51 protein-coding genes (1 of these 51 cut by a window edge) are annotated in these 56,915 nt (G+C 62.0%); 27 read left to right on the top strand and 24 right to left on the bottom strand.

Annotated elements, in window-relative coordinates:
• Positions 1-183: 183 nt before the first annotated feature.
• Both LUB09_RS07955 and LUB09_RS07950 read right to left on the bottom strand, forming a co-directional pair.
• Positions 184-1,170, bottom strand: coding sequence for a phosphate ABC transporter substrate-binding protein PstS (locus LUB09_RS07955; protein WP_015886581.1), 987 nt, complete (start codon positions 1,168-1,170; stop codon positions 184-186).
• A gap of 165 nt (positions 1,171-1,335) precedes the next feature.
• Positions 1,336-2,625, bottom strand: a complete 1,290-nt coding sequence (locus LUB09_RS07950; RefSeq protein WP_209986517.1) for an MFS transporter — start codon at positions 2,623-2,625, stop codon at positions 1,336-1,338.
• Between the two features lie 406 nt (positions 2,626-3,031).
• Here LUB09_RS07950 and LUB09_RS07945 point away from each other — a divergent pair, with 406 nt between their 5' ends.
• Positions 3,032-3,436, top strand: coding sequence for an acyl-CoA thioesterase (locus tag LUB09_RS07945; protein ID WP_003176975.1), 405 nt, complete (start codon positions 3,032-3,034; stop codon positions 3,434-3,436).
• 58 nt (positions 3,437-3,494) lie between these two features.
• Positions 3,495-4,394 (top strand): D-hexose-6-phosphate mutarotase, encoded by a 900-nt coding sequence (locus LUB09_RS07940; protein WP_231422278.1) that lies wholly within the window; start codon positions 3,495-3,497, stop codon positions 4,392-4,394.
• A 111-nt stretch (positions 4,395-4,505) separates the two neighbouring features.
• On the opposite strand, the gene LUB09_RS07935 is transcribed toward LUB09_RS07940, so the two are convergent.
• The 5 genes from LUB09_RS07935 to LUB09_RS07915 all read right to left on the bottom strand — a co-directional run bounded on the left by LUB09_RS07935 (position 4,506) and on the right by LUB09_RS07915 (position 8,253).
• Positions 4,506-5,042 carry a DUF3299 domain-containing protein gene (locus tag LUB09_RS07935; RefSeq protein WP_050784921.1) on the bottom strand — a complete coding sequence of 179 codons (537 nt, stop codon included), beginning with the start codon at positions 5,040-5,042 and terminating at the stop codon, positions 4,506-4,508.
• Between the two features lie 77 nt (positions 5,043-5,119).
• Positions 5,120-5,365, bottom strand: coding sequence for a GlsB/YeaQ/YmgE family stress response membrane protein (locus LUB09_RS07930; RefSeq protein ID WP_057006311.1), 246 nt, complete (start codon positions 5,363-5,365; stop codon positions 5,120-5,122).
• 105 nt (positions 5,366-5,470) lie between these two features.
• Entirely contained in the window at positions 5,471-6,556 is a 1,086-nt protein-coding gene (locus tag LUB09_RS07925; RefSeq protein ID WP_231422277.1) for a 5-(carboxyamino)imidazole ribonucleotide synthase, read from the bottom strand.
• 11 nt (positions 6,557-6,567) lie between these two features.
• Positions 6,568-7,059 (bottom strand): 5-(carboxyamino)imidazole ribonucleotide mutase, encoded by a 492-nt coding sequence (gene purE, locus LUB09_RS07920; RefSeq protein WP_003231730.1) that lies wholly within the window; start codon positions 7,057-7,059, stop codon positions 6,568-6,570.
• Positions 7,060-7,344: 285 nt separating this feature from the next.
• Complete coding sequence (locus LUB09_RS07915; RefSeq protein WP_010566930.1) at positions 7,345-8,253, bottom strand: LysR substrate-binding domain-containing protein; 909 nt, start codon at positions 8,251-8,253, stop codon at positions 7,345-7,347.
• A gap of 182 nt (positions 8,254-8,435) precedes the next feature.
• On the opposite strand from LUB09_RS07915, the gene aspA reads away from it, so the two are divergent.
• The 5 genes from aspA to LUB09_RS07890 all read left to right on the top strand — a co-directional run bounded on the left by aspA (position 8,436) and on the right by LUB09_RS07890 (position 18,413).
• Positions 8,436-9,860 carry an aspartate ammonia-lyase gene (gene aspA, locus LUB09_RS07910; RefSeq protein ID WP_209986528.1) on the top strand — a complete coding sequence of 475 codons (1,425 nt, stop codon included), beginning with the start codon at positions 8,436-8,438 and terminating at the stop codon, positions 9,858-9,860.
• A 390-nt stretch (positions 9,861-10,250) separates the two neighbouring features.
• Positions 10,251-11,696: an alanine/glycine:cation symporter family protein gene (locus tag LUB09_RS07905; RefSeq protein WP_231422276.1), complete on the top strand. Its 1,446-nt coding sequence runs from the start codon at positions 10,251-10,253 to the stop codon at positions 11,694-11,696.
• A 77-nt stretch (positions 11,697-11,773) separates the two neighbouring features.
• A complete protein-coding gene (locus LUB09_RS07900; RefSeq protein ID WP_209986536.1) occupies positions 11,774-12,751 on the top strand; it encodes an asparaginase in 978 nt (325 codons plus the stop codon).
• Between the two features lie 95 nt (positions 12,752-12,846).
• Positions 12,847-15,402 carry a dermonecrotic toxin domain-containing protein gene (locus LUB09_RS07895; protein ID WP_231422275.1) on the top strand — a complete coding sequence of 852 codons (2,556 nt, stop codon included), beginning with the start codon at positions 12,847-12,849 and terminating at the stop codon, positions 15,400-15,402.
• Positions 15,402-18,413 (top strand): dermonecrotic toxin domain-containing protein, encoded by a 3,012-nt coding sequence (locus LUB09_RS07890; protein WP_231422274.1) that lies wholly within the window; start codon positions 15,402-15,404, stop codon positions 18,411-18,413. The genes LUB09_RS07895 and LUB09_RS07890 overlap by 1 nt, the downstream gene beginning before the upstream one ends.
• A 59-nt stretch (positions 18,414-18,472) precedes the next feature.
• Here LUB09_RS07890 and pdxR read toward each other — a convergent pair whose 3' ends face one another.
• The gene (gene pdxR / locus LUB09_RS07885; protein WP_231422273.1) at positions 18,473-20,023 is read right to left on the bottom strand and encodes a MocR-like pyridoxine biosynthesis transcription factor PdxR; all 1,551 of its coding nucleotides are present in this window, start codon (positions 20,021-20,023) and stop codon (positions 18,473-18,475) included.
• Positions 20,024-20,113: 90 nt separating this feature from the next.
• On the opposite strand from pdxR, the gene LUB09_RS07880 reads away from it, so the two are divergent.
• Genes LUB09_RS07880 through LUB09_RS07870 form a run of 3 tightly spaced genes read left to right on the top strand, consistent with a single transcriptional unit; the run spans position 20,114 to position 21,877 of the window.
• Positions 20,114-20,752 carry an FMN-binding negative transcriptional regulator gene (locus LUB09_RS07880; RefSeq protein ID WP_231422272.1) on the top strand — a complete coding sequence of 213 codons (639 nt, stop codon included), beginning with the start codon at positions 20,114-20,116 and terminating at the stop codon, positions 20,750-20,752.
• Positions 20,749-21,195, top strand: a complete 447-nt coding sequence (locus LUB09_RS07875; protein WP_231422271.1) for a GNAT family N-acetyltransferase — start codon at positions 20,749-20,751, stop codon at positions 21,193-21,195. The genes LUB09_RS07880 and LUB09_RS07875 overlap by 4 nt, the downstream gene beginning before the upstream one ends.
• A 10-nt stretch (positions 21,196-21,205) precedes the next feature.
• Positions 21,206-21,877, top strand: a complete 672-nt coding sequence (locus LUB09_RS07870) for a GNAT family N-acetyltransferase (protein WP_209986549.1) — start codon at positions 21,206-21,208, stop codon at positions 21,875-21,877.
• Between the two features lie 322 nt (positions 21,878-22,199).
• Here LUB09_RS07870 and LUB09_RS07865 read toward each other — a convergent pair whose 3' ends face one another.
• Entirely contained in the window at positions 22,200-23,102 is a 903-nt protein-coding gene (locus LUB09_RS07865; RefSeq protein ID WP_231422270.1) for a homocysteine S-methyltransferase family protein, read from the bottom strand.
• A gap of 114 nt (positions 23,103-23,216) precedes the next feature.
• Here LUB09_RS07865 and LUB09_RS07860 point away from each other — a divergent pair, with 114 nt between their 5' ends.
• Together LUB09_RS07860 and LUB09_RS07855 are read left to right on the top strand one after the other, a co-directional pair.
• Positions 23,217-24,038, top strand: a complete 822-nt coding sequence (locus tag LUB09_RS07860) for an ABC transporter substrate-binding protein (RefSeq protein ID WP_231422269.1) — start codon at positions 23,217-23,219, stop codon at positions 24,036-24,038.
• A complete protein-coding gene (locus LUB09_RS07855; protein WP_209986554.1) occupies positions 24,035-24,805 on the top strand; it encodes an amino acid ABC transporter permease in 771 nt (256 codons plus the stop codon). Before LUB09_RS07860 ends, LUB09_RS07855 begins: the two co-directional genes overlap by 4 nt.
• Before the next feature lie 6 nt (positions 24,806-24,811).
• On the opposite strand, the gene LUB09_RS07850 is transcribed toward LUB09_RS07855, so the two are convergent.
• Both LUB09_RS07850 and LUB09_RS07845 read right to left on the bottom strand, forming a co-directional pair.
• The gene (locus LUB09_RS07850) at positions 24,812-25,087 is read right to left on the bottom strand and encodes a helix-turn-helix domain-containing protein (RefSeq protein WP_209986558.1); all 276 of its coding nucleotides are present in this window, start codon (positions 25,085-25,087) and stop codon (positions 24,812-24,814) included.
• Complete coding sequence (locus tag LUB09_RS07845; RefSeq protein ID WP_231422325.1) at positions 25,084-26,418, bottom strand: type II toxin-antitoxin system HipA family toxin; 1,335 nt, start codon at positions 26,416-26,418, stop codon at positions 25,084-25,086. The genes LUB09_RS07850 and LUB09_RS07845 overlap by 4 nt, the downstream gene beginning before the upstream one ends.
• Before the next feature lie 278 nt (positions 26,419-26,696).
• On the opposite strand from LUB09_RS07845, the gene LUB09_RS07840 reads away from it, so the two are divergent.
• A complete protein-coding gene (locus LUB09_RS07840; RefSeq protein ID WP_231422268.1) occupies positions 26,697-27,986 on the top strand; it encodes an autotransporter outer membrane beta-barrel domain-containing protein in 1,290 nt (429 codons plus the stop codon).
• Between the two features lie 85 nt (positions 27,987-28,071).
• On the opposite strand, the gene oadA is transcribed toward LUB09_RS07840, so the two are convergent.
• Both oadA and LUB09_RS07830 read right to left on the bottom strand, forming a co-directional pair.
• Positions 28,072-29,880, bottom strand: a complete 1,809-nt coding sequence (oadA, locus tag LUB09_RS07835; RefSeq protein ID WP_231422267.1) for a sodium-extruding oxaloacetate decarboxylase subunit alpha — start codon at positions 29,878-29,880, stop codon at positions 28,072-28,074.
• 11 nt (positions 29,881-29,891) lie between these two features.
• Positions 29,892-31,307 carry an acetyl-CoA carboxylase biotin carboxylase subunit gene (locus tag LUB09_RS07830; RefSeq protein WP_209986566.1) on the bottom strand — a complete coding sequence of 472 codons (1,416 nt, stop codon included), beginning with the start codon at positions 31,305-31,307 and terminating at the stop codon, positions 29,892-29,894.
• A 194-nt stretch (positions 31,308-31,501) separates the two neighbouring features.
• Between LUB09_RS07830 and LUB09_RS07825 the strand changes: the two genes are divergently transcribed.
• A complete protein-coding gene (locus LUB09_RS07825; protein ID WP_209986569.1) occupies positions 31,502-32,476 on the top strand; it encodes a LysR family transcriptional regulator in 975 nt (324 codons plus the stop codon).
• Here LUB09_RS07825 and LUB09_RS07820 read toward each other — a convergent pair.
• The 3 genes from LUB09_RS07820 to LUB09_RS07810 all read right to left on the bottom strand — a co-directional run bounded on the left by LUB09_RS07820 (position 32,406) and on the right by LUB09_RS07810 (position 36,657).
• Entirely contained in the window at positions 32,406-32,603 is a 198-nt protein-coding gene (locus LUB09_RS07820; protein ID WP_082638316.1) for a PA3496 family putative envelope integrity protein, read from the bottom strand. The two genes, LUB09_RS07825 and LUB09_RS07820, sit on opposite strands and share 71 nt — an antisense overlap.
• A gap of 151 nt (positions 32,604-32,754) precedes the next feature.
• On the bottom strand, positions 32,755-33,621 hold the full coding sequence (hexR, locus tag LUB09_RS07815; RefSeq protein ID WP_003177007.1) for a transcriptional regulator HexR: 867 nt from the start codon (positions 33,619-33,621) through the stop codon (positions 32,755-32,757).
• A 162-nt stretch (positions 33,622-33,783) separates the two neighbouring features.
• Positions 33,784-36,657, bottom strand: coding sequence for a GGDEF and EAL domain-containing protein (locus LUB09_RS07810; protein WP_231422266.1), 2,874 nt, complete (start codon positions 36,655-36,657; stop codon positions 33,784-33,786).
• Positions 36,658-36,932: 275 nt separating this feature from the next.
• Between LUB09_RS07810 and uvrD the strand changes: the two genes are divergently transcribed.
• From uvrD to LUB09_RS07795, 3 genes are all read left to right on the top strand, one after another.
• Positions 36,933-39,116, top strand: coding sequence for a DNA helicase II (gene uvrD / locus LUB09_RS07805; RefSeq protein WP_209986578.1), 2,184 nt, complete (start codon positions 36,933-36,935; stop codon positions 39,114-39,116).
• A gap of 189 nt (positions 39,117-39,305) precedes the next feature.
• Positions 39,306-40,178: a Tim44 domain-containing protein gene (locus LUB09_RS07800; protein WP_209986582.1), complete on the top strand. Its 873-nt coding sequence runs from the start codon at positions 39,306-39,308 to the stop codon at positions 40,176-40,178.
• 136 nt (positions 40,179-40,314) lie between these two features.
• Positions 40,315-40,722 (top strand): SMI1/KNR4 family protein, encoded by a 408-nt coding sequence (locus LUB09_RS07795; RefSeq protein ID WP_209986585.1) that lies wholly within the window; start codon positions 40,315-40,317, stop codon positions 40,720-40,722.
• Between the two features lie 144 nt (positions 40,723-40,866).
• Here LUB09_RS07795 and LUB09_RS07790 read toward each other — a convergent pair whose 3' ends face one another.
• A complete protein-coding gene (locus tag LUB09_RS07790; protein ID WP_231422265.1) occupies positions 40,867-42,630 on the bottom strand; it encodes a cation:proton antiporter in 1,764 nt (587 codons plus the stop codon).
• A gap of 292 nt (positions 42,631-42,922) precedes the next feature.
• Here LUB09_RS07790 and LUB09_RS07785 point away from each other — a divergent pair, with 292 nt between their 5' ends.
• Complete coding sequence (locus LUB09_RS07785) at positions 42,923-43,399, top strand: acyl-CoA thioesterase (protein ID WP_116627067.1); 477 nt, start codon at positions 42,923-42,925, stop codon at positions 43,397-43,399.
• Positions 43,400-43,459: 60 nt separating this feature from the next.
• Here LUB09_RS07785 and pdxY read toward each other — a convergent pair whose 3' ends face one another.
• Positions 43,460-44,332, bottom strand: coding sequence for a pyridoxal kinase PdxY (pdxY, locus tag LUB09_RS07780; protein WP_231422264.1), 873 nt, complete (start codon positions 44,330-44,332; stop codon positions 43,460-43,462).
• A gap of 117 nt (positions 44,333-44,449) precedes the next feature.
• On the opposite strand from pdxY, the gene LUB09_RS07775 reads away from it, so the two are divergent.
• Positions 44,450-44,845, top strand: a complete 396-nt coding sequence (locus LUB09_RS07775) for a DUF3301 domain-containing protein (protein ID WP_209986594.1) — start codon at positions 44,450-44,452, stop codon at positions 44,843-44,845.
• Here LUB09_RS07775 and LUB09_RS07770 read toward each other — a convergent pair.
• From LUB09_RS07770 to dksA, 4 genes are read right to left on the bottom strand one after another with little or no spacing between them, the layout of a single operon-like run.
• Positions 44,839-45,801 carry a CobW family GTP-binding protein gene (locus LUB09_RS07770; RefSeq protein WP_231422324.1) on the bottom strand — a complete coding sequence of 321 codons (963 nt, stop codon included), beginning with the start codon at positions 45,799-45,801 and terminating at the stop codon, positions 44,839-44,841. The genes LUB09_RS07775 and LUB09_RS07770 overlap by 7 nt on opposite strands.
• A 44-nt stretch (positions 45,802-45,845) precedes the next feature.
• Complete coding sequence (locus tag LUB09_RS07765; RefSeq protein WP_231422263.1) at positions 45,846-46,490, bottom strand: DUF1826 domain-containing protein; 645 nt, start codon at positions 46,488-46,490, stop codon at positions 45,846-45,848.
• Positions 46,490-47,695 (bottom strand): zinc metallochaperone GTPase ZigA, encoded by a 1,206-nt coding sequence (gene zigA, locus LUB09_RS07760; protein WP_231422262.1) that lies wholly within the window; start codon positions 47,693-47,695, stop codon positions 46,490-46,492. The genes LUB09_RS07765 and zigA overlap by 1 nt, the downstream gene beginning before the upstream one ends.
• Before the next feature lie 27 nt (positions 47,696-47,722).
• Positions 47,723-48,127, bottom strand: coding sequence for an RNA polymerase-binding protein DksA (dksA, locus tag LUB09_RS07755; RefSeq protein ID WP_057006282.1), 405 nt, complete (start codon positions 48,125-48,127; stop codon positions 47,723-47,725).
• A gap of 125 nt (positions 48,128-48,252) precedes the next feature.
• Between dksA and LUB09_RS07750 the strand changes: the two genes are divergently transcribed.
• Positions 48,253-48,621: a glutamine synthetase gene (locus LUB09_RS07750; protein ID WP_209986605.1), complete on the top strand. Its 369-nt coding sequence runs from the start codon at positions 48,253-48,255 to the stop codon at positions 48,619-48,621.
• On the opposite strand, the gene LUB09_RS07745 is transcribed toward LUB09_RS07750, so the two are convergent.
• Positions 48,618-49,829, bottom strand: a complete 1,212-nt coding sequence (locus tag LUB09_RS07745; RefSeq protein WP_231422261.1) for an N-acetylmuramoyl-L-alanine amidase — start codon at positions 49,827-49,829, stop codon at positions 48,618-48,620. The two genes, LUB09_RS07750 and LUB09_RS07745, sit on opposite strands and share 4 nt — an antisense overlap.
• Before the next feature lie 128 nt (positions 49,830-49,957).
• Between LUB09_RS07745 and folE2 the strand changes: the two genes are divergently transcribed.
• From folE2 to LUB09_RS07715, 6 genes are read left to right on the top strand one after another with little or no spacing between them, the layout of a single operon-like run.
• Positions 49,958-50,848 (top strand): GTP cyclohydrolase FolE2, encoded by an 891-nt coding sequence (gene folE2 / locus LUB09_RS07740; protein ID WP_231422260.1) that lies wholly within the window; start codon positions 49,958-49,960, stop codon positions 50,846-50,848.
• Positions 50,845-51,513 (top strand): metal ABC transporter ATP-binding protein, encoded by a 669-nt coding sequence (locus LUB09_RS07735; RefSeq protein ID WP_231422259.1) that lies wholly within the window; start codon positions 50,845-50,847, stop codon positions 51,511-51,513. Before folE2 ends, LUB09_RS07735 begins: the two co-directional genes overlap by 4 nt.
• On the top strand, positions 51,513-52,379 hold the full coding sequence (locus LUB09_RS07730) for a metal ABC transporter permease (protein WP_231422258.1): 867 nt from the start codon (positions 51,513-51,515) through the stop codon (positions 52,377-52,379). The genes LUB09_RS07735 and LUB09_RS07730 overlap by 1 nt, the downstream gene beginning before the upstream one ends.
• 11 nt (positions 52,380-52,390) lie before the next feature.
• Positions 52,391-53,269 (top strand): metal ABC transporter substrate-binding protein, encoded by an 879-nt coding sequence (locus LUB09_RS07725; RefSeq protein WP_231422257.1) that lies wholly within the window; start codon positions 52,391-52,393, stop codon positions 53,267-53,269.
• Complete coding sequence (locus tag LUB09_RS07720) at positions 53,266-53,826, top strand: gamma carbonic anhydrase family protein (RefSeq protein ID WP_003231797.1); 561 nt, start codon at positions 53,266-53,268, stop codon at positions 53,824-53,826. The genes LUB09_RS07725 and LUB09_RS07720 overlap by 4 nt, the downstream gene beginning before the upstream one ends.
• Before the next feature lie 3 nt (positions 53,827-53,829).
• Positions 53,830-55,167 (top strand): dihydroorotase, encoded by a 1,338-nt coding sequence (locus LUB09_RS07715; protein WP_231422256.1) that lies wholly within the window; start codon positions 53,830-53,832, stop codon positions 55,165-55,167.
• 20 nt (positions 55,168-55,187) lie between these two features.
• Here the strand turns inward: LUB09_RS07715 and LUB09_RS07710 are convergent, their stop codons facing one another.
• Positions 55,188-55,709, bottom strand: a complete 522-nt coding sequence (locus LUB09_RS07710) for a DUF3617 domain-containing protein (RefSeq protein WP_015373352.1) — start codon at positions 55,707-55,709, stop codon at positions 55,188-55,190.
• A gap of 135 nt (positions 55,710-55,844) precedes the next feature.
• On the opposite strand from LUB09_RS07710, the gene cls reads away from it, so the two are divergent.
• A protein-coding gene (cls, locus tag LUB09_RS07705; RefSeq protein WP_231422255.1) for a cardiolipin synthase crosses the window boundary here: on the top strand, positions 55,845-56,915 show its 5' portion. The gene runs 369 nt beyond the window's last position; only the first 1,071 of its 1,440 coding nucleotides appear in the window; the start codon lies at positions 55,845-55,847; the stop codon falls past the right edge of the window.

Below are 56,915 nucleotides of genomic sequence, written 5' to 3'. Positions count from 1 at the left end.
GCAGGAAATCCGCCGCGCAGCGAGGCTGGCAGCGGATAAAAGAATTTTTGGTGCAGGCCGCTTGTGTGGGAGCCGGGCTTGCCCGCGATGGCATCAACACGGTTCAACGTTAAACCGCGTCGCCAGCATCGCGGGCAGCCCGCTCCCACAGAGAAGCGTGCATCTACACCCGGTATTACGGGCTTAGTTGCCTTCTTTCAGACCCAGGTCAGCCAGTGCCTTGGCGGCAACCTTGGCTGGCAGTGGGATGTAGCCGTCTTTCACGACAACTTCCTGGCCCTGCTTCGACAGTACCAGCTTCACGAACTCGGCTTCCAGCGGTGCCAGCGGCTTGTTCGGGGCTTTGTTGACGTAAACGTAGAGGAAACGCGACAGCGGGTACTTGCCGTTCAGGGCGTTTTCTTCGGTGTCTTCGATGAAGTCCGTGCTGCCTTTCTTGGCCAGGGCCACGGTTTTCACGCTGGCAGTCTTGTAGCCGATGCCCGAGTAACCGATGCCGTTGAGCGAAGAACTGATCGACTGCACAACCGAAGCCGAGCCAGGCTGTTCGTTCACGTTAGGCTTGTAGTCGCCTTTGCACAGGGCTTCTTCCTTGAAGTAGCCGTAGGTGCCGGAGACCGAGTTACGACCGAACAGTTGCACCGGCTTGTTGGCCAGGTCGCCGGTCACACCCAGGTCGCCCCAGGTTTTCACGTCGGCTTTGGCACCGCACAGGCGAGTCGACGAGAAGATAGCGTCGACCTGTTCCATGGTCAGGTGCTGGATCGGGTTGTCCTTGTGCACGAACACAGCCAGGGCATCCACGGCCACCGGAATAGCGGTGGGCTTGTAGCCGTACTTCTGCTCGAAGGCAGCCAGCTCGGTGTCCTTCATCTTGCGGCTCATCGGGCCCAGGTTGGAGGTGCCTTCAGTCAGCGCAGGGGGTGCAGTGGCGGAGCCGGCAGCTTGAATCTGGATGTTGACGTTCGGGTATTCCTTCTTATAACCCTCGGCCCACAGGGTCATCAGGTTAGCCAGGGTATCGGAACCGACGCTGGACAGGTTGCCCGACACACCAGTGGTCTTAACATAAGCCGGGATTGCCGGGTCAACACCAGCGGCCACCGCGTTGGCGGTCGCAACGCCAGCAGCGACAAAAGTCATTGCCGCCATCAAACGCTTCAGTTTCATGCCTTGCTCCTAGCAGATAGGGATAGTTGGATCGGGGCCAAGTATCGAGAGGCCGTGTGAACACTCTATGTCGAGAATATGACAGTTAGATGAAAGGCCACTATCGCAAGCAAGGGGGACTTGAGCGTCCCAAGGGGATTCCCACGCAAGCGTGGGACCCATCAATCAGCGTCCACGCTTCCAGAGGTACCCGCCCACCAGCGCGCCCATCACACACAGCGCGGCAACATAGTAGGCAGGACCCATCGGGCTTTCCTTCATCAGCAACGACACCGCCAGCGGCGTCAGCCCGCCGAAGATGGCGTAGGCCACGTTGTAGGAAAACGACAACCCGCTGAAACGCACCACCGGCGGGAAGGCTTTGACCATGACGTAAGGCACCACACCGATCACGCCGACAAACAGGCCGGTCAGGGTGTACAGCGGGAAGAGCCAGTTCGGGTGCTCGATGAGGCTGTGGTACAGCGTCCACGACGTCGCCAGCAGCAGCAGACAACCGCTGACCAGCACGCGCCCGGCACCGAAGCGGTCGGCCAGTGCGCCGGAAGCGATGCAACCCAGGCTCAGGGTCACGATGGCCAGGCTGTTGGCCTGCAGCGCTACTGTCGGGCTGAAGTGGTAGACGGTTTGCAGCACGGTCGGGGTCATCAGGATAACCACCACGACGCCGGCCGACAGCAACCAGGTCAGCAGCATCGACAGCACGATGGCGCCACGGTGGTCGCGCAGTACCGCACGCAACGGCAGCTCGGCGGCCAGGGCCTTGCGTTGCTGCATCTCGGCGAAGATCGGCGTTTCATGCAGCCAGCGCCGCAGGTACACCGACAGCAGGCCGAACACCCCACCAAGCAGGAACGGGATACGCCAGGCGTAATCCGAGACCTGCTCGGGGCTATAAAGCGTGTTGATGGCGGTGGCCACCAGCGATCCCAACAGGATGCCGGCGGTGAGGCCGCTGGTCAGGGTGCCGCAGGCGTAGCCAATGTGGCGCGGCGGAACGTGTTCGGAGACGAACACCCAGGCGCCGGGCACTTCGCCGCCAATGGCCGCGCCCTGGATGACGCGCATCAACAGCAATAACAGCGGCGCCCACAGGCCGATCTGTGCGTAGGTTGGCAGCAGGCCCATGATCAGCGTCGGCACGGCCATCATGAAGATGCTCAGGGTAAACATCTTCTTGCGGCCCAGCAGGTCGCCGAAGTGCGCCATGATGATGCCGCCCAGCGGGCGCGCCAGGTAGCCGGCCGCAAAGATGCCGAAGGTCTGCATCATGCGCAGCCATTCGGGCATGTCGACGGGAAAGAACAGTTTTCCGACCACGGTGGCGAAAAACACGAAGATGATGAAGTCGTAGAATTCCAGCGCCCCGCCCAAGGCAGACAGCGACAGGGTTTTATAGTCGTTGCGGGTCAGCGGGCGCGAAGGTGGCGCACTGCTTGCGGGCACGGAGGACATGGCAAGGCTTCTCTTATAGTAATCAGCGTAATGAAGGACACACGCCGTGACGGGCGGCGGCTTGGCAAGATAGCAAATCGCTTGTAAAAGCACAGCGCCAGGAGAACAGTTGCGCGCAAAAGCCCCCGTACAGCGCTTGATTAATGACCAAATGAGTCCCCGGAGGTCGTAGTGACGCCAACCTGTGGATATACTCGGCCCTTGCAAGTGCAAGACCCGCAGTCTTGACGGGCTGCTGTGCCAAAACGCCGTTGGGTGCCATCCAGCCGATTTGGCAGAGTTTCCCTTCAGTACGCCTTACGAGAAACGCATCGAGCGGTGTATGTTGGTGCTGAAACGTTTTTTCGCAAGACGGCTATCCATTTGAAATACCCATGAAGCGTCACGGGTCAGAGGCACCCTCGGCATGATCGAACTCGAACAAGAAGATCCAATCCCGCAAGGCGATCTCGCCCTGCAAATCACCGCGCTCCCCCGTGAAACCAACGGTTTTGGCGATATCTTCGGCGGCTGGCTGGTTGCGCAGATGGACCTGGCTGGCACGGCAATGGCCAGCAAGGTCGCCGGTGGTCGCGTGGCCACCGTGGCGATTGATCGCATGGCCTTCCTGGTACCGGTGGCGGTGGGCGCGCAGTTGTCCTTCTATACCCAGGCCCTGGAAATCGGCCGCAGCTCGATCCAGATGATGGTCGAAGTGTGGAGCGACGACCCGCTGTCCAGTGAATGGCGCAAGGTGACCGAGGCGGTCTTCGTGTTCGTCGCCATCGATGGCAGTGGTCGCACCCGCTCGGTGCCGTCACGCGCGCGTTAAACCTCGCGCGGTTTTGACGGTCCATTGCCCCATTGCCTGCCATTGAGAGAGCTGTGACATGCCGACGCCCCACGTTGAAACCGTAAAGATCGACGAGCTGGACTGCTGGCGTATTCGCCACAACGGCGCCGAACTGATGGTGGCCCAACAGGGCGCGCATATCTTCAGCTATCAGCGTCAAGGCGAGCAGCCGCTGATATGGCCGAACCCCGACGCGGTGTTCAAGCAAGGCAAAGGCATTCGTACCGGTGTGCCGGTGTGCTGGCCATGGTTTGGCGTGTTCGACCGCAACCCGCAGAGCGTGAAGGCGATGCGCCAGAGCGAACAGCCGGCCGGTGCCCATGGCTTTGTGCGAACTGCGATCTGGGAATTGGCTGCGACCGAACTCGAAGGTGAAGCACTGCGTGTGGACCTGGTCCTGCCAGCGCCTGTCGGCGGTTTTCCTGGCTGGCCCCATCAGGTCGACCTGAAGCTGAGCCTGCTGCTGGACGACCCACTGCACATCCGCCTGACCAGCCACAACCGTGACGACCACACCGTGACACTCAGCCAGGCGCTGCACACCTATTTCGCGGTCAGCGATGTGCGCAACGTGCAGGTTGAGGGTCTGGATGGCCTGACGTATATCGATACCGCCGATGGCTGGACCGAGAAACAGCAGTCCGGCCTACTACCGTTCGCCGCCGAGACCGACCGTATCTATCTCGACACTCCGACGCAGCTCAACATCGTCGACAAAGACTGGCAGCGCCGCATCCAGCTCACCAGCCAGGGCTCCCACTCCACCGTCATCTGGAACCCCTGGACCGAACGCGCCAAAGCCTTCGACGACATGGCCAACGATGGCTGGACGGGCATGTTGTGCATCGAGACGGCGAATGTGCTGGATGATGTGGTGGCATTGGCCCCGGGCGAAAGCCACACCCTGGCCGTGAGCATCACAACCCTCCCCCTGTAAACCCGATTCAACTGGGGGAGCTGGCTTGCCTGCGATAGCATCACCTCGATATTACTGACACACCGAGGCGTCTGCATCGCAGGCAAGCCAGCTCCCGCACGGGCAGGTTTCTTACAGGTCGGATTCCTTCACTACGCGGACCTTGCCCGCGTCCAGCGCATACGCCGCATCCGCCAGATCGTTATTCACCTTCTCCACCTTCAACGTTCCCGTGACCCACAGCGGCGTGTAGATATCATCCAGCTTCAGCCCCTTGGGATAGCGCACCAGCACCAGCTGGTTGGGCGGCGGTGGCGGCACGTGGATACAGGCGCCCGGGTATGGCACCAGGAAGAACAGCGTGCTGCGACCCTTTGCATCGGTTTCCAGCGGCACCGGGTAGCCGCCGATGCGGATGTTCTTGCCGTTCATGGCGGCCACCGTCTTGGTGGAATACATCACCGCCGGCAACCCCTTGCTTTGCTTGAGGCCACCCTTGTCGGTGAACGTGCCTTGGGCTTCGGGGGAGTTATGGTCGATCTCGGGCATGGCTTCGAGGGCTTTCTGGTCCGACAGGGGCATCAGGTCGAGCCAGTCGGTTTCCGGCAGTTCACCGGCGTGCGCCAGGCCTGAGCCCAGCAAGAGGAGTGTCAACAGTAGACGGCGCATGGAGAAGCTCGGCAAATTCAAGTGCCGAGTATTCTAGCCCTCTGCGCCTGCGCAGCGCAGAGGACTTTGTCGGCTGATTACTTCCTTTTGATCAGGCCGTAGATCACCAGCAGTACGATGGCACCGACCAGTGCGCCGATGAAGCCTGCGCCTTGACCGGCCTGGTAGATACCCAGCGCCTGACCACCGTAGGTCGCGGCCAGGGAGCCGGCGATACCCAGCAGGATGGTCATGATCCAGCCCATGCTGTCGTCGCCGGGCTTGAGGAAGCGCGCCAGCAGGCCGACGATCAAGCCGATAAAGATGGTTCCGATGATACCCATGGCATTTCCCTCTGATTGGTGTGAGTCATGCCAAAGCCTGGTCAGGCTTTGCCATCCTGCAATCAGAGGGACGGCGGCAACCAATGGTTCCCGTCATCGCCAGGCTTATTGTTCGGCGATCAGCGCTTCGACCTTGAGGATCTGCGCCTGCAGCGTCGCACGGTCCTTGCAACGCAGGTTGGCGTGGCCGACCTTGCGCCCGGCCTTGAAGGCCTTGCCGTAGTGATGCAGGTGGCAATCATCGATGGCGATCACACGCTCCACGGGCGGCACCGAACCGATGAAATTGAGCATGGCGCTCTCGCCGACTTTGGCCGTGGAGCCCAGCGGCAAGCCCGCCACCGCCCGCAGGTGGTTTTCGAACTGGCTGCACTCGGCGCCTTCGGTGGTCCAGTGCCCGGAGTTGTGCACCCGTGGCGCGATTTCGTTGGCCTTGAGGCCACCGTCCACTTCAAAGAACTCGAAGGCCATCACCCCGACGTAGTCCAGCTGCTTGAGCACGCGGCTGGAATAGTCTTCGGCCAGGGCCTGCAACGGGTGATCGGTACTGGCCACGGACAGCTTGAGGATGCCGCTGTCGTGGGTGTTGTGCACCAGCGGGTAGAAAAGGGTTTCGCCATCGCGGGCACGCACGGCGATCAGCGACACTTCGCCGGTGAACGGCACGAAGCCTTCCAGCAGGCAGGCGACGCTGCCCAGCTCGGCGAAGGTGCCCACCACGTCGGCCTCGGTGCGCAGCACTTTCTGGCCCTTGCCGTCGTAACCCAGGGTGCGGGTCTTGAGCACCGCCGGCAGGCCGATGCGGGCGACGGCGGCGTCCAGGTCCGCCTGGGACTGAATGTCGGCGAAGTCCGGGGTCGGAATACCCAGGTCCTTGAACATGCTCTTTTCGAACCAGCGGTCGCGCGCAATACGCAGTGCTTCGGCGCTCGGGTACACCGGCACGAATTGCGACAGGAACGCCACCGTTTCAGCCGGGACACTTTCGAACTCGAAGGTCACCAGATCGACTTCCTCGGCCAGTTGGCGCAGGTGATCCGGGTCACTGTAGTCAGCGCGCAGGTGTTCACCCAGGGCCGCCGCGCAGGCATCCGGCGCAGGGTCCAGGAAAGCGAAGTTCATCCCCAGCGGGGTGCCCGCCAGAGCCAGCATACGACCCAGTTGGCCGCCACCGATTACACCGATTTTCATCAATAACAACCTCAGGCGATGCGTGGGTCTGGATTGTCCAGCACGCTGTCTGTCTGCTCGGCACGGAATTTTTTCAGCACCGCGTGGAACTGCGGGTGCTTGGCGCCGAGGATGCTGGCCGCCAGCAAGGCGGCGTTGATCGCGCCGGCCTTGCCGATCGCCAGGGTCGCCACCGGGATGCCGGCGGGCATCTGCACGATGGACAACAGCGAGTCCACGCCCGAGAGCATCGACGACTGCACTGGCACCCCAAGCACAGGCAGGTGGGTCTTGGCCGCACACATGCCTGGCAAATGCGCCGCACCGCCGGCACCGGCGATGATCACCTCGATGCCACGGGATTCTGCCTCATCGGCATACTGGAACAGCAGGTCCGGAGTGCGGTGGGCGGAGACCACCTTCACTTCGTACGCAATGCCGAGTTTTTCCAGCATATCGGCGGTGTGGCTAAGGGTGGACCAATCGGACTTGGAGCCCATGATCACGCCAACCAATGCACTCATCGTCGTGCCTCTTCTCTCTGGGCGCCCGCAGGCGCGTCAAAAAACAACAAGCCACGCAGGAAATCCGGCGTGGCTTGGTGTACGAAATAAGGCCGGTTGGACCGGCCGAAGGCCGCGCAGTATACCGTAATAATCGGGATAAACAGCCCCTTGGATGACCATCTGTCCAGCGGTGCAAAGTAGCGGTTTTATTGACTTAAGAGTCAGTCCAAAGCACCGCGAAATAATGTGGGAGAGGGCTTGCCCCCTCCCACATTTTGCCCTGTGTTGGGCCCGAGGTTGAACTCAGGTGTTTTGCGCGGCGCCACCTTCGAGCTTGCGCCACAACAACCGCACATTCGCCTTGCGCACCAACGCGCAGCGATACAGGCGAATCTCCAGCGGCACATGCCATTGCGGCCCGCCACACACCACCAACTCGCCTCGGGCCAATTCTGCCCGTACGCTCAGTTGCGGCACCCAGGCAATGCCCAGGCCTTCCAGCGCCATACTCTTGAGGCTGTCGGCCATCGCGGTTTCGTACACGGTGGTAAAACGCAGCGCGCGCTGGCGCAGCAGCAGGTGCACCGAACGGCCGAGGAATGCGCCGGCGCTGTAGGCCAGCAGCGGCACGCTGCCCTCGCCTTCGAGGTCGAACAGCGGCTTGCCGTCGGCATCGGCGGCGCACACCGGGAGCATTTCGGTGTTGCCCAGGTGCAGCGACGGAAAGATTTCGGCGTCCATCTGCATCGCGGCATCCGGGTCGTAGAACGCCAGCATCAGGTCGCAACCGCCTTCGCGCAGGGCGTGCACCGCGTCGCCGACGTTGGTGGCGACCAGCCGCGTGGCGATGTTCAAACCTTCGTTGCGCAGTTGGGCGATCCAGCGCGGGAAGAACCCCAGCGCCAATGAGTGGGCGGCGGCCACTTGCATGACTTCGCCCTGCCCGCCTTCCAGATGATGCAAATGGCGCAGCACTTCGCCCAACTGTTCGACCACCGTACGCGCGGTGACCAGAAACAGTTGCCCCGCCGCCGTCAGTTCCACCGGTGTGCGCGAACGGTTGACCAGCGTCAGGCCCAGCGCGGCCTCCAGGCTGCGGATACGCCGACTGAACGCCGGCTGGGTGACGAACCGCCGCTCCGCCGCCTGGGAAAAGCTGCGCGTCGCCGCCAGGGCGCTGAAGTCTTCCAGCCATTTGCTCTCAAGGTTCATCACTGCCTCCCAAGGCCACGCACCCATTTGGCACACACGCCCGTCATGATAGCCGGGTCACGCCGACATTATGCCGTTTGTGCATAGCCCAGTGTTTAACAGCATTGGCCCAAAAACGTCCACACGCCTAGCATTCGCAGCGTTCCGGCCTGTTCCGGGTCCCTATCGAGATGATTTCCGTCATGTCCTCCGCTGCATCATTCCGCACAGAAAAAGACCTGCTTGGCGTACTCGACGTACCCGCTCAAGCGTACTACGGCATCCAGACCCTGCGAGCGGTGAACAACTTCCGCCTCTCGGGCGTTCCGATTTCGCATTACCCGAAATTGGTGGTCGGTCTGGCAATGGTCAAGCAAGCGGCAGCGGATGCCAACCGCGAGTTGGGTCAGCTCAGCGAAGCCAAGCACGCGGCCATCAGCGAAGCCTGTGCCCGCTTGATCCGCGGCGATTTCCACGAAGAGTTCGTGGTGGACATGATTCAAGGCGGCGCCGGCACTTCAACCAACATGAATGCCAACGAAGTCATCGCCAATATCGCGCTGGAGGCCATGGGTCACCAGAAGGGCGAATACCAGTACCTGCATCCCAACAACGACGTGAACATGGCGCAGTCGACCAACGACGCCTACCCGACCGCGATCCGCCTGGGTCTGCTGCTGGGCCATGACGCGCTGCTGGCCAGCCTTGACAGCCTGATCCAGGCCTTCGCCGCCAAGGGTGTGGAATTCGGGCATGTGCTGAAAATGGGCCGCACCCAGTTGCAGGACGCCGTGCCGATGACCCTTGGCCAGGAATTCCGCGCCTTCGCCACCACCCTCGGTGAAGACCTGGCCCGCCTGAAAACCCTGGCGCCAGAGCTGTTGACCGAAGTGAACCTGGGCGGCACCGCCATCGGTACTGGCATCAACGCCGACCCGCGTTACCAGGCCCTGGCCGTACAACGCCTGGCCGTTATCAGTGGCCAGCCAGTAGTCCCGGCCGCGGACCTGATCGAAGCCACTTCCGACATGGGCGCCTTCGTACTGTTCTCCGGCATGCTCAAGCGTACCGCCGTGAAGCTGTCGAAGATCTGCAACGACCTGCGCCTGCTGTCCAGCGGCCCACGCACCGGCATCAACGAGATCAACCTGCCGGCCCGCCAGCCAGGCAGCTCGATCATGCCCGGCAAGGTCAACCCGGTGATCCCGGAAGCGGTCAACCAGGTGGCATTCCAGGTCATCGGCAACGACCTGGCGCTGACCATGGCGGCCGAAGGCGGCCAACTGCAGCTGAACGTGATGGAGCCGCTGATCGCCTTCAAGATCTTCGACTCGATCCGCCTGCTGCAACGCGCCATGGACATGCTGCGCGAACACTGCATCGTCGGCATCACCGCCAACGAAGCGCGCTGCCGCGAACTGGTGGAACACTCCATCGGCCTGGTCACCGCGCTGAACCCCTACATCGGCTATGAAAACGCCACCCGCATTGCGCGCATCGCCCTTGAAAGCGGTCGCGGCGTGCTGGAACTGGTGCGCGAAGAAGGCTTGCTCGACGACGCCATGCTCGACGACATCCTGCGCCCCGAAAACATGATCGCTCCACGTCTGGTCCCGTTGAAGGCCTGATGTCCGTTGCACTGCTCACCAGGTTGAGGGACTAGACACCTCTCACCTTTTGAGGGCCTGAAGGCTCGTTCTTCAGGCCCTTTTTTTTGCCTTGAGGTTGCGAAATGACGCCTATAAAAAATCCAACATCGCCCTGCAAACCCGACCTGTCCGATTCAGTGCTGCTGAAACCTTTAATCGGCCCGTGCAGACGGATCACGCGCGCCTAGGTATAGTGCCGCCCCTCATCGCGTCTGCGGCCATCGGTAACGAGGCCCGCAACAACGCGAAAGCGCATGAATAACAACACCCGCAAAAGGATTGGGGTCGAAGCATCGTGCACTGCCTGGTGCCGAGCGATGCATCGAACCGTCCTGCGTTTGCCATTAAAAAATCAGCGAGGAACACTCCATGCTCGAAGTCATCAACGACTTCCTCTCAGGGAAAGTACTGATCGTGCTCATTGTCGGGCTCGGTGGTTATTTCACGATTCGCTCGCGTTTCGTGCAGTTGCGCCACTTTTTCCACATGTTCTCGGTATTCAAAGACAGCCTGAAGAGCAGCTCCGGCCAACTCAGCTCGTTCCAGGCGCTGATGCTCAGCCTGGCGGGCCGCGTCGGTGCCGGTAACATCGCCGGCGTCGGCATTGCCGTGACCCTGGGTGGCCCGGGCGCCGTGTTCTGGATGTGGGTTACCGCGCTGGTGGGCATGTCGTCGAGCTTTATCGAATGCTCCCTGGGCCAGTTGTACAAGCGCACCGACGCTGACGGCGCCTACCGTGGCGGCCCGGCTTATTACATCCAGCACGGTCTGCACAAACGCTGGCTGGGCATGGTCATGGCGTTCCTGCTGCTGGTGACCTTCGGCTTTGCCTTCAACGGCCTGCAAGCCCACGCCGTGACCCACTCGCTGAACAATGCCTTCGGCCTCGACACCACCTACACCGGCCTTGCGCTGGCGGTGTTGCTGGGCCTGGTGTTCATCGGCGGGATCAAGCGCATCGCCTCGATAGCCGACCTGCTGGTGCCGGTCAAGACCCTCGTGTACATCGCCGTAACCCTTTACGTGATCGTGCTGCAGTTCGACCACGTACCGGCCATGCTCGCGACCATCGTCAAGAGCGCGTTCGGCCTCGACCAGGCCTTCGGTGGCCTGGTGGGCAGTGCAATCATCATGGGCGTAAAACGCGGCGTGTTCGCCAACGAAGCAGGTCTGGGCAGTGCGCCCAACGTGGCCGCCGTCGCTTCGGTAGAGCACCCGATTGCCCAGGGCGTGGTGCAGGCGTTCAGCGTGTTCCTCGACACCTTCGTGATCTGCACCTGCACCGCGTTGCTGATCCTGCTCTCCGGCTTCTACACACCCGGCTTTGAAGGCGACGGCATTGCCCTGACCCAGAACTCCCTGGCCGCCGTGGTCGGTGACTGGGGCCGCATGTTCATCTCGGTGGCCCTGGCGTTGTTCGTGTTCACCTCGATCATGTACAACTACTACCTGGGCGAGAGCAACCTGCGCTTTCTGGTCGGCAATAACCGCAAGGTGTTGATGGGCTATCGCGCGCTGGTGCTGGTGCTGATCTTCTGGGGTTCGATCGAGAACCTGAGCACCGTATTCGCCTTCGCCGATATCACCATGACCCTGCTCGCGTTCGTCAACCTGTTCGCCCTGGCGTTCCTGTTCAAGATCGCCATGCGCATCCTGAACGACTACGACGACCAGCGCGCAGCGGGCATCAAGACGCCGGTGTTCGACTCCAGCCAGTTCCCGGACCTGGACCTGGACCGCAGCGCGTGGCCGGCCAATCCTGTGAAGCCGCAGCAGGCGCCAGCGGCTGAACTGAGCGCGCACCCACAGCGCTGAGCCTAGATAGATGACACGCCGCCCGGCCTTGGGCATGCTCGGGGCCCGGCGGCGTTTTTCGTTCAGGAGACTCTTTGATGCAATCAGCCAACAACGTGATGGTGCTCTACACCGGCGGCACCATCGGCATGCAGTCCAGCGCCAACGGCCTGGCACCTGCTTCGGGCTTTGAAGCGCGCATGCGTGAGCAGCTTGCCGAGGCGCAAGTACCCGCGTGGAGCTTTCAGGAGATGGCGCCGCTGATCGACAGCGCCAACATGACCCCAGCCTACTGGCAGCGCCTGCGCTGCGCAGTGATCGAAGCGACGGACGCCGGTTGCGACGCCGTGCTGATCCTGCACGGCACCGACACCCTGGCCTACAGCGCCGCCGCCATGAGCTTCCAATTGCTGGGCCTGCCGGTGCCGGTGGTGTTCACCGGCTCGATGCTGCCGGCGGGCGTGCCCGACAGCGATGCCTGGGAGAACGTCAGCGGCGCCCTGGCCGCCCTCGGTACAGGCCTGGCGCCGGGTGTGCACCTGCACTTTCACGGCGCGCTGCTGGCCCCCACCGCGTGCGCGAAAGTCCGCAGTTTCGGGCGCAATCCCTTTGCCGCCCTCAAGCGTCAGGGCGGCGTGGCACGCGCTACCGCTCTCCCGGCGGCGCTGGATTATCGCCAGCCGAAAACCCTGGCCAGCGTCGGCGTGCTGCCGCTGGTGCCGGGCATCGGCGCAGCGCAGTTGGACGGCCTGATCGACAGCGGCATTCACGGGCTGATTCTCGAATGCTTCGGCAGCGGTACCGGCCCCAGCGACAACCCCGACTTCCTCGCCAGCCTCCAGCGTGCGCAGGACAAGGGAATTGCCGTGGTCGCGATCACCCAATGCCATGAAGGCGGCGTGGAACTGGACATCTACGAAGCCGGCAGCCGCCTGCGCGGTGTGGGCGTGTTGTCCGGAGGCGGCATGACCCGCGAAGCGGCGTTCGGCAAGCTCAACGCGCTGCTCGGCGCCGGGCTGGATCACGCCGAAGTGCGGCGCCTGGTGGAAGCCAACCTGTGCGGCGAATTGGGCTGAGGCCCGCCCTTACATAATCACCGCCCTTTCTGACCGAGCGGTTCCTAGTATGGAAACCCCCCAGTTTCCATACTCAGGCTCGTCAGGAATTTTCCATGGCTTCAACGCTTCCCCCACACCCCAACCTCGCCGCCACGCTGCTGGCGCAACTGTCGGTCGGCCCCTCGTTTCGAGACGTCGCCGCCGTGTTGCTGCGCGAGCAACTGCGCGAGCGTTACCCGACACTGGACATCGACCCCGAAAACACACTGGTCGGCACCCCCGTGTGGGAAATCATCGAAGACCAAGTGGTGGCCCGCCCGCCACAGTTCCAGGCACTGACCAATGTACTGGCCAGGCAGGCGGTGCTGGCGGTACCGGCGCTCTACATCGAAGGCGAACACTTCCTCACCCGGCAACCCGTGGCCGACCCGCCCGTGCACGTGCCGGTGCGCATCGACGAAATCGCCGGCCTGATCAATGTGCTGGCGCCCGTGATGATCAGTGGCTACCAGGACCAGCAACTTGCGTACTGGAACGCCGACAACGGCAACAGCACGCCCCACTGGCAGCAACTGGCCAACACCCTGCGGCAAATGTGGAACGTGGATTGCGTCGTTGGCTGGGCTGAATCGGACTGCATCATGGCCCGCCAGCTGTTCCGCGCCCCGGACCTGACGACCAGGAGCGCCCAGGCCCCCTACGGCACCCGCGCCTACCTGATAGAAATGGAAGACATCGATGAGCAGGGCCAGGCTCGACACCTCTACCAACACCTGATCACGGTACTGGTCGGCACCCAGGACAGTAAAACGGTGATTCTCACCCACTCGCTGCTCGATGGCTTTGATCGGTTCACGTCCTTCGATCAACTGGGCGCCGCGCTGCCAACCACCCTGCATACGTCGACCGCCCACGACAAGATGCAGTGGCGACTGGTGGAACCGGCCGGCAATTATTTCGATTACCTGGCGTGCGCGTTGATTGCGGTGCAGATCGAAGCCATCGACGCGCTGGATTTTTCCGATGTACGCGGCGGCCACGCCAGCGCCGCGCCGCTCGCAGTGCCGCCCAGCGCTGCAGTGGCCGGTGCAGACGCCGACCTGCAGCATTACGAGCAAGCCCTGCCCGACTGGTTGAGGTCGGCCAGCATCTCGGACCTGAATGCCGGCTCGCGTCATCTCAAGGACCTGGCGACCCTGCATCGTCTCAATGAGGGCAGGACCCACCTGGACGGGATCGCGCCGATTCAGGCCTATGCCCTCAACCAACTGAACGCCGATATGCTCAGGGACCATCCCGACACCAGCCAACACCTGCTGGAAAAGGTCGAACTGGTGGTCAAGAGTCCGGTGGTGTGGGGCGCCTTTACCCTGCCAGGGCAGGTGGACACGACAGTGTTCAGCCTCACGGAGCTGGCCCTGCAAAACCTGATCGCCGTACCCCTGGGCAACAAGACCGTGCGGCGCACCAATGGCGGCGGGCTGCCGGCCTGGCTCACCGTCGACTATTTGGAAAGCCTGGTCAAACGCGCCGATATCGGCAGCACTTACCCGGCCCTGATCAACCGCCTGTTGTTGCAGGATGCCGATGAATCCAGGCGCCGCCGCATGCTCTACAACCAGCACCTGAAAGTGCAACTGCCGCTGCTGGCCCTGCAATGCAAAATACGCGGGGAACACGGCATCGATGAGCGCGGGTACCGCTATGTAGCCACGCTGATGCAAGCCCAGGCTACGGAGGGCCTGGTGGACGAGCAACCCATCGTGATCCGTGAATTGGCGTTTGCGCCGCAACGTCGCACCGACGCTGCGCCGGACAAGGTGACCAACATGTACATCATCGGGCCCAGGGATCCCGGCGCCGGCCCCTGCCTGCTCTACCGGCCGCTGCTTGACCCGCCGCTGATCCAGTATCCGTCAGCGGCCAACGCGCTGTATGCCATCCAGCAATCGTCGCAGTTGCGTGAATCGGTGCTGGCCTGGTTACCCGACGACGTGCGCGCGGACTACAGCCGCTACGTATTCCCCGGCGCGCTGCCATCGCCCTGGGCAGTAGCGGACTTCCTGGTCGAACCGCTCAAACTGTGGATCCTGAGTGGGCCCATGGCACTGGGAGGGCACGCCCTTGATGGCGATATCTTCGCCACCCTGTACACCGCCAACGCCACGGCACTGTTGACCCTGGCCGAACACCAGTCGGTGTCCAACGCTCAGGCACGCTGGGAAACCTTCAAGCGCGCCGGCTGGCTGATCTTCAACGCCGCCTTGCCGTTCATGGGCTCCACCGTTGGCGCCGCCGCGTGGATCTGGCAAATCATGGACCAACTGCAAGCGGTGGTTGACGCCCAGGCACACCGCCAGTCGCCCTGGGCCGCCTTCAGTGACTTGCTGCTCAACCTCGGCATGGCCATCTCATTGCTCGTCGTCACCCGCTCGACGCCACAGCGACGCGCAGCAACCAAACGCCCTGCGCCGCCATCCAGGCCCTCACCGCCCAGGCCTGTGCAGATCAAGCAACTGGCAAATATCTCTGCCGACAGCCCGAGCGCCGTTTCCATCCGACCGTTACTGGCCGCTGGCGCCATCAACTGCCGCTGCTGGCTCTGCAGTACAAGATTCGCAAGGCGTTCGAGCTCGACGAACTGGGTTATCGGTATGTGTGCGCCGTGATGCTCGACGACGCTGCGCAGCGCCAGGTGGACGGCTATGCAGTGGTCATCCGGCCCATGGCGTTGCGCCCCACAAGGCGGCTGGGCGCCGCCGCGGACCGCGTTGAAAATATGTTCATCATCGGCCCGCAGGACTCGAAGAACGGCCCTTGCCTGCTTTATCAGCCGCTATCCGGCGTCCCCCTGATGCAGTTTCCTTCACCGACCAACCTCCTGTATGCGATCAAACAGGACATTGCGCTGCGCCGGTCGGTCCTCGCCTGGCTGGCGGACGACGTGCGCAACGACTACGCGCAATTCGTCTTCCCTGGCAGCGTGCCCTCACCCTGGGTGCTGCCGGAACTGCTCAGCGCGCCCCTGAGTTCGTGGGTGATGAGCGGGCCTGTCGAGTTCGATACCCAGCCGCTGGACGGCGATGTGTTCACGGCACTTTACGAGGCCAACGCCCGCGCGCTGGTGACATTGGCGGATCGGCAATCGGTCTCGAATGCGGAGGCGCGCTGGGAGAGCTTCAAGCACGCCGGCTGGGTGCTGCTCAACGCGGCTTTGCCCTTCATGGGCCGCACGGCAGGCGCGGCGGCGTGGGTCTGGCAGCTTATGGACGATCTGCAGCAAGGTATCGATGCCAGGGAAAGTGGCGACACCTCCAGGGAGATCGGCGCCGCCGTGGATTTTTTCCTGACACTGGGCATGGCGCTGGCGCTGCACGTCAGCCAGCAGCACAGGCCCGCGGTTGCGCTTGAAAAAACTCCGGCGCCCAAGGCGCCGCTGCCGGCCAAACTGTCGATTATCCAGAAACCGACCCTCGATACCGCTGACCTGACCACCGCCCATGACATGAGCCTGCACACCAGCGGCGCGCTGACGCGCAGTCGGCTCAACCTGGCAGCGACGCTGGACAGTTTCGGCCTGCCCAAGCCGGATGGACTGGGCGACCCCAATGCCACACCGGGTGCCCATTTGCATCTTTATCAGAAGGGCCCGAAGTGGTACGCCCCGGTGGCACATCGCTGGTTTGAGGTGACCCTGGACGAAAACGATACGGTGCTGATCATCGATCCAAAAAACCCGGATCGCCTGGGCCCGCCGCTGGTCAACAACCGCCTCGGCCAATGGTTTATTGACACCCGCCTGCGCCTGCGTGGCGGCGGGCTGCGCAGCCGGCGGCAGAAGGGCCAGCGCCTGAGGCCGCCGAAAATCCATGACCTGCGCGAGAAACTGGATGCCTTCGATACCCGGCTGGAGCAGCGACGCCAGCAACTGGTGGACCTGCAGGAGGCGATCGAAAAGGCAGCCCCGGCCGATCGTGCACAGGTGCGCAGCACTTACCTCGCGAACGTGACCACTCGCCTTGAAGAATTGGACCTGCCGATCTCCCAGCTTAAATCGCTGAATATCCTCGATACCGTGCCGACTTTTCAGCAGGCCATGCTCGGCTACCTGGGCGACCAGATCATCCTGGCGCGCAGTGCCACCGCCGAACAAATGACCCATCTCGAAGAAGAGCTGCTGAGCGTCTATGACTACCTTGACCTTGAAGACTCGCCGTTGCCCCCCACGGCCCTTGAGAATTGTCGCCGCGTCGATGCGTCCATCCAGGCGGTAATAGAGCGCGCCAGCTACCTCGATGCACACCTCAAGGACGCACGCGCATTGGGCACCGACGGCGTGCTGTTTGCCGATCAACAGGCTTCGTACCTGCCCAGGTTGCCCGTGGATGACCTCAAGGCTTTTCGCATCACCCTGGCGCGTTTTCTGTGCTTGAACGAGGGCGCCGCGGCCAATGCACGTCCAACCCTGAACCAGATGGTCGACAGGGCAGACCTGGCGGTCCAGAGCCTGTGCGAGGTCCTGCAGCCGGACAACCCGGCTACGCTGGATGAGCAGATCCCGCTGCTCGACAGCCTGGTGGAGCAGTTTGCCGGACTGGATCAAAGCATGGCCGACTTGCCGGCCGACTTCCCGCAGGATGTGTACCGGCCAGCCCTTGAAACCCTGCAACAGCTCACTGAGCAATTCTTCCAACGGGCAACCCGACGGCTGACGAGCCTGTTGCGCGAACGCAAAGCGCTGGAATCGGCAATTGCCGGCCCGTCCAAACCTGCACCACACCCTCGGACAAGGGTGATCAAGACCCGTTTCAAGGGGGTGGTGGTGGGCGAGGAGCGCCCATCGCACAGCGGCGAGCCGGATACGCTGGTGGAGGTCAAGCAGCCCCTGACCGGCAAGGTGATAGCCCTGTTTCATGAGAAAGACGGCGTGTGGGTCGAACGCCGACGCGTGTCGCCACAGGCTGCGCGCGGGGTGGCGCGGGATGTGGCCGCCAGTATCGCTGGCGCTCAGGAGCTGCTTGATGATGTCGAACATTTCATCGAACGCACCAAAGGGCTGGCCGGCGACGCACGACGCCTGCCGGTCGAGGTCGAAGAACGCTTCCACCGCAAGGCCGATGAGTTGGAGCTGGCCAGCCGCGATATCGACTCGGCATTGACTGCCAGTAACCAGACCGAAAGCGGTTCGCCGTCGGCAGCACTGGCCAATCACAACCTCGACAGTGCCATCAAACGCCTCTACGCAGCGGGTCGCCGGGTCAAGCTGGACATGCTCAAGCAACGTCCCCCTACCGCCGCTCATGTCGAACTGCTGTACCGTGAAAAAGAGATCACCATCAAAGCGTTGCCGGGTGCGCGCAGCAAGCTCGCCGGGCGTCACAAAGACTACTTGAAGGAATACGAAATCCTCGACGCGCAAAACGCCAATGCGCTGTGGTATGCGCACTTTCATTACAAGGACCTGGTCAGTCCCGAGGAGAGCTACACCGCCGCGCACCTTAAAACCAAGGCGCAGCGGCGTCTGGGCGGCAAGTCTCAACCGCCCGGCCGCGGCGACGAGCGCGACAGCATTGCGGTGTACCGCAGTGAGATAAGCCCGCAACTGGCCCGATCACTGTTTTTTACCCCATCCGTTGCAGGAGCGGGGGCGCTCGCGAAAGCCTTCAAGGCAACGCATTGAATCGGGATGCACGCGTTATCGTTAACGTTCTTCGCGAGCAAGCTCGCTCCTACGGGGATTTAGCCACCCCATGCCTGGCGCAGACGCGCCAGGGCTAGCGCGATCTGCGCCGGGGGCACCGCGGCAAATCCAAGCACCAGCCCGGCGCGTTGGTCGGACGGGGTGCTGGAATCCGGTAACCAGTATTTGCTCAGGCCGGTGATCTCAACCCCAACCGCCTCGGCCTGCGTCAGCAATTGCTGTTCACGGGCGAGGCTGTCCACCCGCACGCTCAGGTGCAGGCCGGCGGCGACCGTGGGCAGGCAGCTCACGCCTGGCAATGGGCCCGGCCAGCCGCTGAGCAGCGCATCACGGCGGCTGAGTGCGGCGCGGCGCATGCGCCGGATGTGCCGCTGGAAATGCCCTGCCGCCATGAACTCGGCCATCACCACTTGGGTGCTGACCTCCGAGTGGCGCATGTCGACGGCACGGCGTCGGGAGAACGGTTGCACCAGACCCGGCGGCAGCACCAGGTAGCCCAGACGCAATGCCGGGAAGGCCATCTTGCCGAAGGTGCCGACATAGAGCACACGCCCGCTGCGGTCCAACGCCGCCAACGGCGCCAGGGGTGCGCCGCTGTAGCGGTATTCGCCATCGTAGTCGTCCTCGATCACCCAACCGCCGGTACGCTCGGCCCAGGCCAGCAGTTCCAGGCGTCGCGCCAGACTCATCACCACGCCCAGCGGATATTGATGGGCCGGGGTGACATAGACCAGGCGGCAATGCTCAAGGGCATTGAGCGCACCACAGTCGATACCTTCGCTGTCCACCGCCACGCCGTGCAATCGGCCACCGGCCACGGCAAATGCACGGGCGGCGGCCTGGTACCCCGGATTTTCGATGGCAACCGAGGCACCCGGCTCCACCAGCAGCTGTGCACAAAGGCTGATGGCCTGCTGCGCGCCATTGGTGATCACTATTTGCTCAGCCGTGCAGTGCAAGCCACGGGCGCTGCGCAGGTAGGCGGCGATCAAGCCGCGTAAACGCAAATCCCCTGCCGGATCGCCATAGCAGAGCTGTTGCAGGTCCGGCCTGCGCCAGAAAGCCGCGCTCAGCTTGGCCCACACTTCAAAAGGAAACAGATCGAATGCCGGCACACCCACACGAAACGCACGTGGCGCGCCACCAGGCGGGTGTGCCAGAGGGTGGTTTTGCACGCGTTCCAAGGCGCTGCTGTGGATAACTTGCGCGCAGGCAGCAGACGCTGAATCTGCACAATTTGTGGATAAAGCTGTGGGTAAGCCTGTTGATAAGCCTGTGGACAGTTTTGTGGATAGTTTTTTTGCCGGCGTGGCTGCACGCGGTAACCGGGCCACGTAGGTGCCGTCTCCGACCCGCGTTTCGATGAAGCCTTCGGCATACAACTGGTCGTAAGCGCGCACCACGCTGTTGCGGGAAATCCCGAACACTGCCGCCAGGTCGCGACTGGCCGGCAGCCGCGTGCCGCTGACCAGGCGTCCATCCAGCACTCGCTGGCGCAGGGCCTGATACAACTGGCGCGTCAGGCCCTGGCGACGGTCCAGTTCGATACCGATGGGGTTGAATGACAGGGGCGGCTCGATGGCGGGCATGGCATTGGACCTATCAAATGGGCCGGAGATGGCTCTTACAACGAACCATTAGCCTGCCTAGGATGCAGGCATTCGCCAAGGAAAACTTCCATGTACACACCCCGCGCCTTCGCCGTCGATGATCTGCCCGAACTCCAGCAATGGATCCGCCAAACCCGCCTGGCCCAGTTGGTGACGTTCGGTGAGCAAGGTCTGCTGGCCAGCCACCTGCCGCTGCTGCTCAACGCCGATGAGAGCCCCAATGGCACGCTCTACGGGCATTTGGCCAGGGCCAATCCACAGTGGCGCGACCTGCAAAATGGCGCCGAGGCTCTAGTGATTTTTGCCGGTGCCGAGGCCTATATCAGTCCGTCGTTCTATCCGGCCAAGGCCGAGCACGGCAAAGTAGTACCGACCTGGAACTACCTGGCGGTGCACGCTTACGGCAAAGCCGAGGTGTTCAGCGATGCGGCGCGCCTGCTCAATGTGGTCACGGCCTTGACTGATCGCCACGAGGCCCGGCGTGAGCAGCCATGGCAAGTCAGCGACGCGCCGGCCGACTATATTGACGGCATGCTCAAGGCCATCGTCGGCTTCGCGCTGCCCATCGAACGCCTGATCGGCAAACGCAAACTCAGCCAAAACCGCAGCCCGGCCGACATCGCTGGCGTACGCGAGGGCCTGGCGGCCAGCGACGAGGTGCGTGACCAAACTGTGTCCCGCCTTATTCCCCAGGGAGTCTCAGAATGAGCCCGATCAATATCCGCCTCGTCACTGCCGCCGACCACGACGCCTGGCTGCCGCTATGGCAGGCGTATCTGAAGTTCTACAACACCGAGCTGCCGCAGGCCGTCAGTCACAGCACCTGGCAACGCCTGATCGACCCCGGCGAACCGACTCATTCAGCGTTGGCCTGGCAGGATGACGAGGCCGTGGGCATGGTCAACTTCATCTACCATCGGTCCAACTGGAGCATCGAAAATGCCTGCTACCTGCAGGACCTGCTGGTGGCGCCGTCCCAACGCGGCACCGGCGTGGGTCGCAAGCTGATCGAGTTCGTGTATGCCACCGCCAGGGCCGACGGCTGTGCCAAGGTGCACTGGTTGACCCATGAGACCAATGCCACGGCGATCCAACTCTACGAACGTATCGCCGAACGCCCAGGCCTCATCCAATTTCGCCAAGCCCTTTAAGGAGCGCCGCATGTCCACTTCCCTCCCCGACTGGAAAGGCGTCCCGGCGCCTGCCGTGCAACGACTCGAAGGGCGTTTCATCCACCTGGAAAAACTCGACCCGGCGCAGCATGGCGACGACCTGTTCGACGCGCTGCAAGGCCCCGGCGCCGACCCCAGGCTGTGGGATTACTTGCCCTACGGCCCGTTCCCCGAGCGCGGCGCCTTCAACGCCTGGCTGGACAATCATGCCGCGCACAGCGACCCGTATTTTTTCACTGTGATCGACCGCGCGAGCGGCCGCGCCCAAGGCATCCTCAGCCTGATGTCCATCGTGCCCGAACACGGGCGCATCGAAATCGGCCACGTCACCTTTGGCGCACCGATGCAACGCTCGCCCAAAAGCACCGAGGCGGTGTACCTGCTCGCCAGGCACGCGTTCGACCTGGGCTATCGCCGGCTGGAATGGAAATGCAACAACGCCAACGACCGCTCCCGCTACGCAGCCGAACGGTTGGGATTCAGTTTTGAGGGGGTGTTCCGCCAGCACTCCGTGATCAAGGGCCACAACCGCGATACAGCGTGGTATTCGATCATCGACTCGGAGTGGCCGACGGTGGGTGCAGGATTTGAAGCGTGGTTGTCAGAGGCCAACCAGTCAGGCGCCAGCCAACTGAAAACCCTGGCAGAGTGCCGTGCCTGAACACAACACGGGAGGGGGCCTGCGCCCTCTTGTTAGACACAAAATAACGTGTCGATTTTAGCCTGGAGTTTCAGGCAGCCACACGCCTGTGGCGAGCGGGCTTGCCCCGCGTTGGGGTGCGAAGCGCCCCCAATCAAGCAAAACGCGGTGTACCTGATACGACTCAGCGTCTGGTTTTGGGGCTGCTGCGCAGCCCAACGCAGGACAAGCCTGCTCGCCACAGGGAATCTGCGCTTAACTGAACGGCATTAGGGCTTGCCCGCTCGCCACAAAAATTAGCCCGCTCGTCACGCAGCCTCCTGGATTTTCAGCCTGTGGTGAATCAGCGATTCAGTTGCTCGGCCAACACCGCAATATGCTCCGGCCCAATCCCGCAGCAGCCGCCCAGGTGGCTCGCGCCCCGCGCCTGCCAATCGGCGGCCCAGTGCAGGTAGCCCGGTGGGTCGAGGTCGTCGCGCAACGGGTCCAGGCCGTCGTTGGCCGTGGCCTCCTTGGGTTGCGGCGGGAAAGCATTGGCGTAGGCGCCGATCTGGATCGCCACCCCCAGGCGCTCGAAGGTGTGCCGGGCGGCATCAATCGCTGCGCCGATCACTTCCGGTTGGCTGCAGTTGAACAGCAGCACCTGCACGCCCAACTGCGCCGCCGCTTCGGCCGCCTCCGTCACCGGCTCGCCGGAGCGCAGGCGCGGGACGTCGTCGGTGTCTTCATCCTTCAAGGTAAACGACAGCCAGAACGGCTTGCCGTCCTGCGGCAAACCGGCATGAATCGCCCGCGCCTCGACGATTGAACTCTGAGTTTCCGCCAGCCAAAGATCCACATGGGGCGCCAGACCCCGCACCAACGGGCTCAGCAGTTCGTTCACACGCTCGGCCTGGAACAGATCCGGGCGGTAAGACCCGAACAGCGGCGGCAGCGAGCCCGCCACGCGCACAGCCTTGCCCGAAGCGTCCACCGCCCGCCGTGCCAGTTCTCCGGCGAGGGAAGCCAGTGCCTGGCCTTCTTCGGCAAACCGCGCTTCACCGATATGAAACGGCACCACGGCGTAGCTGTTGCTGGTAATCACGTTGGCGCCGCTGTCGATATACGCCGCGTGCACCGCCTCTACCGCTTGCGGCGCCTCGCTCAAGGCCAATGCCGACCACTCCGGCTGGCGAAAAGGCGCGCCACGGCGTTGCAGTTCGCGGCCCATGCCGCCGTCAAGAATTACTGTGCTTGCTGCGCCCATATGCTTTTTACTCATATGCTTATGAAAATAACTCACTATGAGAGTCGTTCTTATAACTATTTAATGCGTACCATCCGATTAATAACAACCTCTTTTTTATTCAGGTGTTCAATTTTGAAAATCAAACCGCTGCTGGCCCTGGGCCTGACACTGCTGGCTGCCTCCACCCAAGCCTTTGGCGGCGCCACACTGGACCGCATCGAGCAAAAGAAGGAACTGGTCGGCGTGCTGATGGAAAGCTACCCGCCGTTTTCGTTCCTCAATGACCAGAATCAGCTCGACGGTTTCGACGTGGACGTGGCCAAGGCCGTGGCGCAGAAATTGGGCGTGAAACTGCGTCTGGAAACCCCCTCGTGGGACGTGATCGCCGCCGGCCGCTGGAGCGGTCGCTATGACATTTGCATCTGCTCCATGACCCCGAGCAAGGCACGCGCCGAGGTGTTCGACTTCCCGGTGGAGTACTACGCATCGCCTGCGGTGATCGTGGTCAATGCCCAGGATGACCGCATCCACGAGGCCAAGGACCTGAGCGGCAAGAAAGTCGGCCTCACCAGCGCCTCCAGCTACGAAAGCTACCTGAACAAGAACCTGGTGATCGAAGGCGCCGAAGACACGCAGCTGCAATACCCGTTCGAAGACGTGCAGATCGCACCGTACGATACCGACAACGTAGCCTTCCAGGACCTGGGCCTGGGCGCCGGTGTGCGCCTGGATGCGATCCTCACCAACCTGGTCACTGCACAGCCGCGCCTGAGCCAGGACAAACGCTTCAAACTGGCCGGCGCGCCGTTGTATTCGGAGCCCAACTCGGTGGCCATCGAGAAAGGCGACCCGCAGTGGGACAGCAAGGTGCGTGAGGTCTTCGCCCAGCTCAAACAGGACGGCACCTTGAGCAAGCTGTCGCAAAAATGGATCGGCGCCGACATCAGCCAATGAGTTTTCGCACACGGCTTTACCTGACCTGGGCAGCGCTGTTCGTCCTGTTTGCGAGTTTTTTCCTGAGCTTCGACCTGAAGTTTTCGATCATCCTCGACAAGCTGCCCAACCTGATCGGCCTGCATCTGGCGCCCAACGGGTTCCTGCAAGGCGCCGCACTCACGCTTTTCCTGTGCCTGTGCTCAATGCTGGCATCGTCGGTGCTGGGTTTCGTCACGGCCCTGGGGCGCCTGTCGAAAAGCGCGGTGGCATTTGGCATCGCAAGTTTCTACGCGTCGTTCTTTCGCGGCACGCCGCTGCTGATCCAGATTTTGCTGATCTACCTGGGTCTGCCGCAACTGGGCCTGGTGCCGGGCGCCATCGTTGCCGGGATCATTGCGCTGTCGCTCAACTATGGCGCCTACCTGAGCGAGATTTTCCGCGCCGGCATCCTCGGCGTGCCCCACGGACAACGCGAGGCCGCACTGGCCCTGGGCATGCGCGACAGTGCGATTTTCTGGCACGTCACCCTGCCCCAGGCCATGCGCACCATCATCCCGCCGGCGACCAACCAGTTCATCTCGATGCTCAAGGACTCGTCGCTGATCTCGGTGATGGGGGTGTGGGAAGTGATGTTCCTCGCGCAGTCCTACGGCCGCTCCAGCTATCGCTACATCGAGATGCTCACCACTGCGGCGATCATCTACTGGGTGATGTCCCTGGCACTGGAGTTGATCCAGGCGCGCATGGAGCGGCACTTCGGCAAGGGGTATATGCGGCGCGGTTGAAGCGCTTCAGTAGTTGCGGCGTATCCTGACTACGCCCATCTGCATACCGAAGGGGCGAAACACCGCGTTCAGCGATTTGAGGGTCTGATTGCCCTCGCCATGCTCGATATGCACCAGGGTGCGCACCGAGATTTTGCACATCTTGGCAAACTGGTTCTGGTGCAGCCCGGTGACCTCAGTGCGCAGGCGGCGTACGGCTTCGCCTATCTGCAGTGAACCGTCGGCAAGGCCTTGTTCAATGCTTTGCAGCAACAAGGCACGGGCATCCATGCTGGTCGTCATCTGAGCCCCCACTGCTTGAGCCGCAGGTCCAGTTTGCCCAGTGGGATACTGGGGTGATTCAAGGTCACGGCAGGCAGTCCTCCAGCCGCGAGCATGTCCGGTAACGCACGCAACTGTTCGGCGTCCTGGCGCAGTCGTTCAAACGCCAGTTCGGGATCGAGAATGTCGCCCAGCGCATCGCAGACACCCCGCCAATTGATGTCGCCCGCCACTTCCAGGGGTTTGGGCCACTTGGTCGTTCGGGTGACGCCCTCGTCATCCATCACCATGGGCGCCAGGTCATAAATGGGTGCCAGGCGAAGGGCGTCGCGTTCACGGATAATTGAGGTATTTCGCCCGTGGTTATCCGAGTTACCCAGCACTTTATTGAGCAAGTCCCGACGTAGATACTCGGCAACCAGCTCAGCTATCTGAGAGTGCTGGCCCACAGCGCGCCATTGCTCAACCAGCAGATTGATGACTTCCAGGTGATCCATATAGCTGCCTGGCGTGGTCACGCCCGCCAGGGAGTAAATCGATTCGACAGCCAGGCGTTCCACGCCGTTTTTTCCGACTCTGCGGTCAAAACGATGCATCCACAGGCTGGGTTTGGTGGCCTCTTCCAGTGCCAGGCCATCGGCAGCGACGGTGTTTATGCCAAGTGCCTGAAGCGCTTTGTAGTAGTGATATTCGCTTCTAAGGATGACCTGGTCATGCTGTGTAGCCTGGTTGCGAGCGAACTTGATGAACCAGTGTTGAGTCACTTCATCGTCATTCAGCACAGCATCTGGATACAGCAAGCCGTCCCTGCCTTGGGTCATCAACAGTTTCGGCGCCTCGCCGCCTGCTCCGGTAGCACCGCCGATCGCTGCACCCTGCTCATAGGCATATTCTAAAAAGCTGTTATCGCGAGCGACCACCTCATGCCGGGGAAAACCAACTGGCACTTCGCCGTCCACCGCTTGCACCGATTCCTTGATACGCATGTTGCCGATGGGTGCCGGTGTGCTGCGCCACAGTAGAAACAGATCGGCATTCAAGTCCTGCGGTTTTTCGTGGCCTATGCGTTTCATCAAGGAACGTCTGGCCGCACCGGATGGGACGATATCGTGCAAAAAGGCGGGCGCTGATGAAAGCCCCGCAACATCCCAGGTCAGTGGAAACCGTGCGCTGACGGACCTGGAAAAAGGTTGTTGGATGGCCTCAATGTTGTCGACGAGATAATCCTGTCGGTAGTGAAACCTGCAGGCCCCCTCCAGCCCCTTTTGAGGCTCAGAGAACTCGAGGACCATAGCGTCACGCCAATGACCGTCGGTGAAAATCTGCAACATTAAAAGGTAAGTGTTTTCCATCTGCAATTTGGTGCACCTGCCTGGCAAATTACACAGCGTCACTGCAATATAGTGCATTTATAGAGTAGATAGCGGCCATATTTACGCATTAAAATGCACTTTTTTTGCAAAAGCTCGTAAAAAACGCAATTTAATGCAAACGAGCATCTAGGGCTTGAAGTGTTTTTAATCGCCGCCAAGTAGGGACAACTCCCGCAAAACAGCAGTCGCCAGCCTGACATTTATAACCAGCCCATCTCGCTAAATTCCCGGCCTCATTTATCAGAGGTTGGGATTACATGCTTCATACACCCCACAGATTTGCCCTGGTCATGGCCCTCGCGATGAGCACGGTCGGCCTTTCACCCGCCTATGCACAAGGTGAGTTCGACTACTTGCACCACCACTCGCAACCCGACGACACAGAGGATGCCGAGTGGTATGAAGTGCCTGAGGTCGACACGCCGCTGGTGGACGGTTATCTGATCCAGAAGGCCACCTCTTACAACGGTTTGCAGCTCGCTGCCGTGCTCGATCCCGCGCTCACCAAGCTGATGGACGCCGAACTGACATCGGAGGAGGAAGAAGAACTGGAAAAAATCGCTGACGCCCTCACCCGGGACCCCGGAGGAATGGGTGCCGCCCTTGAACAACTGGCCGGCAGTCAGAACGCCAACCTCGCCGCCGCCACTCAAAACACTACGCAGCAGCTTGGCACCCAGCTGCTTTCAACCCTGCAGGCATTGCCCGACACCGATGAGGGCCACTTCTGGACCAAAGGCGTGCGCAACGAAGGTCGCCTGGCCAGGCAAGGCGGCAGCGCCGGCGTAAGCACCGACACCCAAGGCTTGATGCTGGGCGCCGACTGGGCCCTGGACCAGGCCTGGCGCGTGGGTGTGATGGGCGCAAAGACCAGCAGCCGCTTCGATGCCCACCGCTTCGACGCCGACCTCGACAGTTGGCACCTGGGTGGCTACGCAGTCCGGCAGGACGGGCCCTTGGCGCTGCGCCTGGGAGGCATCTACAGCCGCCATGCCGGCACCAACAAGCGCCGCATTCAACTGCTCGACTATGAGGAACAACTCAAGGGGAGCTACGACGCCCAGAGCCAAACCCTCTTCTCTGAGCTGGGCTACCGGTTGGGCAGCGCGGATGTCAGCGCCGAGCCGTTCATCGGGCTGGGCTACCAGCGCTATCATCGCGACAGCTTCAAGGAGCGCGGCGGGCTGGCCGCGCTGAACGTCGGCTCGCAAACCCAGCAAAACCTGAACAGCACCGTTGGCCTGCGTCTGGCGACGGAGTATCGGTTCGATCACCAGGTCAGCCTCACTCCCCACCTCAGCACCCGCTGGAAACACCTCTACGGCGCGGTCGACAGCCAGGTGCGTCAGTCCTATCGCCACACCCCGGGGCTGATTGACGATTTCACCATCACCGGCACCTCACTCGACCGCGACAGCCTGGAATTGCAAGCCGGCCTCGACCTTGCGCTGTCCGCGCAACACACCGTCGGCCTCAGCTACAGCGGCCAGGCCGGTACCCACAGCCGCAACCAGGGCCTGATGGGGCAGTGGACGATGAGTTTTTAAGCGCCGCGGCCGCCAAATCACAGGCAAAAAAAAGGGGAGCATCTGCTCCCCCGAGGATTAAACGGTAGCGGTCGAAGGCTGTGTGTCAGCCTTCGATTTCAATCAGAATTTCGCCCGGATTGACCCGGTCGCCCTTGGCCACATGAACAGCGCTCACCTTGCCGGCAATCGATGCCTGCACTTCGGTTTCCATCTTCATCGCTTCGGTAATCAGCACCGCCTGGCCGGCCTTGACCACGTCGCCTTCCTTGACCAGCACATCGACGATATTGCCCGGCATTGCCGTGCTGACGTGCCCTGGCTCGGTGGCGTGCTTGCGCTTGCTGCCGCCGCTGCTGACAAAGTCGTTGAGCGGTTCGAACACCACTTCTTCGGGCATGCCGTCGATGGACAGGTAGAAGTGCCGCTTGCCCTCGGCCTTCACGCCCACACCGGTGATGTCCACGCGGTAGCTTTCGCCGTGCACGTCGATCACGAACTCGGTCGGCACGCCCTCACCGCCTGCGCGGGCCACGCCGCCGGCTTCAGGGATCGGCAGCAGCACTTCCGGCGCCAGGGTGCCGGCGTCGCGCTCTTCGAGGAACTTGCGACCGATATCCGGGAACATGGCGTAGGTGAGCACGTCTTCTTCGGACTTGGCCAACGCCCCGATTTCGCCGCGCAGCTTGGTCATTTCCGGTTTGAGCAAATCGGCCGGGCGCACATCGATCACGTCTTCGCTGCCGATGGCCTGGCGGCGCAGCTTCTCGTTCACGGTGCCGGGCGCCTTGCCGTAGCCGCCTTGCAGGTAGAGCTTCACTTCGTTGGTGATGGTCTTGTAGCGCTCGCCAGCCAGCACGTTGAAGAATGCCTGGGTGCCGACGATCTGCGAGGTCGGTGTGACCAGCGGCGGGAAGCCGAGGTCTTCACGCACACGCGGGATTTCGGCCAGCACTTCGCTCATACGGTTGAGGGCGCCCTGCTCTTTCAACTGGTTGGCCAGGTTGGAAATCATCCCGCCCGGCACCTGGTTGACCTGCACGCGGGTATCGACGGCGGTGAATTCGCTTTCGAACTGGTGGTACTTCTTGCGCACCGCATAGAAATACAGGCCGATTTCCTGCAGCAGCTCCAGGCTCAGGCCGGTGTCGAATTCGCTGCCTTTAAGCGCGGCGACCATCGACTCGGTGCCCGGATGGCTGGTGCCCCAGGCGAAGCTGGAGATCGCAGTGTCGATGTGGTCGGCACCGTTTTCGATGGCCTTGAGCTGGCACATCGCAGCCAGGCCGGCGGTGTCGTGGGAGTGGATGAAAATCGGCAGGTTCTGCTCGGCTTTCAGCGCCTTGACCAGTTCGCCGGTGGCGTAGGGGGTCAGCAGGCCGGCCATGTCCTTGATCGCAATCGAGTCGCAACCCATGGACTCCAGCTGCCGGGCCTGGGCCACGAACGCTTCGACGGTGTGCACCGGGCTGGTGGTGTAGGCGATGGTGCCCTGGGCGTGTTTGCCGGCGGCTTTGACTGCTTCGATGGCCACGCGCAGGTTACGCACGTCATTCATTGCGTCGAAGATGCGGAATACATCGATGCCGTTGACGGCAGCCTTGGCGACAAACGCCCTCACCACGTCGTCGCTGTAATGGCGATAGCCCAAGAGGTTTTGCCCGCGCAACAGCATCTGCAGGCGCGTATTGGGCAACGCGGCGCGCAGTTGGCGCAGGCGCTCCCACGGGTCTTCCTTCAAAAAGCGCACGCAGGCGTCGAAGGTCGCGCCGCCCCAGACTTCCAGGGACCAGTAGCCGACTTTATCGAGCTTGTCGCAGATCGGCAGCATGTCTTCGGTGCGCATGCGCGTAGCCAGCAACGATTGGTGGGCGTCGCGCAGGATGGTGTCGGTTACAAAGATTTTCTTGGACATTGTTGTATTCCTCACAGGCCTGCGTGGGCGGCGATGGCGGCGGCGATGGCCAGGGCCAGCTCTTCGGGTTTGCGCTTGATCGAGTAGTTGGTCAGCTCAGGGTGGCTTTCCACAAAGCTTGTATTGAACTGGCCGCTGCGGAATTCCGGATTACGCAGGATTTCCTGGTAATAGGCGGCGGTGGTCTTCACGCCCTGCAGGCGCATGTCGTCCAGGGCACGCAGGCCGCGGTCCATGGCTTCTTCCCAGGTGAGCGCCCACACCACCAGTTTCAGACACATGGAGTCGTAGAACGGCGGGATGGTGTAGCCGGTGTAGATCGCCGTGTCGGTGCGCACGCCAGGGCCGCCGGGTGCGTAATAACGAGTGATCTTGCCGAAGCTGGGCAGGAAGTTGTTCTTCGGGTCTTCGGCGTTGATGCGAAACTGCAACGCGAAACCACGGTGCTGGATATCTTCCTGCTTCACCGACAGCGGCAGGCCCGAGGCGATGCGGATCTGCTCGCGGACGATATCGATGCCGGTAATTTCTTCGGTGATGGTGTGTTCCACCTGCACCCGGGTGTTCATCTCCATGAAATACACTTCGCCCTCGGCGAGCAAAAACTCCACGGTGCCGGCGTTCTCGTAGCCCACGGCTTTGGCGGCGCGTACCGACAGGTCGCCGATGTAGGCGCGCTGTTCAGGGGTGAGTTGAGGGCTGGGGGCAATTTCGATGAGCTTTTGGTTGCGGCGCTGGATCGAGCAATCGCGCTCGAACAGGTGCACCACGTTGCCAAAGCTGTCACCGAGGATCTGCGCCTCAATGTGCTTGGGATTGACGATGCATTTTTCCAGAAACACGTGCGCCGAACCGAAAGCCTTGGTGGCCTCGGAGATCACGCGGGGGAAGGCTTGTTCGAGTTCTTCACGGCTGTTACACCGACGAATGCCGCGCCCGCCGCCGCCGGACGTGGCCTTGAGCATCACCGGGTAACCAATGCGGTCGCCTTCGATAAGGGCTTCATGGATATCGGCGACATTGCCTTCGGTGCCGGGGGTAACCGGCACGCCGGCCTTGATCATGCTGCGGCGCGCTTCGGTCTTGTCACCCATGCGGCGGATAACTTCAGCCGAAGGGCCAATGAACTTGATGCCACGTTCGGCGCAGATGTCGGCCAGTTCGGCATTTTCCGACAGGAAGCCGTAGCCGGGGTGCAGCGCGTCGCAACCGGTCTCCACGGCCAGGTTCACCAGCTTGCGCGGGTTGAGATAACCGGCCAGAGGGTCGGCACCAATGCTGTGGGCTTCGTCGGCACGTTTGACGTGCAGCGCATGACGGTCGGCATCGGAAAACACCGCGACCGAGCGAATACCCATCTCGGCACAGGCACGCACGATGCGGACGGCAATTTCCCCACGGTTGGCGATCAGGATCTTTTTTATCACTTGGAAATTCCCTTGAGCCGATTGCTGCGTCATCGACCCGATGAAGCGGGGTCGGCGCGTGACCAAATGTTTCATGACAGTCGCGAGACACACACTAAGCCGCTGGAGGGATTAACAAAAATCAATAATTATTGGGCTGTGTATAAGCAAAGACTTATAGTCACTGCATCAGGGTTGGCCGGGGTGCTTTAAAAATGCGTAAGTCATTGATGCGACTGACATTGCGTCAGCTGCAAATCTTCAATGAGGTGTGTGATCTGCGGTCCTACAGCCGCGCAGCCGAGGAAATGTCCCTCACACAACCGGCCGTCAGCCTGCAAATTCGCCAGATTGAGGAGCTGATCGGTCAGCCGCTGTTCGATTATGTCGGCAAAAAGCTCTACATGACCGAGGCCGCCGAAGCGCTGCAGCGGGCCAGCCGCGATATTTTCGGGCGCCTGGAAAACCTCGACATGCAGCTGTCGGACATGCAGGGGTCGCTGCAGGGCCAACTGAAACTGGCGGTGGAGTCCAGCGCCAAGTATTTCGTGCCGCACCTGTTTGCCGCCTTCAAGCGCCAGCATCCGGAAGTGCAACTGCACCTCACGGTGGTCAACCGCGCGCAGGTCATTCGCAGGCTGTCGGACAACCGCGACGACCTGGTGATCATGTCCATGGTGCCTCAGGACATGGGCCTGGAATTCCTGCCCTTCCTCAACAACCCGATTGTGGCGGTGGCGCCACCGGATCATCCGTTGAGCCTCAAGGGCCCGCTGCGCCTGCAGGACCTGGAACCTTACACGCTGCTACTGCGCGAACCGGGCTCCGGCACCCGGATGGCCTGTGAGGAATACTTCAAGGAAAAACGCGTGCACTTCACCCAGACGGTGGAAGTGGCTTCGGCCGAGGCGCAACGCGAATGCGTGTGCGCCGGGCTCGGCGTGGCGCTGCTGACGCGCCATGCGGTCAACATGGAACTGGCCACCGGCGGGCTCAGGGAGCTGCCGGTGGAGGAACTGCCGCTGTACCGCAGTTGGTGCCTGGTGCAGGCCAAGGCCAAGCGCCTGTCACCGGTAGCCCATGCCTTCTTGGGCTTTATCCGCAGCGAGCGGTTGCAGATCAGCGCGCTGGCTGAGCGTTTCGCTGGGCGGCCGCGGGTGCCTGCCAATGCAGTTCCGGGTAGTCACTGATGCTCTGCAACAGTTGACGCTGGTCACAACGGTCTTCGATCGCGCGACGGAACGCCATGCGGCGCTGGTCTTCCTGCTGACGACGGGTTTTGACGGAGCTGCTGCTTTCTTCGTAGTGCCGGGCCATTTCGAGTCTCCCAATGCGAGTACGGGAGCTCAGGATGGTCCTGGGGGATGACACGACTGTGACAGCTCGGTGAAGATTCTAAAAACACTGGAGATCAAAATGTGGGAGGGGGCTTGCCCCCTCCCACATTTGGAATGGGTTTGAACTGAGGTCAGTCGTCCAGGGCTTTGACCGACTTGGGCGATAACCGCAGGCTGCGCAAGCTGCGCTTCACGCTCTTGAGGTGGTTGACCAGGCTCGGTCCGCGCGCCATGGCAACGCCCATGGCCAGTACGTCGATCACCACCAGGTGGGCGATACGCGAGGTCAGCGGCGTGTAGATTTCGGTGTCTTCGTGCACATCGATCGCCAGGTTGACCGTGGACAGTTCCGCCAATGGCGTCTGGCTCGGGCACAGGGTGATCAGCGAGGCGCCGCTTTCGCGCACCAGGTTGGCGGTGATCAGCAGGTCTTTGGAGCGGCCGGACTGGGAAATGCAGATGGCCACGTCGGTAGGCTTCAAGGTCACCGCCGACATCGCCTGCATGTGCGGGTCGCTGTAGGCAGCTGCGGTGAGCAGCAAGCGGAAGAACTTGTGCTGGGCGTCGGCCGCCACCGCACCCGAGGCGCCAAAACCGTAGAACTCCACGCGCTGGGCCTGGGACATGGCGGTCACGGCCTTTTGCAGCTCCACCGGGTCAAGCTTCTCGCGCACTTCCATCAGGGTATGCAGAGTGGTGTCAAAAATCTTAAGGCTGTAGTCGGCGACCGAATCGTCTTCGTGGATCGCAAACTGACCAAAACTCGCACCGGCAGCCAGGCTCTGGGCCAGCTTGAGTTTCAGGTCCTGGAACCCCGAGCAACCGATGGCGCGGCAGAAGCGCACGATGGTCGGCTCGCTGATGCCCACGCTGTGGGCCAGGTCGGCCATGGAACTGTGCATCACGGCCGCGGGGTCAAGCAGCACGTGATCGGCAACCTTGAGTTCCGATTTGCGTAACAGGTGGCGCGACTGGGCGATATGTTGCAGCAGATTCACAGGGCAGGACTCTTGTTATTGGCAGGCGCCAGGGATGTAGCAAGCTTGTAGTTATACTACAGGAATTGTCGTTTTGCCCGTTTGATCCTTCACTAAATCGCCCCCTTCCCCTGTGAATCTGAGGCCACACATCATGTAGCACCAGGGGCGGACCCGACGTCGTTAAGGAAAATCTGCATTCTCGCGTAACAATTGCGCGAACTGTTCAGCCGGGATCGGCCGGCTGATCAGGTAGCCCTGCACCTCGTCGCACTGTTGCGCGCGCAGGAAATCCAGTTGCTGCTGATCTTCCACGCCTTCGGCCACCACCTTGAGCGCCAGGCCGTGGGCCATGGCGATGATTGCGCGGGTGATGGCCGCGTCTTCGCGCCCCTGCCCCAGCCCACGAATAAAGGTCTGGTCGATCTTCACGTAGTCCACGGGGATGCGTTTGAGGTAGCTCAGGGACGAATAGCCGGTGCCAAAATCGTCGATGGCCAGCTTCACCCCCAGGTCGCGCAGTTGCTGGAAGGTGGCGATGATGTGCTCGACGCTGTCGAGCAACTGGCTTTCCGTCAGCTCCAGCTCCAGGTATTGCGGGTCCAGGCCGGTTTCTTCGAGTACCTGGCGCACCAGACTGACCAGCTTGCCCTGGCGCAACTGATGCACCGACAGGTTCACCGACACCCGGATCGGCGCCAGCCCCTGGCGCTGCCACTCACAGGCTTGCCAGCAGGCCTGGCGCAGCACGAACTCGCCCAGCGGCACAATCAGGCCGGTCTCTTCGGCCAGGCCGATAAAATCCCCCGGCGGCACCATGCCCCACTGCGGATGCTCCCAGCGCACCAGCGCTTCGGCCGCATTGAGCGTGCCGCTGGCCAGGCACAGCTTGGGTTGGTAGAACACCGTGAGCTGACGCTCTTCGATGGCCTTGCGCAGGTGGTTTTCCAGCTGCAGACGCTCCAGGGTGCTGGCTTGCAGGCTGTCGGTGTAGAACTGGAAGTTATTGCCGCCCAGGTGCTTGGCGTGTTGCATGGCCATGTTCGATTGGCTGACCAGCTCGGAAATTTCCCGCGCGTTATCCGGCAACAGGCTGACCCCCATAGAGGCGCTGACCACCAATTCATGCCCCTCAACGGTCACCGGCACGCGCAGCTTGGCCAACAATCGCGTGGCCACCCGGGCCAGGCTGGAGAGGTTGCCGTAGGCGTCAAACAGCACGGCGAATTCGTCACCGGACAGGCGCGCGATGGTATCGGCCTCGGGCAAGGCATTGATCAGGCGCCGCGCCATCTTTTGCAACAACTGGTCGGCCACTTCATGGCCCAGGCTATCGTTGAGCAATTTGAAGCGGTCCAGGTTGATATGCAGCAACGCCAGGCTGCGGCCGCCCTGACGCACCCGCTGATGAGCCTCGCGCAGGCGCTCGCGAAACAGCGAGCGGTTGGCCAGCCCGGTCAATTCGTCGTAGTGAGTGAGGTAGCGCATGCGCTCCTCCGATTCACGCCTGGCGGAAAGATCGGCGAAGAAGCCCACTATATGGCTGACCTTGCCGCGAATATCGCGCACCACGTTCAGTTGCAGCCATTGCGGGTACAACTCTCCGTTCTTGCGCGTTTCCACCAGTTCACCTTGCCAGGTGCCATGGCTGAGCAGCGCCTGATGGATCAGCGGGAAGTGGCGTCGAGCGTCGCGGCTGCAGGGCAGCTCCACGACGTTGCGGCCGAGCATGTCGTCGATATCGAAGCCGGTGACCCGGCTGAAGGCCTGGTTGACAGCGATCAGCGCGTAATTCGGGTCAAGAATCACGATGCCTTCGCTGGCCGCCTCGAACACCGTCGAGGCCAGCCGCTGCTGCTCCTCCAGGACCTTGTCGGCGCTGATATCACGGCGCGTGCCGAGCATGCGGATCACGCGCCCGCTGGGTGAATGTTCCACCGCGCGGCCACGGTCTTCGATCCACACCCAGTGGCCATCGCCGTGGCGCACGCGGTATTGCACCTGATAGTCCTCGCTGCGGCCCTTGAGGTGATCCACCAGCGCACGCTTGAGCAGCGGCACATCCTCGGGGTGCAGGCGCGGCTTGAGATGGCTGAGCATGGCCGTGATGTACTCGGGTTCCAGGCCGAACAATTCCTTGAGGTGGGAGTGGTGGACTTCGTCGGTCTGCAGGTTCCAGTCCCACAGGCCCAGTTCGCTGGCTTGCAGGGCCATGGCCAGGCGCTCTTCGCTCTTATTCAGGGCGAGGCTGGCGGCATCCAGTTCCTGGCTGCGTTGCGCCACACGGTCCTGCAGGCCGATTTGCGCCTCGCGCAGGTCCTGTTCGACCTTGCGCCGCTGCTCGACTTCGCGCACCAGGTCCTGATTGAGCTGCTCACTGCGCTGCTGGGCCTGTTGCAGGTGTTCGATCAAGGCCTGGTTCTGGAAGCGCCGCACCAGCCCGCGCTGGATCAGGCGGTTGACCTGCCAGGCGACCAGGCTGAGCGATGCCAGCAGAATTAGCCCGAGCACGGCCCAGCCACGTTGCTGCGCTGCGCCGTCCCAGAACAGATAGGCAATGGCCGGTACCAGGCACGGCAAGGCAAACGACAGGAATGCCGACAGACTCACGGCGTAGGCCACGCTGGCCGACAAGGTGGCCGCCCCGAGCAGGCCGAACACCCAGGCCTGCTGCATGAAGCTGTTTTTGGGCACCAGGGCGATGGCGGCGATGGCCAGGGTCAGGCCGCTGACCGCCGAGCCGAGCATGAACATGCGCCGCCATACCGGTTGCGCCTGCCGACTGGGCATCGCCGAATCAAACGCCGCCACCTGAATCACGCGCATCGCCACCAGGGCAAGCAACCAGACCATCCAGAGGCTGTCGAGCAGGTATTGCCGGGGGTTCCACAGCAGCCAGGCACAGACCAGACCGTTCACCAACATCAATAGGGTCGGTAGCAGCGAGCCCTGATAAAGCAGGCGTGTGCGCTCGACCGCCATTTCGGTGGCGTAGTGCTTGCGGATAACCTGCGCGGGCGCGGCCGTGAGGCCAGACAGGTCAGTGCTGAGGGTCATAGGCGATGTTCTTATAATGGTGAGCCCGAACGTTCGCGGAGCATACACAAGCAAGTGCCCGGGCCAAACCGCCCTGTGCGATAAAAATCACCTGTCAAAGGCACGCAAAGCTGGGTCCAGAGGCCTTCAGCGAGACGCAGCGCGGGCTGTGGCCATGACTTACCGGTCATCCCATGCGAAAGAATGTTTACCGGACCACAGCGCGCCGCAGGTTTTCCGTCGACCGAGCGGCATTGGGATTTGCCCGACTCCCCCCGGCACCCTAGAATGCGTCGATGCGCGATGATCTCTCCCTTCTGCTGAACTCCCTCAACGATGCCCAACGCCAGGCCGTAGCCGCCCCCGTTGGCCGTCAGTTGGTCCTGGCCGGTGCTGGCTCCGGTAAAACCCGAGTGCTGGTGCACCGTATCGCCTGGTTGATCCAGGTCGAGAACGCGTCGCCGCACTCCATCCTGTCGGTGACTTTCACCAACAAGGCGGCTGCCGAGATGCGCCACCGCATCGAGCAGTTGATGGGCATCAGCCCGGCCGGCATGTGGGTGGGCACCTTCCACGGCCTGGCGCACCGCCTGTTGCGCGCGCACTGGCAGGAAGCGGGCCTGAGCCAGACCTTCCAGATTCTCGACAGCGACGACCAGCAACGCCTGGTCAAGCGGGTGATGCGCGAACTGGGCCTGGACGAACAGCGCTGGCCCGCGCGCCAGGCGCAGTGGTTTATCAACGGCCAGAAAGACGAAGGCCTGCGCCCGCAGCATATTCAAGCCAGCGGCGATCTGTTCCTGGCCACCATGCGCAGCGTTTATGAAGCCTACGAGGCCGCCTGCCTGCGTGCCGGCGTGATCGACTTCTCCGAATTGCTGTTGCGCGCCCTCGACCTGTGGCGCGACAACCCGGGCCTGCTGGCGCATTACCAGAAACGCTTTCGCCACATTTTGGTGGATGAGTTCCAGGACACCAACGCCGTGCAGTACGCCTGGTTGCGCCTGCTGGCCAAGGGCGGTGACAGCCTGATGGTAGTGGGCGACGACGATCAGTCGATCTATGGCTGGCGCGGCGCGAAAATCGAGAACATCTACCAGTATTCCGATGACTTCCCGGACGCGGCCACCATCCGCCTGGAGCAGAACTACCGCTCCACCGCCGGTATCCTCAAAGCCGCCAATGCCTTGATCGCCAACAACACCGGGCGCCTGGGCAAAGAGCTGTGGACAGACGGCGGCGAAGGCGAAGCGATCAACCTGTACGCCGCGTTCAACGAGCACGATGAAGCGCGCTACGTGGTGGAAACCATCGAAAGCGCGCTGAAAACCGGCCTGGCGCGCAGCGACATCGCCATTCTCTATCGCTCCAACGCCCAGTCGCGGGTGCTGGAAGAAGCCTTGCTGCGCGAACGTATCCCATACCGCATCTATGGCGGCCAGCGCTTCTTCGAGCGCGCGGAAATCAAGAACGCCATGGCCTACCTGCGTCTGCTGGAAGGCCGTGGCAACGATGCGGCGCTGGAGCGGGTGATCAATATCCCGACGCGTGGCATCGGTGAAAAAACCGTTGAAGCGATCCGCGACCATGCGCGCCACGCCGATGTATCGATGTGGGAAGCCATGCGCTTGCTGATCGCCAATAAAGGCCTGACCGGCCGTGCGGCCGGGGCATTGGGCGGGTTTGTCGAGCTGATCGAGACCCTCGCCGCCAAGTGCATGGAAATGCCCCTGCACCTGATGACCCAGACCGTGATCGAACAGTCCGGGCTGATCGCCTATCACGAAGCGGAAAAAGGCGAGAAAGGCCAGGCCCGGGTAGAAAACCTTGAGGAACTGGTCAGCGCCGCGCGGGCGTTCGAAAATGCCGAGACCGAAGAAGACCTTACACCGCTCGCCGCGTTCCTCGGTCATGCCTCATTGGAGGCCGGCGACACGCAGGCCGACGAGCATGAAGACAGCGTCCAGCTGATGACCTTGCACAGCGCCAAGGGTCTGGAGTTTCCGTATGTGTTCCTGGTGGGCATGGAAGAGGGTCTGTTCCCGCACAAGATGAGCCTGGAAGAGCCGGGCCGCCTTGAGGAGGAGCGCCGTCTGGCCTATGTGGGCATCACCCGGGCGATGCAGAACCTGGTGATGACCTACGCCGAGACCCGGCGCCTGTATGGCAGCGAGACCTACAACAAGGTGTCGCGCTTCGTACGTGAAGTGCCGAAGGGGCTGATTCAGGAAGTGCGCCTGTCCAACAGCGTCAGCCGCCCGTTCGGCGGTGGCCAGCAACAGAACAGCAGCACCCTGTTTGCAGGGTCCGAGATTCCCGAAACCCAGTTCAGTCTGGGCCAGCAGGTGCGGCATTCGATTTTCGGCGAAGGGGTGATCCTCAACTTCGAAGGCGCCGGCGCCCAGGCTCGGGTGCAGGTGAACTTCGCCGAAGGCAGCAAGTGGCTGATGATGGGTTATGCCAAGCTCGAGGCGGTCTGACACATTTGCCTACATGAAGGCTGTTGGTCCGCCCTTGTTTTTAACGAGCGCGGGCCAATATCTGTAATTAGTCCTACAGACCCTTCGGAATAGGTCCTACGCAAAAGCCCGAAACACTCTGCCGCTAGCCACTGCCACAACACCTGTGCAACATGGCGCGCGTGCAATCCACAAATGGGAATTCCCTTTATGAAACGTTTTCTTAGCATCGCCATGGCGTTGTGCATCGGTTTGACGATGAGCATCGACGCCAACGCCAAACGCTTCGGTGGCGGCAAAAGCATGGGCTCGGCACCGACTCACCAAACCAGCCAAATGGCTCCTTCCGCGGGTGCCGGCGGTGCTGCAGCTACCGCAGGTGCAGCCGGTGCTGCTGGCGCTGCTGCCAAAGCCGGCGGTGCGTCGCGCTGGCTCGGCCCTCTGGCCGGCATCGCAGCCGGTGGCCTACTGGCCTCCATGTTCATGGGCGGCGGCTTCCAGGGCATGCAGATTTTCGACATCCTGATCCTGGCGGTCATCGCCTTTGTGATCTTCCGCTTCATCGCTGCCCGTCGCCGCAAGCAGCAGGAGCATATGGCCCCGGCCGGCGCGCCGATGCAGCGTGAAGTCTTCGAGCAGAAGCCTGCGGCAATGGGTTCGATCTTCGGTGGTTCGGCAGCACAGGCTCCCGCTCGTCCGGTGATCAATGCACCGGCCTGGTTCAACGAGGAGCGTTTCGTCGAAGCGGCCCGCAGCCACTTCCAGTCCCTGCAGCAGCACTGGGACGCCAACGAAATGGACAAGATCGCCGAGTTCGTGACCCCGCAACTGCTGGAGTTCCTCAAGCGCGAACGTGCCGAGATTGGCGATGCGTTCCAGTCGACCTACATCGACGACCTGCGCGTCCAGCTGGACGGTGTGGATGATCGCGCCGACAAGACCATCGCCACCCTGACCTTCAGCGGTGTGTCGAAGACCTCGCGCTTCGACCAGGGCGAAGCGTTCAGCGAAAGCTGGAACATGGAACGTCCGCAGGGCGAGAACCAGCCATGGCTGGTCGCCGGTATCCGCCAGAACAGCTGATACCCGCACGCTTGAGCATGCGGTAATAAAAAACCCCGGACTTGTCCGGGGTTTTCTATTTCACGGTTGCACTTATAGCGAGCTACTGTATAAAACGCCCCTATTAACCGCGCCATCTAGCAAGAGGATCCCGGCCGTGGAAGAAATCATCGAACAATTGCGTGAAGCCAACGAGCCCGTACCGGTTCCTCTGGAACTGCCTGACGAAGACCAACTGGTGGAAATCGAGGAACAGCTGTTCATCGATATCCCGTTCGTCTTCCGCGAATTCCTGCTCACCGTCAGCGACGTGGTGTACGGCAGCCTGGAGCCGGTGACCGTCACCGACCCCCAATCGCACACCTACCTGCCGGAAGTGGCGGCCAACGCCTGGGATGCCGGCGTGGACCGCAGCCTGATCCCGATCTGTCAGGACGGCGACGACTATTACTGCGTCGAGGAAGACGGCACTGTGGTGCTGTGGTCCGCTGAAGAAGAACTGGTCCAGGAAGAAACCTGGGAATCGGTGTGGCACTGGGCGCGGGACGTCTGGCTGGAAAGCTGATCGCGACTGCATGGGCACCGCCAAGCCGATTCAAATGTGGGAGGGGGCCTGCTCCCGATAGCGGTGGATCAGTCAACACCCTCAGTGACTGACACACTGACATCGGGAGCAAGCCCCCTCCCACATTGGATACTCAGCGCATCCTCAGTGCTCCGACGTATCCTTATGGTTATCCAGCGTCTCCAGCAACGCCACCTGCATCCGCGTATGCACGCGGATGAACCAGCGCCAGAGCACCGCTGCCACCGCCGCCGTCACCACGGCAATCAACACCAGCAACTTATTGGTCGGCAAAATGCTGGCTGACAAAGCTGCCAGCAGCACGAAAATCACCAACAGCGACAGAATCGGAATCAGCTCCGCGATCACCCGTCGCACACGTTGGGTATGCCGCCCGGCCATCTCCGGCTTCACGCTCATCTCGGCCAGCAACATCGACAGTGCCTTGAGCTTGCGGTACGCCGCAATCAGAAACGGCAGCGACAGCAGCAACGCCCCACCCCAGATCAGAGCCTTCTGCCAACTTGGATCGCTGATCCAGCCTTCCAGATAACCTCCGATGCGCGCCGCAAAAAAACTGCCGGTGAAGAAAATCGCAATCACCAGCGCCAGGTTCACCCCCACCTGCAGGATGATCTTGCGGATCATCGACGCCAGCATCGCGCCCTCGCCTTGCGGCTGGATACTGCGCAACCACTCGCCGTACAGGCCAAACACCCGACTCAAGCGCGTGGGCATTACGGCGGCAATCTTCAGTGACAGCGGGTCGGCACTGCGAATCAGGTAGGGCGTGAGCAAGGTGGTGATCACCGAGACGGCCACCGCCACCGGGTAAAGAAAGTCGCTGGTTACCTGCAACGTCATCCCCAGCGCGGCGATGATGAAGGAAAACTCACCAATCTGTGACAGCCCCATGCCCACGCGCAGTGAGGTGCGGCCGTCATTGCCGGCAATAAACGCCCCGAGGCCGCAGGACAACATCTTCCCCAGCACCACCGCCACGGTGATCACCGCGATCGGCCAGGCGTATTGGAGCAGGATCTGCGGGTCGATCATCAAGCCGATCGCTACGAAGAAGATAGCGCTGAACATGTCGCGAACCGGCTCGATCAGGCGCTCGATCTTAATCAACTGGCGGGACTCGGCCATGATCGCGCCAATCAGGAACGCCCCCAGCACCATGCTGTATTCCAGCTTGACCACCAGCAGGCAGAAGCCGAAACACAGGCCCAACACGGTGATCAGCAGCATTTCGTTACTTTCGAACCTCGCCACATAGGCCAGCAAGCGCGGCACCAGCAGAATGCCGATCACCAGCGCCACAATCATGAACAGCGAGAGCTTGCCGACCGTGGAAAACACCTCGCCGGAGCTGACCATGCCACTGACGGCGATGCTCGACAGCAAGGCGATGATGCCGATACCCAAGATGTCCTCGACGATCAACACGCCGAAAATCAGCTGGGCAAAGCGCTGGTTCTTCATCTTCAGGTCATTGAGCGCCTTGACGATGATGGTGGTCGAGGAAATGGCCAGGATTGCCCCGAGGAACAGTGAGTCCATGGTGTTCCAGTCGAACCACTGGCCGATCTCGTAGCCGATCCAGATCATCAGGATGATTTCGAGGAACGCCGCGATAAACGCCGTGGCGCCCACCTTGAACAACTTGCGCAGGCTGAATTCCAGGCCCAGGCAGAACATCAGGAAGATCACCCCCAGCTCGGCGAGGGTCTTGATGGTGTCTTCGTCATGGATCAGACCGAACGGCGGGGTGTGCGGGCCGATGATGAAGCCGGCGACGATGTAACCGAGTACCACCGGCTGCTTGAGTCGGTGAAACAGGATGGTGACCACCCCTGCCACCAGCATGATCACGGCCAGGTCCTGAATAAAGCTGATGGCGTGCATGGCGAGGGGCTCCTTGAGGGTACTGGCGCTTTTCCCACTTCCGCTCGCGCCGCTGAGCAGTCGCCAAGAGCGGAAGGAAAAGTCTACCTTGAACGTAAGAAATGCCCTGAGATGGGCGTTTGAAGGTTAACACCGCGACTTCCAGTGAAAAGCCGGTGCAATATATGGAAACAATCGCTGCGGGGCGTGACGGCAAGCCGCCCGTCGGCGTCCCGTTACCGATAGCGCTGCAAATGATTCCAGCACCCGCAGAGGTGCCTCCCCAACCAATGCCTACAACCGTGAGTGTGCTATGGAACCCGGAAACGCCCAACTGTCGATGACGGTATTGATGACCCCAGACATGGCCAACTTCTCAGGCAATGTCCACGGCGGCACATTGCTCAAGTACCTCGACGAAGTGGCCTACGCTTGTGCCAGCCGTTATGCCGGCCGTTATGTAGTCACCTTGTCGGTCGACCAGGTGATTTTTCGCGAACCGATTCATGTCGGCGAACTGGTGACCTTCCTCGCGTCAGTCAACTACACCGGCAATACCTCGATGGAAGTGGGCATCAAGGTGGTGACCGAGAACATCCGCGAACGCTCGGTGCGCCACACCAACAGTTGCTTCTTCACCATGGTGGCAGTGGACGACCAGCGCAAACCCGCCCCGGTACCACCGCTGCAACCGCAGAACAGCGAAGACAAGCGCCGCTTCGTGCAGGCCCAGCAGCGCCGGCAGATTCGCCAGGAGTTGGAAAAGCGCTATCAGGAAATCAAAGGCTGACAGGCTCACCGAATCAAAATATGGAAGGGGACTTGCCCCCTCCCACATTTTTCTGCGTGCTTACAGACCGATCGGCGTGGCCTCAAACCGCACGCGCGGGTGGGCGATTCGATCCTGGGCCCGCACCAGCTCCAACTCGTAACTGGCGCAGGCCTGGGTTTCCAGCAGCACTTCATGCACTGCCGCAGCGGTGAATTCGAACGCCGTCAGCAAGCTGTCGCCCAGCAGCACCCGCGCCAGGAACAGCCCCGAGGTCAGGTCGCCCACACCCACCGGTTGGCGCGGGAATGCCAGCAGCGGCCGACGCAAGTGCCAGCTGCCGTCGGCGGTCACCAGCAGCATCTCGAAGCCGTCCGGCAACTTGCCCGGGTAGTCGAGGTGCTTGACCAACACCGCCTTTGGCCCGCGCGCCAGCAAGGCCTTGGCCATCGCCAGGCAATCGAACAATGACTGCGGCTTGCGCCCGGCAAAGCTGTCCAGCTCGAGCTGGTTGGGGCAGAGAAAATCGGCCATGGCGGCAGCTTCATCCAGCAAGAAATCACTGACCTCCTGAGGCACGACGCAGCCTTTCTCCGCATGGCCCATCACCGGGTCGCACAGGTACAGGGCTTTGGGGTTGATCGCCTTGATGCGCGCCACGCCGGTGAGAATCGCGCGGCCCTGAGCGGCGCTGCCCAGGTAGCCAGAAAGAATGGCGTCGCAGTTGCCCAGTTCGCCAATCGCCGCAATGCCTTCCACCAGCGCCGGAATCTGCTGCGGCGCCAGCACCTCGCCGGCCCACTGACCATACTGGGTGTGGTTGGAGAACTGCACCGTGTTGAGCGGCCAGACATTCACCCCGACCCGCTGCATGGGGAATACGGCGGCGCTGTTTCCGGCGTGGCCAAAGACCACATGAGACTGGATCGCAAGCAGATGGGGTGTACGTTTCATGCAGGAAATGTCCATAAAGCCGTTGAAATTCCGGCCGCGCAGTATGCGACTAAACGCAGCCTGTACGACAGACCGGCGACACAGTTAAGCTGCTCTCACTTTGTTGGAGTTCATCGCATGCTGACCCTGGGAAACATCTTCGTGTTGATGCTGCTGGCGACCGGCGCCGCCTGGGTCTGGCACAACCACGGCTTGCGCGAGCGTGCGCTGGCGCGGGTCAAGCAGCATTGCGCCCGGCTCGACATCGAACTGCTCGATGGCGCGGTGGCGCTCAAGCGCATCGGTTTTGTGAAGGACGCCAACGGTCGACGGCGCCTGGCGCGGATCTACAATTTTGAATTCACCGTGACCGGCGAAACCCGCCACGCCGGTGTCATCACGCAGTTCGGCGCTCACAGCGCGCAAATCGAGCTGGCGCCCTACCCGTTCGAAGCCAAAGAGCCATTGCCCAGTGCCGAGGTGATCGAGCTGAGCCAATGGCGCCAGGATCACCCGGCCAAGAACCGTCAATAACGGCAGGCGGCAAGTGCAGTCTGCAACGCGGCGACTGCCTGAGGTTCGCTGAAGATCAATTCGATACGCGAGTCCCGCCGCCATTCGCTGGACTGCCAGACGAGCATGCTGTTATCCACAGCGTTGGCCGAGACCCAGCCTTGGGTGCTGTGGATAACCAGCTTGGCGCGGCGCCAATCCAAACCTGACAGCCAGTGCTGCAGGCGCTCAACGTCAAAGCGCTGGCTCGGATGCCAGCGCCAACCGATGCTCCAGCCGCCCTCCTGGCCCTGGCTCAAGCAGATGGGCAGTGCGGGATCGCTCCAGATCGCCGGCAGTTGCGCCAACCCCTTGGGCACTTCGACGTTATCCACAGCCGCTTCGGCCTGCGTGTTCAAACCGGGCAGATACTCAATCGGCAGTTGCGCCTGGCGCGTCCAATACACTTCACAATCGGGTAATTGCCGTTCGATGGCCTGGCGCTGTTCGGTTTCCAGCCCCTCATCCTTGTTCAACACCAACAGACCCGCGCTGGCCAATGCCTCCTGCTGCGCAGGCGGCAGGGGTTTGCCCGACGCCAGCGCCTGGGCATCCAGCACCAGCACACAAGGCTGAACCGCCAGCACGTCCTGCCACGGCGTCTCGCGCAGTTGTTTGAGCAACTGCGCCGGGTGGCCCAAGCCTGAGGGCTCGATAAACAACCGGTCCGGCCTGGCCTTGCGCAACAGGCGGCCAAGGCCTACCTGAAACGGCGCACCATTGACGCAACACAGGCAGCCGCCCGCCACTTCGCCCAAGGCAATACCGTCGTCGTCCTGGGTGAGCAAGGCAGCGTCCAGGCCGATCTGCCCGAACTCGTTGATCAGCACCGCCCAGCGCTCATTGGCCGGGCGCTGGGCAAGCAGGTGCTTGATCAGGCTGGTCTTGCCGGCGCCCAGGGGCCCGGCGATCACATGGGTGGGAATGTTCTGCAGCATCGTGGGCATCGTTCAGGCCGTGTAGAGCGCTTGATCCTACGCGGTTATGCCAGCCAATCCAGCGTCAGGATCAATCGGCGCTCGCCGGCTTTGAGGGCAGGCGAGCGATGAATCAGACCGTGCGCTTCGTTGCCATGCCATTGGGTGCCTTTGAGCAGGGCCACTTCGCCGCACTGGACCTGTTCGATGCGCTCGCTGGGTTCGGCCTCCGGCTGGCCGAGTGCGCGCCGGTCCATCACGCCCTCGCGCACCCATTGGCTGCCGATACCGGCGTAGGTGGTGATCAGCCGCACCGGCACATGGTCCACGTGAAAGCGCGGGCACATGGCTTTGTCCAGCAGCCGCAGGCGCACGCCGATACGTTTGGCCCCGAGCAGGCAGGCAAACGCGCTGACCAGCCATGACACATCGGCGATGAAGCCCTCATAGCCTTCAAGATCGCTGCAACTTGACGCCAGGCCCTGCAAGTTCGGCATCGCGTCTTCGCCACTGAGTTCGATGACCATGGAATCGGCCAGCGGCTCATCGAGCGCCACCAGCAACTGGCCGAATTCAGCAATATGCAGCGGCAGCTGACGCTGCCACAGCGCCAGGTTCACGCCGTCTTCGAGGATGTCGGACAGCGCCAGCGGGGTTTCTCCGCGCGTCTGGCGCACTACGGGACGCAGTTGGATGATCGGCGCAAGCATCAGGCGGCCTCTTCATACCAGGGGCCAAATGGATCGGCCAACACGCGCCATCCTTCGACGCCCAAGGCCATTTCTTCGTCGGTGAGCAAACAGGCATCCAGCTCGGCACGCATCAGTGCGAAATCGATGTTCTGCCCAATGAACACCAGTTCCTGACGGCAGTCGCCGGTGCTCAGCTGCCAGTTGCCCATGATCGCTGCGACGCTTTCCTTGTCCTCGGGCCACTGGCTTTTCGGCACGAAGCGCCACCAGCGTCCGGCAAAACCGTGACGCATCAAGCCACCGGCCTGGGACCAACTGCCCGCATCCTGATGCTTGCTGGCCAACCAGAAAAAACCCTTGGAGCGCAGCAGCTTGCCGTTGACCCAGGGACGGTCGATAAAGTCGAAAAAGCGCTGCGGGTGAAACGGGCGACGCGCGCGGTAAGCGGTGGACGCGATGCCGTACTCTTCGGTTTCCGGCACATGCTCGCCGCGCAACTCCTGCAGCCAGCCTGGGGCCTGGGCTGCGCGTTCGAAGTCAAAGCGGCCGGTGTTGAGGATCTTGTTCAGCGGCACGTCGCCCATGACCATCGGGATGATTTCGGCCTGGGCGTTCAGGCGTTCGAGGATGGCCATCAGCTCTTCGCGTTCGTGGCTGCTGATCAGGTCGATCTTGCTGATCAGGATGACGTCGGCGAATTCGATCTGTTCGATCAACAGGTCGGTGATGGAGCGCTCGTCGTCTTCGCCCAGGGTTTCGCCGCGTGAGGCCAGGCTTTCAGCCGCCTGGTAATCGAGCAGGAAGTTCATGCCATCAACCACGGTGACCATGGTGTCCAGCCGCGCGATATCCGCCAGGCTTTGGTCGTTTTCATCGCGAAAAGTGAAGGTTTCAGCCACCGGCAGCGGTTCGGAAATGCCGGTGGACTCGATCAGCAGGTAATCGAACCGGCCCTCTTTGGCGAGCTTGCTGACTTCTTCGAGCAGGTCTTCACGCAAGGTGCAGCAGATGCAGCCATTGCTCATCTCCACCAGCTTTTCTTCGGAACGGTTGAGGGTGACGTCGCGCTGAACTTCGCTGCCGTCGATGTTGATTTCGCTCATGTCGTTGACGATCACCGCCACCCGCAGGTTTTCGCGGTTGCGCAGGACATGGTTGAGCAGCGTGCTTTTACCGGCGCCGAGAAAGCCGGACAACACGGTCACGGGGAGACGATTGTGCATCAGGTTTTCCTCATCAGGGTTGGCCGGTCAAACAGCCCGTTTATGGCGTTCGCGCAGCTCTTCACGTTCTTTGGCTTCGATACACAGGGTGGCGGTGGGGCGCAGCAGCAAGCGTTGCAGGCCGATCGGTTCACCGGTTTCCCGGCACCAGCCGTATTCGCCACGCGCCAGCAACTCGAGGGCGTCGTCGATCTTGTCCAGCAGCTTCTTTTCCCGCTCCAGCAGGCGCAGTTGCCATTGGCGCTGTTCTTCGGCACTGCCCACATCGGCGGGGTCGCTGTTGGTTTCCTGCTCGCGCAGCACCAAAAATTCGGCTTCGATGCGCACTTGCAACGCCTTGCGTTGGGCCATCAACAACGCACGGAAGAAGCTTTGCTGGGCTTCATTCATGTAATCGTCAGGCGATTGGGCCAGGAGTTCTTGTTCAGTCATGGGCAGCGGTTCACGCGTGGGGCTGGCTTTTAATGTTATAGCATAACAACTCAAATAAGCCAATCCCCTTGTCTGCGGCGACGAAGGGCGCAATGCTTGCCCACTGTTCACTCCCGAGAAACCTTATGAAATACCTGGTGTGCGCCCTGTTATTGGCAACGGCAGGACCGGCCTGTGCCGAGGTTCCGAACCTGCTGGCCAACTGCACGCGCAGCGCCACCCTGCTGGCCTGCGTCGATCCGCTGGGCAATGCCTACAGCGTGGCCACGGTGGGCAGCACCACGTATCTGCGCGGGTTCGAGGTGATCGGCAAACGTTACTGGGCACAGACCAACAGCCGTTACGGGCAACTGACGTTCTTTACCGGGCTGGCCTCCGATGGCGAGGCGTGGGTGGGCTACACGCGGCGCGTGGGCTGGACGACGATCAACCGGTTTTCCAGTTCAGGTGGGGCCAGCGCTAAATTCACCTGCAGCCGGATAACCGGCTGCTAGACCTGGCCGTTCTTCTGTTCCTGGACCCACGCCATGTAGCTGTTCATGGGCGGGTTCTTCTGGAAATATTTTTTCAGGCCCTCGAACAACCCATCCGCCACCGCCTGTTGATGACGCGCAGTGACCAGCCGCGCACTGTCCCGTGCGTTGGAGATGAACCCGGTTTCCACCAGGATCGATGGCACGTCAGGTGACTTGAGCACCGCAAATCCTGCCTGTTCCACGCGCTTTTGATGCAGGCTGGTAATACCCTCCAGGCTGCCCAGGATCGAGTGGCCCAGTTGCAGGCTGGACGCGATGGTGGCGTTCATCGACATGTCGAGAATCACCCCGGCCAGCATCGGGTCCTTGTCCTTGAGGTTCAGCAGGCTGGTGGCGCCCAGCAGGTCGGCACCGTTTTCCCGCTGCGCCATGAACCGCGCGGTGGCGGACGTGGCGCCGCCTTCGGACAACGCATACACCGAGGCGCCCGACGCGGTGATACGCGGCGCCGCATCCGCATGCACCGAGATGAACATGTCGGCATTGTGTTTGTGCGCAATCTCCACGCGCTTGCGCAGGGGCACGAAGAAGTCGTCGTTGCGCACCAGCTTCACGTCAAAGCCCTTCTCGCGCTTCAAGCGTTTGGCCAGCAGTTGGGCAATCGACAACACCACGTCTTTTTCGCGCTGGCCCTTGGAGCCCACGGCGCCCGGGTCCTTGCCGCCGTGGCCGGGGTCGACCACCACAATGATGTCGCGCCGGGGGTGGGTTTTATCCACAGGCGCCACCCACGGCGCGGGTTCGGCGGCGATCTGCCGCGGTGCATGGGTAATGCCGCTGAGGTCCAGCACCAGGCGATGGCCCTGGCCGTCCTGAGGCGGTAACAGGAAGCTGTTGAGCTGCATCGGTGAGGCCAGGTCCAACACGATCCGTGTGTCGTTGGTGCCGAAGTGCCCCGAGCGAATCGAGGTAATCCCGCTGTTCTTCAGCATCAGCTGAGAGAAATCACCCGTCAGACCGGCGCCGCTCAAGTCGATGATCACGCGCTCCGGGGCAGTCAGGGAAAAGGTCTTGTATTGCACCGGCCCGCTGAGATCGAACACCAGCCGCAGCTTGTCTGCCGAGCGCCACAAGCGGGCGTTGCGAATCTGCGTAGCGTGGGCCGCGAACGGCAGGGTAAATAACGGGCTGACCAGGAGCAGGTTGAGGAGCTGACGTCTGTGCATGACCTATACCGCAAATAAAGGAGCGTCCCTGCTCGACATGACTGAGCAAAACCTGGAGCAGAAAATTAATCGTCGACCTTGTCGTTATACTATAACATGTCTAAATATTTCCAACGACGGACCTGCTCATGAATGCGCTGACTCTGCCGGATATCGCCGCGCAGGCTTCACGCCAGGCCATGCCACTGGACTGGGTGGGCATGTGCGGCATCGCCCTGCCCATCCTGTTCGACGGCCAACGTCTGCCTGCCACCGCCGACGCCGGCGTGAGCCTGGATGACGGCACCGCCCGTGGCATTCACATGTCACGCCTGTACCTGGCGCTGGAGCTGCTCGACCAGCAAACCCTCACGCCTGCACTTCTGCGCAATGTACTGCAGCGCTTTCTCGACAGTCATGAAGATTTATCTAAGAACGCCTACCTGCGCATCCACACCGATTTGCTGCTCAAACGCCCGGCCTTGGTCAGCCCTCTGGCAGGCTGGAAACGCTATCCGGTGAGCATCGAAGCGCGTCTGGAAAATCAGATGTTCCACGTGGAACTAAAAATTGACGTGAGTTACTCCTCAACCTGCCCTTGCTCCGCTGCCCTCGCCAGGCAGTTGATTCAACGGCAGTTTCTCGATGACTTCGGTGACAAGCCGCTGCAGCACGAAGCCGTAATGACCTGGCTCGGCAGCGCCAATGGCATCGTTGCCACGCCCCACAGCCAACGCAGCAGTGCGCAACTGCATGTCGAACTGCAAGGCGAGCACCTGCCATTGGTCGACCTGATCAACGGCGCCGAAGCCGCCCTTGGCACCGCCGTACAAACCGCCGTAAAGCGTGCAGACGAACAAGCCTTCGCCCTGGCCAATGGGCAGAACCTGATGTTCTGCGAAGACGCCGCCCGCCGCCTGAACCTCGCCTTGAAACGCTCGGACGCCGTCAAAGCCTTCCACCTCAAAGTGATCCACGCCGAAAGCCTGCACGCGCACGATGCCGTGGCCGAAAGCCGCTGGACGAGAAACCCTGCATGATCACCTGCACTGCCCTGCGCTGGGGCGCCCCCGGCCAACCGCTCACACCCGCCATCGATTTCACCCTGGAAAAAGGCAGCCTCACCGGCGTCGTAGGCCCCAATGGCTGCGGCAAGAGCAGCCTGCTCAAAGTCATCGCCGGCTTGCAGAAACCGCTGGCCGGGAAAGTCGTCGTGGAAGTGCCACGCCGTGGCGGCCTGGCGTTCCTGCCCCAGCAGCAACAGCTCGACCGCCAGTTCCCGATCAACCTGCAGGAACTGGTCGCCGCCGGTTTCTGGGGCGCGCGGCTTTCTGCTGCGCAGCGCAGCGAACGCCTGCAAGCGGTGCTCGAAGACTGGTGCCTCAGCGGCCTGGAGCTGCGCCCGTTGATGGCGTTGTCCGGCGGCCAATTGCAACGTGCCCTGCTTGCCCGCATGAGCCTGGCCGACTCGCCCGTGCTGCTGCTCGACGAGCCCCACGCCGCCCTCGACGAAGAAGGCCAGGCGCTGTGCTGGAATCACATTCACGCCTGGCATGCCGAAGGTCGCACGGTGGTGGTCGTTTGCCACGACCTGGCCTCGGTGCGTCATCACACCCAGAAGGTGCTGCAGATCAAAAGCAACGGCTGCGTGTTCGGCTCGAGCAAAGAGCTGATTCGCGCGCAACCTCAGATGCAGGTGGCCTGATGCATTTTGCCGCTCACCTGTGGATGCCGTTTCTCGATTTTGTGTTCATGCGTCGCGCCCTCATCGGCGGCCTGGTACTGGCCTGCAGCACTGCGCCGCTGGGGGTGTTCCTGATCCTGCGGCGTATGAGCCTGATCGGTGACGCCGTCGCCCACGGCATCCTGCCCGGCGCGGCACTGGGCTTCTGGTTCGCCGGGCTGAGCCTGCCCGCGCTGACCATCGGCGGTCTCGGCGCCGGCCTGAGCATGGCCGGCCTGTCGGCGTGGATCACCCGTCGCACCGGCCTGCGCGAAGACGCCAGCCTGGCCGCCATCTACCCCATCTCCCTCGCCGCCGGCGTGCTGATCCTCGGCATCGCCGGCAAACGCCTGGACCTGCTGCACCTGTTGTTCGGCTCCGCCCTGGCGGTGGACGAAACCACCCTCACCGGCATGCTCTGGGTCTCCAGCTTCAGCCTGCTCGCCATGGCACTGATCTACAAACCGCTGCTGCTGGACACGCTGGATCCGCTGTTCCTGCAAACCGTCAGCCGCCTGGGGCCACTGGCCCACGGCTTATTCCTGACCCTGGTGGTGCTGAACCTGGTGATCGGCTTCCAGGCCATCGGCGCATTGATGGTGGTGGGCCTGATGATGCTGCCGGCCATCGCCTCACGTTTCTGGAGCCGGCGCCTGCCGGTGTTGATCGCAATATCGGCGGTGCTGGGATGCCTGTCGGTATGGCTTGGCTTGTTGCTGTCGTTTTACTACTCGCTGCCCAGCGGCCCGGCCATCGTGCTGGTGGCTGGCGGCGCGTATCTGCTGTCCGTGGTCTTTGGTCCGGTGCACGGCCTGCTGCGCCGCCCGCCCTTGCTTACATCCCAATGAGGTGTTTCCCGATGCGCGCTCTACTCGTGCTGTTCAGCCTGCTGCTGCCGCTGTCGATGGCCCATGCCGCCGACAAACTCCAGGTGGTCACCAGCTTCAGTATTCTCGATGACATCACCCACCAGATCGGTGGCGATCACATCCAGATCAGCAACATGGTCGGCCCCGACGCCGACGCCCACACCTACGAACCCACGCCGGATGATGCCAAGGCGCTGCTCAAGGCCAAACTGATCATCAAGAACGGCCTGGGCTTCGAGCCGTGGCTGGACCGCCTGATCACCAGCACCGAAACCAAGGCCACGGTGGTCACCGCCAGCAAAGGCGTGATTTCCCACACCATGGACGAAGACGGCGAAACCATTCCCGACCCGCACGCCTGGCACAACCTGGCCAATGCCGAAATCTACGTGAACAACATCACCAAGGCCCTGATCGCTGCCGACCCGGCCAACCAGGCCGACTACCAGCGCAACAGCCAGGCCTACCTGAAAGAAATCTACCGCCTGCTGGCTGAAGCCAAGGCCAAGTTCGGCGCACTGCCTGCGGGTAACCGCCGCATCGTCACCTCCCATGACGCCTTTGGTTACCTGGGCCAGGCCTACGGTATTCAGTTCCTCGCGCCCCAGGGCTTGTCCACCGAGCGTGAACCGTCCGCCGCCGAAGTGGCTGCGCTGATCACGCAGATCCGCAAAGACAAGGTCAAGGCCGTGTTCATGGAAAACATCAAGGACTCGCGCCTGCTCAAGCAGATCGCTGACGAAAGCGGTGCGCAGATCGGCGGCACGCTTTACTCAGACGCCTTGGCCGCCGAAGGCCCTGCCAGCACCTTCACCGGGTTGTTCGAATACAACCTCAACACGCTTTGTGCAGCGTTGAGCAAACCATGATCCGTAAAAATCCCTCGGGCGACCTGCCGGTCATTGCCGAATCGGCCTACGTCGATAAGACCGCAATCATCTGCGGCAAAGTCATCATCGGCGAGAACGTGTTCGTCGGCCCCTACGCCGTGATCCGCGCCGACGAAGTCGACGCCAGCGGCGCCATGGACCCCATCACCATTGGCGCCAACTCCAACATCCAGGACGGCGTGGTCATCCACTCCAAATCCGGTGCGGCGGTGACCATCGGCGAGTTCACGTCCATCGCGCACCGCTCCATCGTCCACGGCCCCTGCACGGTGGGTGACCGCGTGTTTATCGGCTTCAACAGCGTGCTGTTCAATTGCGTCGTCGGCGACGGCTGCGTGGTGCGCCACAACTCGGTGGTCGACGGTCGCGATTTGCCCGACGCGTTCTACGTGCCCTCCACTACCCGCATCGGGCCGAATACCGACCTGTCGCAATTCCCGCCGGTGAGTGTCAGCGCCTCGGAGTTTTCCGAAGACGTGGCCCGTACCAACGTCGACCTGGTGCGAGGTTATAAAGCCCTGCAAAACGAGTTCTGAACCATGACCCGCCTGTTGATCCGCAACGCCCGCCTGGTGAACGAAGGCCAGGCATTCGACGCCGATGTATGGGTCGCCAATGGCCGCATCGAGAAAATCGCCAGCAGCATCGAGGATTGTAAGGCGCCCCTGGCGATTGACGCTCAGGGTCAATGGCTGCTGCCGGGCATGATTGACGATCAGGTGCACTTTCGTGAACCTGGCGCGCCGGAAAAAGGCAGCTTCTACAGCGAATCAAGGGCAGCGGTGGCCGGTGGCATCACCAGCTTCATGGACATGCCCAATACCCGTCCGGCCACGCTGACCCTCGAAGCACTGGCCGACAAGAAACGCCGCGCCGGCCTGCATTCGGTGGCCAACTATGGTTTTCACTTTGGCGTCAGCAACGACAACCTCGACACCGTGGCGGCTCTGGACCCGCGCGAAGTGGCCGGGGTCAAGGTGTTCATGGGCGCGTCCACCGGCAATATGCTGGTGGACGACCCACGGATACTGGAGCGCCTGTTCGCCGAAGTGCCGACTATTCTGCTGGCCCACTGCGAACACACCCCCAGCATCCTGATCAACGAGCAGCGCCTGCACGAGCGCTTCGGTGACCACATCCCGGCCGTCGCCCACCCGCTGATTCGCGACGCCGAGGCCTGTTATCGCTCATCGTCCCTGGCGGTGGAGCTGGCCCGGCGGCATGGCACGCGCCTGCACGTATTGCACCTCACCAGCGCCCGCGAGCTGGCGCTGTTTGAAGACAAACCCCTGGCCGATAAACGCATCACCGCCGAAGTGTGCGTGCATCACCTGCTGTTCGATGACCGCGACTATGCGCGGCTGGGCCATCAAATCAAATGCAACCCGGCGATCAAGAACCGTGTCGACCGCGACGCGCTGCGCCAGGCCTTGCTGAGTGATCGTCTGGATGTGATCGGCACCGACCACGCGCCCCATACCTGGGCGCAAAAACAGTTGGGCTATCGCGAAGCGCCGTCGGGCTTGCCGCTGGTGCAGCATGCGCTGCCGGCGTTGATGGAGTTGGTGGCCGACGGCCTGCTGCCCATCACCACGCTGGTCGCCAAGACCAGCCACCGGGTAGCCGACCTGTTCGCTATCCCGGATCGCGGCTATCTGCGCGAGGGTTACTGGGCCGACCTGGTGCTGATCAAACCAGAGCCAGAGGGCAAGCCGGTGAGTGACGAGCCGATTCTGGCACGCTGCGGCTGGACGCCATTCGCCGAGCGCCGCTTTCGCCACAGCGTCAGCACCACCCTGGTCTCCGGTCACCTGGCGTGGCACAACGGCCAGGTGGTCGAGAGCTGCCAGGGTTTACCGCTGCACTTCCTGAGGTAGGCTGAGGTAGGCGCAGCCGGTTATGCGCGAGGCTTGACGGTGCCGCAGTCATTGCCCAGCCATTGGGCGTGGCTGTCCAGGCTGCCTTTTTGCTGGATGCCGGTGGCATTGAAGGTGCCGTTGACCGTGGTGGTGAAGGCCTTCTGGCTCTGGAAGGTCGCCACGCCAGTGCCTTGGGCTTTCGGGCAACTGAAGCGGAATTTCCACTGGTTGCCGGTCTTCTCGGTGATTTGCTGCTTGCAACCCGATTGCGGGTCGGTCAGCGGGATGGAGTCGGTCGCCACCTGGGCGGGCGTGAGACACACCTGCACGCCTTTACCGGCCATGGTAATGCCCTGCTTTTCGAGCATGGCGCGCTGTTCGGGGGTCATCTGTTGCTTGAGCTGACCGAGGATCAGCGACAGGTCCGGCAGGTCCTGGTTATCGACCTTCATATTGCTGGTGGTCAATTCCCACAAGCCCGGCGCCAGCATCTGCGCCTGTGCCGCCACCGGCAGCGCTAAACCAACAACCATGGACAAACACAGCAGACGAGCCTTCATCGGGTAACTCCTGGGTAATTGTGGGCGTTAGACGCCGCGGACGTGACAGTGTTGCACGGCAAATAAAATAGCGACATTCGTGGCCGAACATGGTCTGTTACGCACTGCACTGGATTGTCTGGAGTATCGCCGTTCATGGATTTTTTTGGCCCGCACCTGCTCGCCTACTTCATCGCCACGCTGCATTTTTTCGGGACACTCGCCGCGATCCACGCGGTGCTGACGGTGCGCACCGCTCAAGGCTCGATCGCCTGGGCGCTGTCGCTGATGTTCATGCCGTACCTCACGCTTGTCCCCTACCTGATCTTTGGCCGCAGCACGTTCGATGCGTACATCCAGGCGCGTCGCCAGGCCAACCAGGAAATGCACACCGCCATCAATGAGCTGAACTGGCGCCCGTGGGTCGAGGAAGCCCTGGCCGCGCGCAATTCCGCCGCCTACACCTCCCTGCGTGCCATGCCCAAACTGGGACGCATGCCGTGCCTGGCCAATAACCAGGTGCGCCTGCTGATCAACGGCGAGGCTACCTTCAGCGCGATTTTCGACGCCATTCGCGGCGCAAAATCCGCCGTGCTGTTCCAGTTCTTCATCATTCACGACGATGCGCTGGGCCGCCAACTGCACGCCCTGCTCAAGGCGAAGGCCGCCGAAGGGGTCGACATCCATGTGCTCTATGACCGCATCGGCAGCCACGCCCTGCCCCATCGCTACGTGCAGTCGCTGCGTGACGCCGGAGTGAAGGTCAAGGCGTTCGCCACCCGCAGCGGCTGGCTCAATCGCTTCCAGGTCAACTTCCGTAACCACCGCAAAATCGTGGTAGTGGATGGCGTTACCGGGTTTGTGGGCGGGCATAACGTGGGTGATGAATACCTCGGCAAAAAGCCGCCGCTGGCGCCCTGGCGCGATACTCACGTGCAGGTTGTCGGCCCGGTGGTAGCGTGCCTGCAGGAGTCATTCGCCGAAGACTGGTTCTGGGCCGCGCGGGAGTTGCCACCCCTGATCCTGCCGGACACCTACCCCGAAGACGGCGTGCTCTGCCAACTGCTCGCCAGTGGCCCGGCAGACCCGTATGAAACCTGCTCGCTGTTCTTCGTCGAAGCCATCCATGCCGCCACCGAACGGGTCTGGATTACCACCCCGTATTTCATCCCCGACGAAGCCGTGTTCGCTGCGCTGCGCCTGGCGGTACTGCGCGGCGTCGATGTG

Origin of the sequence: Pseudomonas sp. Leaf59 (genome assembly GCF_920984685.1) — a bacterium.
In the GTDB taxonomy this organism is placed as follows: domain Bacteria; phylum Pseudomonadota; class Gammaproteobacteria; order Pseudomonadales; family Pseudomonadaceae; genus Aquipseudomonas.
Note: the sequence above shows the minus strand (reverse complement) of the source record. Positions and strands in the feature narration are given on the sequence as shown.

Coding starts and splice junctions, on each gene's coding strand:
- purE (WP_003231730.1), bottom strand. CDS start 7,059: ATGAGTGCATTGGTTGGCGTGATCATGGGCTCCAAGTCCGATTGGTCC.
- LUB09_RS07825 (WP_209986569.1), top strand. CDS start 31,502: ATGCGTAAGTCATTGATGCGACTGACATTGCGTCAGCTGCAAATCTTC.
- LUB09_RS07845 (WP_231422325.1), bottom strand. CDS start 26,418: ATGGAAAACACTTACCTTTTAATGTTGCAGATTTTCACCGACGGTCAT.
- uvrD (WP_209986578.1), top strand. CDS start 36,933: ATGCGCGATGATCTCTCCCTTCTGCTGAACTCCCTCAACGATGCCCAA.
- pdxR (WP_231422273.1), bottom strand. CDS start 20,023: ATGCCCGCCATCGAGCCGCCCCTGTCATTCAACCCCATCGGTATCGAA.
- LUB09_RS07955 (WP_015886581.1), bottom strand. CDS start 1,170: ATGAAACTGAAGCGTTTGATGGCGGCAATGACTTTTGTCGCTGCTGGC.
- LUB09_RS07730 (WP_231422258.1), top strand. CDS start 51,513: ATGCATTTTGCCGCTCACCTGTGGATGCCGTTTCTCGATTTTGTGTTC.
- LUB09_RS07865 (WP_231422270.1), bottom strand. CDS start 23,102: ATGGGCGCAGCAAGCACAGTAATTCTTGACGGCGGCATGGGCCGCGAA.
- LUB09_RS07935 (WP_050784921.1), bottom strand. CDS start 5,042: ATGCGCCGTCTACTGTTGACACTCCTCTTGCTGGGCTCAGGCCTGGCG.
- LUB09_RS07950 (WP_209986517.1), bottom strand. CDS start 2,625: ATGTCCTCCGTGCCCGCAAGCAGTGCGCCACCTTCGCGCCCGCTGACC.
- LUB09_RS07840 (WP_231422268.1), top strand. CDS start 26,697: ATGCTTCATACACCCCACAGATTTGCCCTGGTCATGGCCCTCGCGATG.
- oadA (WP_231422267.1), bottom strand. CDS start 29,880: ATGTCCAAGAAAATCTTTGTAACCGACACCATCCTGCGCGACGCCCAC.
- LUB09_RS07895 (WP_231422275.1), top strand. CDS start 12,847: ATGGCTTCAACGCTTCCCCCACACCCCAACCTCGCCGCCACGCTGCTG.
- LUB09_RS07945 (WP_003176975.1), top strand. CDS start 3,032: ATGATCGAACTCGAACAAGAAGATCCAATCCCGCAAGGCGATCTCGCC.
- dksA (WP_057006282.1), bottom strand. CDS start 48,127: ATGACTGAACAAGAACTCCTGGCCCAATCGCCTGACGATTACATGAAT.
- LUB09_RS07750 (WP_209986605.1), top strand. CDS start 48,253: ATGAAATACCTGGTGTGCGCCCTGTTATTGGCAACGGCAGGACCGGCC.
- LUB09_RS07745 (WP_231422261.1), bottom strand. CDS start 49,829: ATGCACAGACGTCAGCTCCTCAACCTGCTCCTGGTCAGCCCGTTATTT.
- LUB09_RS07820 (WP_082638316.1), bottom strand. CDS start 32,603: ATGGCCCGGCACTACGAAGAAAGCAGCAGCTCCGTCAAAACCCGTCGT.
- aspA (WP_209986528.1), top strand. CDS start 8,436: ATGTCCTCCGCTGCATCATTCCGCACAGAAAAAGACCTGCTTGGCGTA.
- LUB09_RS07785 (WP_116627067.1), top strand. CDS start 42,923: ATGGAACCCGGAAACGCCCAACTGTCGATGACGGTATTGATGACCCCA.
- LUB09_RS07875 (WP_231422271.1), top strand. CDS start 20,749: ATGAGCCCGATCAATATCCGCCTCGTCACTGCCGCCGACCACGACGCC.
- LUB09_RS07715 (WP_231422256.1), top strand. CDS start 53,830: ATGACCCGCCTGTTGATCCGCAACGCCCGCCTGGTGAACGAAGGCCAG.
- pdxY (WP_231422264.1), bottom strand. CDS start 44,332: ATGAAACGTACACCCCATCTGCTTGCGATCCAGTCTCATGTGGTCTTT.
- LUB09_RS07725 (WP_231422257.1), top strand. CDS start 52,391: ATGCGCGCTCTACTCGTGCTGTTCAGCCTGCTGCTGCCGCTGTCGATG.
- LUB09_RS07925 (WP_231422277.1), bottom strand. CDS start 6,556: ATGAAAATCGGTGTAATCGGTGGCGGCCAACTGGGTCGTATGCTGGCT.
- LUB09_RS07800 (WP_209986582.1), top strand. CDS start 39,306: ATGAAACGTTTTCTTAGCATCGCCATGGCGTTGTGCATCGGTTTGACG.
- folE2 (WP_231422260.1), top strand. CDS start 49,958: ATGAATGCGCTGACTCTGCCGGATATCGCCGCGCAGGCTTCACGCCAG.
- LUB09_RS07720 (WP_003231797.1), top strand. CDS start 53,266: ATGATCCGTAAAAATCCCTCGGGCGACCTGCCGGTCATTGCCGAATCG.
- LUB09_RS07890 (WP_231422274.1), top strand. CDS start 15,402: ATGCTCGACGACGCTGCGCAGCGCCAGGTGGACGGCTATGCAGTGGTC.
- LUB09_RS07880 (WP_231422272.1), top strand. CDS start 20,114: ATGTACACACCCCGCGCCTTCGCCGTCGATGATCTGCCCGAACTCCAG.
- LUB09_RS07855 (WP_209986554.1), top strand. CDS start 24,035: ATGAGTTTTCGCACACGGCTTTACCTGACCTGGGCAGCGCTGTTCGTC.
- LUB09_RS07775 (WP_209986594.1), top strand. CDS start 44,450: ATGCTGACCCTGGGAAACATCTTCGTGTTGATGCTGCTGGCGACCGGC.
- LUB09_RS07735 (WP_231422259.1), top strand. CDS start 50,845: ATGATCACCTGCACTGCCCTGCGCTGGGGCGCCCCCGGCCAACCGCTC.
- LUB09_RS07900 (WP_209986536.1), top strand. CDS start 11,774: ATGCAATCAGCCAACAACGTGATGGTGCTCTACACCGGCGGCACCATC.
- LUB09_RS07940 (WP_231422278.1), top strand. CDS start 3,495: ATGCCGACGCCCCACGTTGAAACCGTAAAGATCGACGAGCTGGACTGC.
- LUB09_RS07915 (WP_010566930.1), bottom strand. CDS start 8,253: ATGAACCTTGAGAGCAAATGGCTGGAAGACTTCAGCGCCCTGGCGGCG.
- LUB09_RS07810 (WP_231422266.1), bottom strand. CDS start 36,657: ATGACCCTCAGCACTGACCTGTCTGGCCTCACGGCCGCGCCCGCGCAG.
- LUB09_RS07850 (WP_209986558.1), bottom strand. CDS start 25,087: ATGACGACCAGCATGGATGCCCGTGCCTTGTTGCTGCAAAGCATTGAA.
- LUB09_RS07870 (WP_209986549.1), top strand. CDS start 21,206: ATGTCCACTTCCCTCCCCGACTGGAAAGGCGTCCCGGCGCCTGCCGTG.
- zigA (WP_231422262.1), bottom strand. CDS start 47,695: ATGCACAATCGTCTCCCCGTGACCGTGTTGTCCGGCTTTCTCGGCGCC.
- LUB09_RS07765 (WP_231422263.1), bottom strand. CDS start 46,490: ATGCTTGCGCCGATCATCCAACTGCGTCCCGTAGTGCGCCAGACGCGC.
- LUB09_RS07930 (WP_057006311.1), bottom strand. CDS start 5,365: ATGGGTATCATCGGAACCATCTTTATCGGCTTGATCGTCGGCCTGCTG.
- LUB09_RS07770 (WP_231422324.1), bottom strand. CDS start 45,801: ATGCTGCAGAACATTCCCACCCATGTGATCGCCGGGCCCCTGGGCGCC.
- LUB09_RS07790 (WP_231422265.1), bottom strand. CDS start 42,630: ATGCACGCCATCAGCTTTATTCAGGACCTGGCCGTGATCATGCTGGTG.
- LUB09_RS07710 (WP_015373352.1), bottom strand. CDS start 55,709: ATGAAGGCTCGTCTGCTGTGTTTGTCCATGGTTGTTGGTTTAGCGCTG.
- LUB09_RS07905 (WP_231422276.1), top strand. CDS start 10,251: ATGCTCGAAGTCATCAACGACTTCCTCTCAGGGAAAGTACTGATCGTG.